This is a genomic window from Salinihabitans flavidus (assembly GCF_900110425.1).
Lineage (GTDB): Bacteria > Pseudomonadota > Alphaproteobacteria > Rhodobacterales > Rhodobacteraceae > Salinihabitans > Salinihabitans flavidus.
In genome coordinates this window covers 1-56,337 of sequence record NZ_FODS01000018.1, presented here as the reverse complement: position 1 = coordinate 56,337, position 56,337 = coordinate 1, and the positions used below count along the sequence as shown (strand labels likewise).

Genomic DNA, 56,337 nt, shown 5'->3' with positions numbered 1-56,337 from the left:
GGTTCTCACCCTCGGGATAGACGAGGTTGGAATAGGCGCGCATGATCGCCTCGACCTGGGCTTCCTTGCCTTCATGCTGCGGCACGAAAGAGGCGTAATCCTTCGCCGCCTGCGCAGGGTCCTCGTTGATGTCGCGGATACCGCGCAGCACCGCGTTCACGAAGCCTTCGACCAGTTCGGGCTTCTCCGCGATGGTCTCGTCCGAGGCGATGATCGCCTGCGCCATGGCCGGGAACACGCTGTCCACCGGCATCTGGTTCATCTCGATCCCGGCGCCCTCGACCGCGGCGATCCATTCCGGCACCCCCGAAAAGGCATGCAGATCGCCGGAAATCGAAAGCTGGATGATCCCGCCCGGACCGACCGCCTGAATATCGACATCGTTTTTCGTCAGCCCGACCGAGGACAGCACCCCCAGCAGGTTGTAGTAAGTGGTGTCCTGGAACGACAGCACACCCACCGCCTTGCCCTTCAGGTCGGACGGGCTCTCGATACCGCTGTCAGCGCGCCATGCCAGTTGTGTCAACCCGCGCCCGCCCAGAAGGGCCACGCCCTTGATCTTGAGGCCGTTGGCCCGCACGATGATCGGCGTATCCCCGATCCCGCCGCCCAGATCGGCATTGCCAAGCGCCACCTGCGTGGCCACATCGGCGCCGCCCTTGCCGACCTGAAAGGTCACGTCGAGCCCGGCATCGGCGAAATACCCCTTGCCCTTGGCAAGCTGGAACGGCGCGAACGCCGGCAGGAAATCGGGCGCCGGAAAGAGATAGGTCACCTGCTCGGCGGCGAAGGCCGCGCTGGCCGAGACCGCGACGGCGGCGGCGGCGATCGTGTTGCGGAACAAAGTTTTCATGGGTGTCTCCCTGTGCGTTACGCTGCTTTTTCTTCGAGTTTGAGGTGCTTGAAGAGCTGGGCGGCATACTCGCCCACCTCGGGCATGACACGGCGCTTGAGCGGCTGGTCACGATGCGGCAGATCGACCTTGATCTCGGCCACGATGCTGCCCGGACGCTCCGACAGCACGAGGATGCGGTCCGACATGAGCACCGCTTCGCCCAGATCATGGGTGATCAGCAGCGTGGTCTTGCCGGTCTCCGCGATGGTCCCGGCAAAGGAATTCTGCAACAAAAGCTTGGTCTGCGCGTCGAGCGCCGAAAACGGCTCGTCCAGCAGAATGATTTCGGGGTCGATGGCCAACGTCCGCGCCAGCGCCGCGCGCTGCCGCATCCCGCCGGAAAGCTGATGGGGATAGTGGTTCTCGAAGCCGTCAAGCTGACAGTGCCGCAGCTCCGCCATCGCCCGTTCGCGCCGATCCGCCCGGCCCATGCCGCGCGCCTCAAGGCCGAATTCGATATTGGTCACGATATTGCGCCACGGCAGCAGAAGATCCTTTTGCAGCATGAATCCGACGTGCGAATTGGGCCCCTCGACCGGCTCTCCGCTGACCAGCACCTTGCCCTCGCTGGGCTGATAGAGTCCGGCGGTCATCGACAGGATGGTGGACTTGCCGCAGCCCGACGGCCCGACGACGGAGACGAACTCCCCCTCCTGCACGTCAAAGCTCACGTCCTGCACGGCGGTCAGGCTTGTCCCGCTGTTGTCGGTGAACCTCTTGGTGACGGAGTGGAACTCAAGCGCCATAACCGTATTCCTCATAGGCGGCGTCAAGCTCGGCGTTGGTCTCGGTCAGCTCCTGCGCCAGAAGCGCCTCGTCCCAGTCGGTGCGCCCCGACCGCGGCGCCTCGATCCCGCGCCTGGAAAGCTCTGCGGCCACGGCGGCGAAATCCGGCGCGCCCGCGCCGTAGATCTCCATCAGCGCATCGGCCAGCGCCACCTCGCGCGGCTCCAGATCGCGGCCCCGGCACTGATGCGCCAGAGACGGGCGACTGGTGTCGCGCGCCCGCTCGGAAAGCCTGTCCCTGAATGCGTCCATCTGTCATCTCCCTTTCGCGGTATTAGTATTCATATTTGAACACTCTGTTCATTCAGTAACAGGCTGCCGGAACAGCCATTGCGAGTCAAGATAATTATCCGTGCCAGACGCCGCCACGCGGACGCGGTTGACAGACTTCACGAAACCGGCATAAGATTATTATTGAACAATATGTTATTATTTGAACTATTCGGAGGGAACGATGCCGGCACTCAAAATTGCCATTGCGGGAGGCGGGGTTGGCGGCATGGTCGCGGCCATCGCGCTTCAGTCTCGCGGTCACGACGTGACCATTTTCGAACAGGCCGGAAGCTACGGGCGAATCGGTGCCGACGTGAATCTGACGCCGAACGCCGTCCATGCGATCGACGGTCTGGGCACGTCTGTCGGCGCGCGCCTGCGCGAAACCGCCGCCCGCCCCGAATACCGCATCAGCCGCATGTGGGACACGGCCGAGGAAACCTCCCGCCTGCCGATGAACCGGAGCGCGGAAGAGAAATACGGCGCGCCGCAGCTCACCATCCACCGCGCCGATCTTCTCTCGGCGCTGCAGGAGGCGCTCGCCCCCGGCACGATCCGCTTCGGCGCGAAGGTCGAGACTGCCCGGCAGGACGGCGACAGAGCCACCCTCGTGCTTGAGGACGGCACCACCTTCGACGCCGATGTGGTGATCGGCGGCGACGGCATCCACTCGCGCGTGCGCCATGCGCTGTTCGGCCCGGACGATCCGCAATTCACCGGCCTCGTGTCGTGGCGCGCCGTTGTGCCACACGACCGGCTCGGCGATCTGCCCGATCTGGGCAGTTTCACCAAATGGTGGGGGCCCACGCCCGACCGCCAGATCGTCACCTTCCCGCTGAGCCTCGGGCAGGAGATCTTCGTTTTCGCCACCACGCCGCAAACCGGCTGGACCGAGGAAGGCTGGACCCTGCCGGGCGACATCGCCGAACTCCGCGCCGCCTACGCTGATTTCCACCCGCAGGCGCGCGCGCTGCTGGAGGCCTGCACCGAGGTGACCCGCTCCGCCCTGCATGTGCGAGAGCCGATGAACCGCTGGTCCGAGGGGCGGATCGCGGTGCTGGGCGATGCGGCGCACCCGATGGTGCCCTTCATGGCGCAAGGCGCCTGCATGGCGATCGAGGATGCGGTGATGCTCGCTCGCGCGCTGGGGGACGGCCCCGCCGACATCCCCGCCGCGCTGCGCGCCTATGAGGACGCCCGCCGCGACCGCACCGCCGCCGTGCAACGCGGCTCTCTGGCCAACGACTGGCTCAAACAGGGCAGCAATGCCGACTGGGTCTATGGCTATCACGCATGGACCGCACCGCTGGCCGCCCCGGCCCCGGCGGCCTGACGGCGGCATTCGGCCACCCCCTGTGGTGCGCACGTCATGCCCGACATGCAAAGGGGGCGCCCGTCCCGACGCCCCCCTTCCTTCGCCATCAGCCACGGATCACGCCGCGACGTAGCGCACCCCGTCGTCGTCCGCCTGACCGATCACCGTCCAGACAGTCGCCGGTGCGGCGGAATCGTTGCGGAACCAGTGCTTGCGCCCGGCCGGGGTCTTCACCAGATCGCGCGGGCCAAGCTCCACCTCCACCGTCTCGCCGTTCTCTTCCCAGCCGACGATGAGCGATCCCTCCAGCACGAGGAACGCATCCTCCACCGGGCGGGTGAACGCCGTCACACCGACGCGCGAGGGCACGCCCCACATCTCCTTGCGGCAGGTGTCATGCTGGATGCCGCCCTCGCCGACATAAACCTTGCGGGTGAACCCGGCGTCTTCCCAGATCACCGGCTGCTCATGATGGCGCACCACGTATTGCGCCATGAGCTGTTGCAGCGGATGCTCGCCCCTGGGATCGAAGGGCAGCGTCTTGCCCGGCGCCGCGCCAAAGCTGCGCGCCAGTTCCGGGGCGTGCTCCTTGGGGTGGTAGTGATAGACCGGCGGCAGCGGCTTGCCCACATCGACCGAGATCGACATCATCACCGGCTCCACCCCGTCCACGCGGAACCCGTGTCCGATCTCGCGCGCGTTCAGGATCATGTCCTTCGGGCCAAGGTTGACCTCGACCACTTCACCATCCTTTTCCCAGCCGACCACAAGCGTGCCGTCGATGATGAGAAAGCTTTCCTCGATCTCGTGGCTGTGGCAGGCGGCGTATTTGCCCGGCTCCTTGTAAATGAGCGAGACGGTGAAGTTGTCCGGCTGCATCGTGGTGGTGTCGCCCACCTTGGGCGATCCGCCCGCCCCGATATAGCGCATCTGCGCCCGCTCCAGCTCGGGAAAGCCCGCGTTGGAGGGAAAGGCGTTCCAGTCGAACGCCTTGTCGGTGAAACGCCCGGTATGCGCCTTAAGCTCTTCGGCCAGGGCAGAGGGGGGTTGGGTCTGAATCGTCATCGCTGTTTCCTTTCGGTCCTTGGTGTCTTGCTCTGATCTGACCCTAGCCAAAAACCGTTTCACCTGCTATACGCCGTTTTATGGACAAAACATGCGCGCCTGACCCCGACTCCGACCGCTACCTCGTGCCCGGCCTGATGCGCGGGCTGGCAATCCTCGACGCCTTCACGCCCGAGCGGCGGGAAATGTCTCTGTCGGACATCGCCCGCACCCTCGGGCTGAGCCGCTCGGCCGCCTTTCGCGCCGTCTATACGCTGGCGCAGATGGGCTACCTGCTGCATGACGAGCGCGCCCGGACCTACGCGCTCGGCCCGGCGGTGATGCGGCTCGGCTACGGCTACTTGGCCACGCGGGAACTGGTGGAGGTGGCCCTGCCGGAGCTTGAGGCGCTGCGCAACGACACGGACTGGTCCGCCCATCTCGGCGTGCGCGACGGCACGCGCGTGCTCTACATGCTGCGGGTGCCAAGCCGGATGGGTCTGGGCAGCATCGTGCATGTCGGCAGCCGCCTGCCGGCGGCGGGCACGACGATGGGCCGCGTGCTTCTGGCCGATCTCGACGAGGACACGATGCGCGCGCTCTACCGCGACGAGATCGGCGCGCCCGGCGCCGGGCGCGGCCCGCGCGACATGGCAGAGCTTTTGCGTCAGTGGCAGCGGGACCGCGAGGCCGGAACGGTGGTGCAGATCGGCAGCTTCGAGACCGGCATGGCCTCCGTCGCGGCGCCGGTGCGCGACATGTCCGGCGGGGTGATCGCCGCTGTCAGCGCCACCCGCGCCTATACCGACGCCGAAGAGGTCACGCCCGACCTGCGCGCCCGCGTGCGGGACTGCGCGTCCCGCATCTCCGGCATGCTGGGCGCGCGCACCTGATCGCCCCGCCCTGCCGCGCGCGCGGATTTCAGCGACGGCGCGCCCGCGCCAGCAGCGGCCCGTAAAGCAACGCGAACCCGCCGAAGGCGGCCGCCCATGCCAGCGCCGACAGGTGCAGCGGCCAGACCGCCCCGCTCATCCCCGCCCAAAGCCGAAGCAATACCGAGGCGACGAGACACAGGTAGATCGCCACCGTCCCCGGCCCGGCGGTCAGCGCCTGCCCGCCATGTCCCAGCGTCGCGCGCGTCATCACCGCCAGCGTCATGAGGCCAAGCGCACCGGCCATCCACACATGCAGCCCCGCCGCCGGCGGCAGAAGCGCGGGCCAGAGGATGGACACGCCAAGCGCCAGCGCTCCCAGCGGCACGAAGCCATAGCCAAGGTGCAGCACCCACAACAGCGGCTCGCCCCGCCCGTGCCAGCCGGACCAGCGGGCCAGCCGCGCCGCGTGCAGCGCCGCCAGCGCCAGCAGCGCCCAGCCCGCCTCCGCCCGCGCGGGCGCCGCCACCCAAAGCAGCAGCACGGCGCCACTTGCCAGCAGCACCAGCTTGTCGAACCGCTGCATGGGCGGGACAGGACGCGCCGGCGATCCCTGCACGACAAGCCAGTTGCGCGTGAACGACGGCACGATCCGTCCGCCAATGAGCGCGATCATCCCGATCCCGGCGGCCAGCCCGAGGCGCAGGCCATAGCCTTCGGCAGCGAAATCGCCCCGCGCCGCCTCCCAGTGAAACAGCCCGTTGGCCGCGATCATCACGCCCAGAAGCGCGAGCACGATCAAGTTGCGCCAGTTCTTCCCGGCCACGATCTCGCGCAGGATCGCCAGCGCCAGAAGCACCGGGAAACCCAGGTCGATCACCGCCACCGCCAGCGGCGACAACGGCCCCGGTACCGCCACCACGACCCTTCCCACCAGCCAGAGCGCCGCGAGAAGTCCGAGCCGCGCCCCCACGATCGGAAGCCGCCCGGTCCAGTTCGGCACCGCCGTCATCAGAAACCCCGCCACCACCGCGCCGAGATAGCCAAAGAGAAACTCATGCGCGTGCCAGCTTATCGGATCGAAGGCCAGCGGCAGGTCTGCCGCCCCCGTCAGCACAGCCACCCAAAGCGCCATCGCCACCGCCGCCCAGAGCGCCGCCCCGAGAAAGAACGGCCTGAACCCGTAGCTCAGGATCGCCGGCCCGCGCCAGGCCCGCATCTGCTCCGCCGTGCTTGCCATCACGCGCGGCCCCGCCGCCCTGCACTCGCGCGCGGACGCCCCTGTCTGCATTGTGATGCAATCGCCATCGGTCTGCCGCCTTTCGCTGCTCTGGTCCGGTCAGCTCCGTCTACGCCGCATCAATGGGCATTTCAAATACCTATTCAAGAACGCGGCAATCCGCCTCACCACCGGCGCAGGGGTCCGGGGCACCGACGCGATACCGACGTTTTACCGACGTTATACAGACAGCGGGGCTGCCCGCCTCAGCGCGGCGCGATAACAGCCGTCGCCTCGATCTCCAGAAGCGCCTCATCCTCGACCAGCGCGCTCACCACCACCATGGTCATCGCCGGGAAATGGCGTCCCAGCACCTTGCGGTAAGTCTCGCCCACCTCGCGTTGACGGGCGAGGTATTCCTTTTTATCAATGACATACCACGTCAGCCGTGTCAGATCCTCGACCTGACCGCCCGCCGTCTCCAGCACCGCCCTGATATTGCGCAGCGCTTGTTCCATCTGGCCGATGAAATCGTGGCTCTCGAACACCTGCTCGGCGGTCCAGCCGATCTGCCCGCCAATATAAAGCGTCCCGTCGCTCGCCAGAACGCCATTGGCATAGCCCTTCGCCGGGGTCCATCCGTCGGGTTGAATGATCTGGTGCGGCATCAGTTTTTTCCTTCAACATGGGGGGTTAGCGCGGCGCGCAGCGTATCGGACCAGCTTTGCGGCCGGCCCTGCTGCGTCACGTAGACAAGCGTCGAAGAGGCGCGAAACCGCACCTCCTCTCCGCACAGGGCGGCAAACGTCAGCCCGAGACTGGAGCGTCCCAAAGACGTGGCCCGCAGGGTGATCTCAAGCCGGTCGCCGTGACGCGACGGTGCGGTGAACTGCGCCTCGATCCGCGCCGTGGGCACGCCCGCGGTGCGGATGATCTCCTCGAACGGATGCCCGATGTGATCGAAGAACAGCTCGACGCAATCGTTCATCATCTCGAAATAGCGCGGATAAAACGCGATTCCCGCCGGGTCGCAATGCTTGAAAAGCAGCTTCTGGGGCATCGTGAAGGCCATGGTCATACTCCGAGATAACGGTCGGTGAGATCGGGGGTCAGCGCGGCAATCTCGCCGGTCCAGACGCTCACGCCCTTGTTGAGGATCACCGCCCGATCGGCCACGGCGGCCAGTTCCCGAAGCGATTTGTCCACCACCAGCAGCGACAGCCCCGTCGCCGCCTTGAGCTGTCCGATCGCGGTCCAGATTTCCTGCCGGACCACGGGGGCCAACCCTTCTGTCGCCTCATCGAGGATCAGAAGCCGGGGGTTCGTCATCAGCGCGCGGCCAATGGACAGCATCTGCTGTTCGCCGCCCGACAGCGACATCGCGCCCTGATCCCGCCGTTCCTTCAGCCGCGGGAAAAGCTGTGCGACCTTCTCGAAGTCCCATTCTCCGGGGCGCGCGGCGGCGAGCATGTTCTCCTCCACCGTCAGCGTGGCGAAACAGCGCCGCCCCTCGGGCACGAGCCCCACCCCAAGCCGCGCGATCCGGTAGGACGGCAGCGCGCGCAGATCACGGCCCGCGAGCTCCAGAGTCCCGGCAGAGGGCGCGAGCATCCCGCAGATCGTCTTGATCGTCGTGGATTTGCCCATGCCGTTGCGCCCCATGAGCGCGACAACCTCGCCCTTACCGACGCTCAGATCGACCCCGAACAGCGCCTGCGACGGGCCGTAATGCGCCTCCACGCCCTTGAGCGTCAGAAAACTCATGCCGCGTCCTCCTCGCCGAGATAGGCGCGCCGCACCTCGGCGTTGGCGCGGATGTCCTCGGCCGTGCCGGTGGCGATGACCTTGCCATAGACCAGCACGCTGATCCGGTCGGCCAGCGCGAAAACCGCATCCATGTCATGCTCCACCAGAAGGATCGGCGCCTCGTGCCGCAACTCGTCGAGAAACGCGGTCAACGCCTTCGATCCGCCGCCGCCAAGGCCCGCCATCGGCTCATCCAGCAAAAAGAGCCGTGGCTCCAGCGTCAGCGCGACCGCGACCTCAAGCTGCCGCCTCTGGCCATGCGACAGATCGGCAGTCCGGCGGCTGGCATCCTCCTCCAGGCCGACCCGTTCCAGCGCGCGGCGCGCCGGCGCCAGAAGCGTCTCGTCCTTCATCACGTTGCCGAAGAACCGAAAGGCTTTGCCCCGCGCCCCCAGCGCGCCCAGAACCGCGTTCTGAAGCACCGTGAACTCCATCGCTAGCGACGAGATCTGGAACGTCCGCCCCAGCCCCATGCGCGCCCGCGCCACGGTATCGAGTGTGGTGACATCGCGGCCCAGCACCTCGATCCGGCCGCTGTCGGGCATCAGCCCGCCGCAGATCTGCTTGATCAGCGTGGATTTGCCCGCGCCGTTCGGCCCGATCAGCGCGTGAATCTCCCCCGGATAGAGGTCGAGGGACACATCGTCGCTCGCCTTCAGCGCGCCAAAGCTCTTGCAGATGTTCTGCACCCTGAGAACCGGCTCAGTCATGGGCCACCTCCCGTCCGGTGATCGCTCCGATCAGACCGCCGCGCGCGAACAGCACGATCAGCAGCAGCAGCACGCCAAGGAAGACCTGCCAGTAGTCACTCACCCCACCAAGCAGATGTTCCAGAAGGATATACAGCGCCGCGCCCACCACCGGCCCATAAAGCCGTCCGACCCCGCCGAGGATCACGAAAACCATGATCTCGCCGCTGGTGTGCCAGCTGAGCATCGTGGGGCTGATGAAACGGTTGAGATCGGCGAAAAGCGCCCCGGCCAACCCGGTGATCGCCCCCGAAATCACGAACGCCGTGAGCCGCAGCCGGAACGGTGTGAGGCCCACCGTCTCCACCCGTTCCGACGTCTGCCGCGCCGCCGACAGCGCCAGCCCGAACGGAGAGCGCGCTAGACGCGCGGCGAAGACCAGTACCGCGCCAAGGATCACATAGCAGATCGCCAGAAACTGGATCGGGTCGAGCGTGTTGACCCCCGGGAACTCATTGCGCACCCAGATCGACAACCCGTCCTCGCCGCCATAGGCCGACCAGCTTATCGCGAAGTAGAAAAGCATCTGCCCGAAGGCGAGCGTGATCATGATGAAATAGACGCCCGAGGTCCGCAGCGACAGCGCCCCGATGATCAGCGCCGCCAGTGCGCTGGCCACCACGGCGACCAGCCATATCACCGGCATCTGGTTGGTGCCCTCGATCAGGAACGGCCATTCCATCAGCGGTGTGGCGGTCTGCGCGTGGCTGGCCAGAATCCCCATCGCATAGCCGCCGATCCCGAAGAACGCGGCATGGCCAAGGCTGATCAGCCCGCCAAGCCCCAGCGCGATATTCAGGCCAACCCCCGCCAGCGCGAGAATCGCCACCTTGGTCGCCAGCGTGATGATGAACGGCTCCGCCGTCATCCACGCCCAGAGCGGCACAAGCACCAGCGCCAGCACCATCGCGGCATTGAACATGCGTTCGCGACCCATCCTATGTCCTTCCGCCGTAAAGACCCAAGGGGCGCACCAGAAGTACCGCCGCCATCAGGATGTAAATCAGCATGGAGGCCAGAGACGCCCCCACGGAGGTCGCGCTTGCCGGCGCAAGGAACAGCTCGAAGAACCGTGGCAGGAACACCCCGCCCAGTGTATCGGTCAGTCCGACCAGAAGCGCGCCCACAAGCGCCCCCTTGATCGACCCGATCCCGCCGATCACGATCACCACGAAGGCCAGGATCAGAACCGGCTCGCCCATGCCCACCTGCACCGACTGGATCGCGCCCACAAGCGCGCCCGCCAGCCCCGCCAGCGCCGCGCCGAGCGCGAACACCAGCGTGTAGAGTTTCGATATATCCACGCCAAGCGCCGCGATCATCTCGCGGTCGCACTCGCCCGCGCGGATCTGGATGCCGATGCGCGTGCGCGCGATGAGCCAGAACAGCCCCGCCGCGATCAGCAGCCCGATCACGATCATCGCCAGCCGGTAAAGCGGATACTGGATGCCCCCCGGCAGGGTCACAGGCCCCGACAGGTAGCGCGGCACCTCCAGAAACAGCGGAAAGGAGCCGAAGAGCCAGCGCGTGCCCTCCGAGAAGATCAGGATAAGTGCGAAGGTCGCCAGCACCTGATCGAGGTGATCGCGCGCATAAAGCCGCCGGATCACCACAAGCTCCACGATCGCCCCGGCCGCCGCCGCCGCCGCAAGGCTCGCGATCAGCGCCAGGACAAACGATCCCGTCGCCCCGGCCACGGCCGCCGCCGCGAAGGCGCCGACCATGTAAAGCGAGCCGTGCGCGAGGTTGATGAGACCCATCACCCCGAACACCAGCGTCAACCCCGCCGCCATGAGAAACAGCATGACCCCGAACTGAAGCCCGTTCAGGATCTGCTCAATAATGAGAATAAGGGACATGGCCTCTTTCCGCCTTGACGGGGCCCCGCGCACCGGGGCCCCGTCGGTTGGACGATCTTACATCTTGCACTCGGACGCATAGGCGTCAGCGTGATCCTCAAGGCCGGTGGCGACGATCTTGTTGGTGTAGACATCGCCCTCCTTGATCACCTCGCGGACGTAGATGTCCTGGATCGGGTGGTGGTTGTTGCCGAACCGGAAATCACCGCGCACGGAGTCGAAGTCCGCCTCCCTCAGCGCCGCGCGGAAGGCGTCCTTGTCGGACACGTCCGCCTTCTCCAGCGCGCTCAGGATCAGGTTGGCGGTGTCATACCCCTGGCTGGCATAGAGCGAGGGCAGACGCCCGTATTCCTCCTGGAACGCCTCGACGAAGGCCACGTTCGCCGCGTTGTCGAGATCCTTGGACCACTGCGAGGTGTTCTTCACGCCAAGCGCGGCCTCGCCCACGGCCTGAAGGATACCCTGATCAAAGCTGAAGGCCGGCCCGACCACGGGAAGATCCACACCGCTGTCGGCATATTGCTTGAGAAAGGAAATCCCCATCCCGCCAGGCAGGAAGAAGAACACGCTGTCCGCGCCCGAGGCGCGGATCTGCGCGAGCTCGGCGGCATAGTCGGTTTGACCGAGCTTGGTATAGATCTCGTCGGCCAGCTCTCCCTCATACATGCGCTTGAAGCCGGTGAGCGCGTCCTGCCCCGCCGGATAGTTGGGCGCGAGGATAAAGGTGTTCTCGAAGCCCGCGTCATTGGCATAGGCGCCCGCCGCCTCGTGCAGGTTGTCGTTCTGCCATGCCACGTTGAAGTAATTCTCGTGGCAACGTTCACCGGCCAGCGCCGACGGCCCGGCGTTCGGCGACAGATAAAACACACCCTGCGCGACCGCCGACGGAATCACCGCCATCGCAAGGTTCGACCAGATGATGCCGGTCATGATGTCCACTTTCTCCGACTGGATCATCCGGTCGGAAGTCTGCACCGCAACATCGGGTTTGCGCTGATCGTCCTCGATCACCACCTCGATATCGTCGCGCTCTGCATTGTCGATGGCAAGCATGAAGCCGTCGCGCACATCCACGCCAAGGCCCGCGCCGCCGCCCGACAGCGTGGTGATCATGCCGATCTTGGTATCGGCAAGCGCCGCAGTGGCCAGCGCCATCACGGATGTGGCAAGGGCAAGTGTCCTGATAGGTTTCATATGGTTGATCTCCCTGATCTGATTTTCTCACAACGGACCGCGCCATTGTTTGTTTCGCGTGTCCCGTGGGGGTAGTATCGCGGCAACATGCCGGACGCGCCACCCCAAGCGCGCCCGCCCCCGCCTCAGGCCGCGTCGGGCCGCAGGCGGAAGCGTTGAATCTTTCCTGTTTCTGTTTTCGGTAGCGTCTCTTCGAAGACGATGGCGCGCGGGTATTTATAGGGCGCGATCACCGCTTTCACATGGTCCTGAAGCGTCTTGATCATCTCTTCGCCCGGCTCTGCCCCGTCGGCCAGTACGACATGCGCCTGCACGATCCGGCCGCGTGCCTCGTCGGGGGCGCCGATCACGGCGCATTCGGCCACCGCCTCGTGCGACAGAAGCGCCGCCTCCACCTCCGGGCCCGCGATGTTGTAGCCCGAGGACACGATCATGTCGTCGTTGCGCGCGGCAAAGTGGAAATAGCCGTCCTCGTCCTGCACGAATGTGTCGCCTGTGATGTTCCAGCCGTCCTGCACATATTCATCCTGCCGCTCGCCGCCCAGATACCGGCACCCCGTCGGCCCGCGCACCGCCAGCCGCCCCGGCTCTCCGTGCGGCATCTCCTTGCCGTCGGGGCCGATCACCTTCGCCTCGTATCCCGTCACCGGCTTGCCGGTGCAGGCCGGGCGGTGGTCGGAAAAGCGGTTGGTGATGAAGATATGCAGCAGCTCGGTCGCCCCGATCCCGTCGAGCATCGGCTTGCCGGTCTTGTCCATCCACTCCTGATACACCGGCCCCGGCAGCGTCTCTCCCGCCGATACGGCAGCGCGCAGCGAGGTCAGGTCCGCGCCCTGATCCATCGCCTTCATCATCGCGCGATAGGCCGTCGGCGCCGTAAACGACACGGTGGCGCGGTATTTCTCGATGATCTCGATCATGTTCGGCGGCGTTGCCTGCTCCAGAAGCGTGGCCGCCGCCCCGAACCGCAGCGGAAAGATCGCCAGACCGCCCAGCCCGAAGGTGAACGCCAGCGGCGGAGAGCCGACAAAGACATCCTCCGGCACGACGCTGAGCACCTCCCGGGCATAGCCGTCCGCGATGATCAGCAGATCGCGGTGAAAATGCATCGTCGCCTTCGGCTCCCCGGTAGAGCCGGAGGTGAACCCCAATAGCGCCACGTCGTCCTGCGCGGTGTCCACCGCCTCGAACTGCACGGGTTTCTCCAGTGCCAGCCGGTCCAGCTCCGCATCGTGGTTCGACGTGCCGTCAAAGCCGACCACCGATTTCAGAAACCGGCTACCCTTGGCGCAGGTCGCCATCTCGTCCATCAGCCGCGTGTCGCAGAGCGCATGGGTGATCTCGGCCTTGTCGACGTATTTCGCAAGCTCCGCGGCGCGCAGCATCGGCATGGAATTGACCACCACCGCGCCCGCCTTGGTCGCCGCCAGCCAGCAGGCCACCATCGCGGGGTTGTTGGCCGACCGGATCAGCACCCGGTTGCCCGGTCGCAGGCCCAGATCCTCCACCAGCGCGTGCGCAAGGCGGTTGGTCCAGTCGGCAAGCTCCTTGTAGGTCCGGCGCCGCCCGTTGCCGATCAGCGCGGTGTGATCCCCGAACCCCCGCGCCACCATCGCATCGGTCAGCTCCACCCCGGCGTTGAGCCGGTCGGGATAGTCGAACCCGCCCAGAAGCAGGTCCGGCCAGCTGCCAAGCGGCGGCAGGTTGTCGCGCGCGAATGTATCTTCGTGTGCCGACGGTCTCAGCATCTCTCAACTCCCTTGGAATGCGCTCATCGTTTGGCGGGCGATCACCACTTTCTGCACGTCCGACGCGCCCTCATAAATGCGCAGCGCCCGGATCTCGCGGTAAAGCCGTTCGACGACCTCCCCCGATCTCACCCCGTCGCCGCCGTGAAGCTGCACCGCGCTGTCGATCACCTTCTGCGCCTGATCGGTGGCGTAAAGCTTGGCCATCGCCGCCTCGCGGGTGACGCGCGGCGCCCCGCTGTCCTTGGCCCAGGCCGCGCGATAGACCAGAAGCGCGGCGGCATCCACATCAAGCGCCATCTGCGCGATATGCCCCTGCACCATCTGCAATTCGAACAGCGGTGCGCCCTGCACCTCGCGCGCGCTCACCCGCGCCAGCGCCTCGTCGAGCGCCCGGCGCGCAAACCCGAGCGCCGCCGCCGCCACGGTGGAGCGGAACACATCAAGCACCGACATGGCGATGCGAAAGCCCGCGCCGCGCTCTCCGATCAGGGCCGCCCCCGGCACCCGCACATCGTTGAATCGCAACAATGCAAGGGGATGCGGCGCGATTGTTTCCAATCTTTCAACAACCTCGAACCCCGGCAGATCCGCCGGCACGACAAAGGCCGAAAGTCCCTTCGCCCCCGGCGCCTCTCCGGTGCGGGCGAAGACGGTGTAAAGATCCGCGATCCCGCCGTTGGAGATCCACGTCTTTTCCCCGTTGAGGATGAAATCGTCCCCGTCCGGCGTCGCGGTCATGGTGGAATTGGCCACGTCCGATCCCGATTGCGGCTCTGTCAACGCAAAGGCCGAGATCGCCTCTCCGGTGCGCGTCTGCTTGAGCCAGCCCTGCTGTTCGGGGCTGCCGAACAGCGAAATCGCCCCGGTGCCCAGCCCCTGCATGGCAAAGGAAAAATCCGCCAGCCCGTCATGGCGCGCCAGCGTCTCGCGGATCAGGCAGAGCGTACGCACGTCAAGCACCTCATCGCCCACGGCGCCCGTCGGCTTGAGCCATCCGTCACGCCCCAGCGCCGCCACCAGCGCCCGGCAGGCCGCATCGGTGTCGCCGTGGTCGATCCCCGACAGGTTGCGCGCGGCCCAATCGTCCAGCTTCCGGGCCAGCGCCCGGTGACGGCCCTCGAAAAACGGCCAGTCGAGATAGGATCGGTCTGCCATCGCGCGTCCTTTCGTCCGTTCGCTCCAACTGCCCGCCGGCGCATCGCACCCGGCGGGCCTTGCTCAGTTGCCCTCGAAGATGGGTTTTTCCTTCTTCACGAAGGCATTGTAGGCGCGTTCGAAATCGCCGGTCTGCATGCAGATCGCCTGCGCCTGCGCCTCGGCCTCTATGGCCTGCTCGATCGACATGGACCATTCCTGCGCCAGCATGGTCTTGGTCATCATGTGGCCGAAGTTCGGCCCCGCCGCGATCCTCTCGGCCATCTCCTGCGCCGTCTCTTCCAGCGCGCCGGCCTCGACCACATGGTTGAAATAGCCCCAGTCGTGGCCTTCCTGCGCCGACATGGAGCGGCCGAAATACAGAAGTTCCGCCGCGCGCCCCTGCCCGATGATCCGCGGCAGGATCGCGCAGGCCCCCATGTCGCACCCCGCTAGCCCGACGCGGGTGAACAGGAACGCGGTCTTGGCCTCCGGCGTGGCGATGCGCAGATCCGACGCCATGGCGATGATCGCCCCCGCCCCGGCGCAGACCCCATCCACCGCCGCGATGATCGGCTTGCCGCAGTTGACCATCGCCTTGACCAGATCGCCGGTCATGCGGGTGAATTGCAGAAGGTGCTTCATGTCCATCCGCGTCAGCGGGCCGATGATCTCGTGCACATCGCCGCCAGAGCTGAAGTTACCGCCATTGGGCACGATCACCACCGCGTTGACGTCATCGGAATAATGCAGATCGCGGAACCAGTCGCGCATCTCCGCATAGCTTTCGAAGGTCAGCGGGTTCTTGCGGTCGGGCCGGTCCAGCGAAATCGTCGCGATCCCGTCCTCGATCCGGCAGCGGAAATGCTCCACATCGGTTTTCGTCATCTCTCATCCTCTCTGTTGGCGGGCCGCGTCAACCCGTCGATCAGCGCCGCAACCTCGCCCGCGCGCCCGGCAGGCACCTGCGCGAAGAGCTCATCGACCCACCCCTCATGCGCGGCGGCCTGCGTGGCAAATGTCGCGCGGCCCCGGTCGGTCAGGCACACACGCGAGGCGCGCCTGTCCCCGGTCACCGCCACCCGTGCGACAAGGCCATCCTCCGCAAGCCGGTCCACGATACCGGTCACATTGCCGTTCGAGACCTTGAGCACGCCCGAAAGCTCGCTCATCTTCAGCCCCTGTTCGTTGCGTTCCAGCGCCGCCATCACGTCGAAACGCGGCAGGGTGGAGTTGAATTCGCGCCGCATCCGGTCGCGCAGCTCCGCCTCGATCGCGCGGCTCGCCTTCAGCAGCCGCAGCCACAGCCGAAGCCGCGCCTTCGACGGCGCCTCGGCCGTGGACACATGCGCCTCGCCGTTCATATCTCGCCCCCGGTCAGCCCAAGGCCCTGCCCATTGACCGACCGCGCCGCCTCCGACGTCAGCCAGAGCGCGGCACCGGCCACCTCGTCCACCTGGATAAAGCGTTTCTGCGGATTGCCCGACTTGAGGCTCTTGGCCGCATCGGCCTCGCTCATGCCGGTCTTGTCCACGATATTGGCGATGGACCGATCGAGCAAAGGCGTTTCGATGAATCCTGGGCAGATCGCGTTGACGGTCACGCCGGTCCGCCCCAACTCCACCGCGAGCGAGCGCGTCAGCCCCAGCACCGCGTGCTTGGCCGCGCAATAGCCCGCGACATAGGCATACCCCTTTAGGGCCGCGGTGGAGGCCACGGCCATCAGCCGGCCCCAGCCCGCCTCTTTCATGTCCGGCAGGCATTCATGCCAGAGATTGAACACCCCCAGCACGTTGACATCCAGCATCGCCTGAAGATCGGCGGGCTCCATTGCCTGAAACGGCGTCGAGTCGGCCGCCCCTGCGTTGGCCACCGCCACGGCCACCGGCCCCCGCGCCGCGCGCGCAGCGTCGATGGCACGCGATACCGCCGCGCGGTCGGTCACGTCGCATATCTCATAAGGAAGGCCCTGCTCGGCCAACGGCGCCTCGCGGCGGCCGAGGATCGTCACCTCGGCCCCGGCCCCGGCAAACTGCCGCGCGATCTCGGCACCGACTCCGGTGCCGCCGCCACTGATCACCACATGCTTGCCCTGAAGATCGGTCATTGGTCCTCCCCCCGGGGTCGTTCGACCCTCGTTGACAGCAGGCTAGATCAACTTCCGATATGCTTCAAGTATAAAATATATATAGGTAAAGCACGCTGCCCCAATCGCTCCGATCCCCCTCGGGCCAATGAAAACGGCCCGAACGCCGGGGGAACGTCGGGCCGTTGTCTCTGCAAAGGGGGGCGCCGAGTTACGCCAGCCGCGTGTGCCGTCCCGGCGCGGCTTTCTTCTGCAATTCGATCATCTTTTCGCGGGCCTTTTCCTGCTCTCGGAACACCTGCCCCGCCCCGGCAAGATAGGGCTTCGGCCACATCGGATCGTTGCGCGCGCCATACCATGCCGCCGCCTGATGGGCGAAATAGGGGTTCCACAGATGCACCCGCCCAAGCGCCACGAGATCGGCGCGCCGCGTGTGCAGGATGGTGTTGACCTGCGCGGCCTCCGTCACCGCGCCCACCGCCATCGTGGCAATGCCCGTCAGGTTGCGCACCGCCTCGGCGAGGTGAAGCTGGAACATCCGGCCGTAAACCGGCTTCTGATCCGGCACCGTCTGCCCCGCCGACACGTCGATGAGATCGCAGCCCGCCGCGTTGAACGCCTCGGCGATCGCGACGAGATCTTCCTCGCTCAGACCGTCCTCTTTCCAGTCCGTGCCCGACACGCGCACCGACATCGGCTTGCCCTCGGGCCAGACCTTGCGCATCGCCTCGAACACCTCCATCGGAAAGCGCAGGCGGTTCTCGACGGGTCCGCCGTATTCATCCCCGCGCCGGTTGGTCAGCGGCGACAGGAAGGACGCCAGCAGATAGCCATGCGCGCAGTGCAGCTCCAGCATGTCGAACCCGGCCCGATCCGCGCGTTCGGCGGCCTGCACGAAATCGGCGGTGATCCGGTCCATCCCCGCGCGGTCAAGTTCCGCCGGGGTCTGGCTGATCCCGTCGAACCACGGAATCGGAGAGGCCGAGTAAAGCGGCCAGTTGCGCGCCTCGTCGGCGATCGGGTGATCCATCTTCTCCCAACCAAGCTGAGTGGAACCCTTGCGCCCGGCATGGCCAAGCTGCATCGCCACCTTGGCACCCGAATGCGCATGGATCAGGTCCACGATCTCGGTCCAGCGCCGCTCCTGCTCGTCGGTCCACAGGCCGGGGCACCCTTCGGTGATCCGCGCATCCGCCGACGGGCAGGTCATCTCCATGTAGATCAGGCCCATCCCCCCCATCGCGTGGCTGCAATAATGCAGCTTGTGCCACTCGGTCGGGTTGCCCTCTGTATCGGCGGAGTACTGCGCCATGGGCGACATCACCACCCGGTTGGCAAGCTCCATCTCCCGCAGCCTGAACGTCGAGAACATCGGCGTCGGCCGGTTCTCGCGCAGGTCCTCGCCCGTCTCGCGCAGATGGCGCGCATACCATTCGTCATCGGCCTTGCGCACGAACTCGGCGTCGCGCACGATCAGGTTGTCATAGGTGATCGACTTGGCGCGGCACATCACGACCATGGCGAACTCATAGGGCTCCATATCCCAGTTGCGCGCCATATGCTCGAACCACGCCAGCGACACATCGGCGTTGTGCTGAATGATCTGGCAGGGCGTGCGCCGCTCATCGTCATAGGCCCGGAACGCGGTCTGCACGTCGCGCTCCGCGTGCTCGACAAGCGCATCCGACAGCCCGATGGCGCATTCCATCGCCAGCTTCGTGCCCGACCCGATGGAAAAATGCGCACTCGCTTTGGCATCGCCAAGGATCACGATGTTGTCGGTATACCAGTTCTCGCAGAAGATCCGCGGGAACTTCCGCCAGTGCGAGCGGTTGAGCAGAAGCGGATGGCCCTCAAGCTCGTCGGCAAAGATCGCCTCTAGCTTGGCCTTGCTGTCCTCCTCGTCGAACTCGGAGAACCCGTGGCCCTGCCACGTGGCCTCGTCCATCTCGAACACCCAGGTCGATTTGCCCGGCTCATACTGATAGCAATGCGCGACCATGTGGCCATGCTCGGTTTCGCGGAAGAAATAGTTGAATTCGTCCATCGGCCGGGTGGAGCCCATCCAGCAGAAACGGTTGTTGCGGATGGTGGTGCTCGGCTGGAACGCCTCCTTGTGATACTCGCGGATCGGAGAGTTGATTCCGTCCCCCGCCACGATCACATCGCTGTCGGCAAAGCGGGTCGCAAGCTCCTCGGGCTTGACCATCACGCCGAAGGTCATCTCCACGCCTTCCTCGGCGCAGCGTTGCTGCAACAGCCGCAAAAGCGTGTGGCGCGACAGACCGCAGAACCCGTTGCCGCCCGCGCGCATCTCATGGCCCTTGAAGTGGACCGCGACATCCTGCCAATAGGCGAACTCGTCGCGCATCAGCTCGAAAAGACCCCGGTCGCGGCTGAGGAACTCGTCCAGCGTGTCGTCCGAGAACACCACGCCAAAGCCGAACGTGTCGTCGGCCTGATTCTGCTCGTACACTTCCACCGTCCAGTCCGGCTTCGCCTTCTTGGTCAGCAAGGCCGTGTAGAGCCCGCCGGGCCCGCCCCCGATCACCGTGATCTTCATCGCGCGTCTCCTTCGAATCATGCTTGGCGTGTCAAATACGTGCATTAGCACATATTAAGCAAATTTCTAGCATCCAATTGCCCCCCATGCTATGCCACGCGGCGGAACGGACAGAACGGAAAGGCGGATCATGTCATCGCAGGCCACGCAGGACACCGACTGGATTCTCGGGATCGACCCGCCCGAATACCTGCTCGCCGCCACCACGCGGCAGATCCGTGAGATGATGAACACCGTGCTGCGCCGGCACGGGCTGAAGCTGGTGGAATGGCGCATCCTGCAAAGCCTTGAGGCCGAGGGCGCGCTCTCCATCCTCGATCTGGCCGACCGCGCGGTGATCGACCGCACGGTGACAAGCCGGCTCATCGACCGGATGGTGGCGCGCGGGCTTGTCGCCAAGACCGCGCTCGAAACCGACCGCCGCTTTTCGCGCGTCACCCTGTCGGACGCGGGCCGCGACACCCTCGCAGCCTGTCAGGGCGATGTGGACCGCGCCCGCGCCGGGCTCTTCGACGGGCTGTCGCGCGATGAGGTCGCCGCGCTCACCGATGCGCTGCAAACCCTCGCCAGCAACGCCATGCGGCAGCATCATCGGCGATAGCAACCGCCCGGCGATACCCCCGATCAGGTGACCGCCGCCATCTGCGCGAAGCGCGAATCCTCCCACGGGCGCGCCGCGATGCACTCCGCCATGATCTCCACCGCGTCGAACATGTCCTCATAACGCAGGTAATAGGGCGCAAGACCAAAGCGCATCACGTTCGGCGCGCGGAAATCCCCGATCACGCCGCGCTCGATCATTGCCCGCACTACGGCATAGCCTTCGTCGAAGGCGAACGACACCTGGCTGCCGCGCTCCTCGGCCGCCTCGGGCGTGATCAGGCGCAGATCGGCGCAGCCCGGATGCCGCGCCACCAGCCTGATGAACAGATCGCACAGCGCCACGCTCTTGGCCCGCACCGTCTGCATGTCGATCCCCTCGAACACATCAAGCGCAGCCTCGACCCCTTTCATCGACAGGATCGGCTGCGTGCCGCACAGGAACCGGCGGATGCCCTCCACCGGGCGGAACTCCGCCTCGAAGGCAAAGGGCGCCGCATGGCCCCACCAGCCCGACAAGGGCTGCCGCGCCTCGGCCTGATGCCGCTCGGCCACATAGATGAACGCCGGAGAGCCGGGACCGCCATTGAGATACTTGTAGGTGCAGCCCACCGCGAAATCGGCGCCCATCGCGTCCATCTCCATCGGCAGCACCCCCGCCGAATGGCACAGGTCCCAGATCACCAGCGCCCCGGCCTCATGCGCCAGCCGCGTGATCCGCTCCATGTCCAGTAGTCGCCCGGTCCTGTAATCCACGTTCGACAGCAGCACCGCCGCCACGTCCGCGTCGATCAGATCGGCGATATCGCCCTCCGGCTCGACAAGGCGGGTCTCGTAATCGCTGCCCATCGTCGCGCCCTCGATCATGTAAAGATCGGTGGGAAAGCTGGCCTTCTCCGACACGATCACCCGGCGCTCCGGCCGAAGGCCCATCGCCGCGCGCAGTGCCTTGTAGATGTTGAGCGACGTGGTATCGCAGACCACCACCTGCCCCGGCGCCGCCCCAAAAAGCCGCCCCAGCCGGTCGCCCAGCCGCTCGGGCAGGGTGAACCACTCCGCCTTGCCCCATGAGGTGATCAGATCCTCGCGCCACTCCACGTCGATCGTGCGATCGAAAGCAGCCCGCGCGCCCTTTGGCTGCGCGCCAAGCGAATTGCCGTCCAGATAGATCACCCCCTCGGGCAGGTGAAACGCATCGCGCATCGCGGCAAGCGGATCCTGCGCATCAAGGTCCTTGCAATGCTGGCGGGTGATCTCTGTCATGGCGCGACCTCGTATGAAATGAGTTGATTCGATATACTCTTTACAAGATCACGTCACTATGTGCTACACTTTATAAAGTTTACCCGACTCAACCATACTCGATACAGATCCGCATGACCACCAGACGCTCCACTTCGGAATCGGTGTATGATCGCCTGCGCGCGATGATCCTCGCCGCCGACCTGCCCGCCGGCACCACGCTGCGCCCCTCGGCGCTGCGGGACGACTATGGCTTCGGCCTCACCCCCCTGCGCGAGGCGCTCAAGCGTCTGCAATCGGAATACCTCGTCACGGCGCAGTTCAACCACGGCTTCCGCGTCGCCGACACCACCCTGCCAGAGCTGGAGGAGATCGGGCAGGCGCGCGCCATGCTCGACACTGAAATGCTGCTCACCGCGATGCGGCAGGGCGGCGAGGACTGGGAAGGCGCGGTGGTCGCCGCCCACTATCAGCTTGGCAAGCTGGCGCCCCCCGACATGGCCACCGATGCCGAGACCCTCGCCGCATGGGAGACACGCCACAGCGCCTTTCACACCGCGCTGACCTCCGCCTGCACCTCGGTCTGGCTCAACCGCATGGCCGATTTCCTCTCCGCCCAGATGCGCCGCTATCACAGCAATATCCTCGCCGACCTGCAACGCGCCGCCGCGCGCGATCCGGCGCTGGTCGCCCCCGCGGATCGCATTCTCGGCGACGTGATGGGGCTCGATCACCACAGCCGGCTGATGGAGGCCGCGCTCGCCCGCGATCCGGCCCCCGCCGCCCGCCTGATGCGCGAACATGTCGATCTCGCGGCGCGGGCTTACATCGGCCTGCAACGTCTTCTCACACAATCCAGCGCGGCCTGACCGCCGAAGGGAGCTTTCCATGACCGACGACAAAAGCGACAAGCACGGCCGCTACCTCGAACGCGGGGTCGAAGAGACCCTCGTGACCGAGTTCGAGACCGACCGCCGCAGCAGCTATGGCGATTTTCTCGAACTCAAGACCCTGCTCAACCTGCAAAAGACCTTTCAGGACCCCGCCCAGCCCGACGAGATGCTCTTCATCATCATTCACCAGGTCAGCGAGCTGTGGCTGAAACTCATGCACCACCAGCTCGAAGAGGTGATGAAGCAACTGCGCCGCGACGCCTTCGGCCCCGCGATGAAGAACATCGACCGCGTGAAGGCGATCCAGAGGCAGCTCATCACCTCATGGGAAACCCTGCTGACGATGACGCCCGCCGACTACATGCTGTTCCGCGACGCGCTCGGCAGCTCCTCGGGCTTTCAGAGCTACGGCTACCGCCGGATCGAATTCATGCTCGGCAACAAGGACGCCTCCACGCTGGCGGTGCACAGGCACGACCCCGAGGTGATGGAAATGCTGACCGAGACGCTCCACGCCCCTTCGCTCTATGACGAGGTGATCCGCATGCTGTCCCGGCAGGGATTCGACGTGCCCGAAGAGCTGCTGGAGCGGGACTTCAGCCAGCCCTATTCCGGCGACAAGCGCATCGTGGAGATCTGGGCGGAGGTGTTCCGCAACACCGAAGAGCACTGGGATCTCTACGCGCTGGCCGAAAAGCTGATGGATGTGGAAACGCTGTTCCAGCGCTGGCGCTTCGATCACATGACAGCCGTGGAACGGGTGATCGGGATGCAGCCCGGCACCGGCGGCTCATCCGGCGTCGCCTTCCTGAAAAAGGCGCTCGACCTGAAGTTCTTCCATGACCTCTACGACGTGCGCGGCGCGCTCTTCTACAAGTAGCATGAGGCGGCGCAGGACCCGCCCGGTACACTGCGCCGCTCCCTCCTATTGAAACACCACCGGAACCTGCCGTTCGCGGTTGACGGTCAGAGAGAAGACATCGGGCCGTGCATAATGCCCGCTCGCGTCAAACTTGCGCCGCGACGCCCGCGCCGCCGAGACATCCACCTCCGCGATCAGCAGGCCCTTCTCCTCGTGCATCGGCCCCGCGACCGCGCCGCCAAAGGGCTGATAGACCACGGCATCGCCGGGATTGACCCAGTCGCTCTCATTCGCAAACAGCTCGTCGCGATAGGGCAGATCGCTTGGAATATCCGACGCTTCCAGCGCCGTCGCACAACCCACGACCCAGCGCCCTCCCTCGCGCGCGATATGCTGCATCGTGGCAAGCCAGGTCGCGCCGCTGTCCCACGTCGGGGCCACATAGATGTCGATATTCTGAGCATACAGCGCATAACGCGCCAGCGGCATGTAATTCTCCCAGCAGAGCAACGCCCCCACCCGCCCCACGGCGGTCTCCACGACATTGAGACCAAAGCCGTCTCCGAAGCCCCAGATCATCCGCTCGGGATTGGTCGGCATCAGCTTGCGGTGCGTGTTGGCCAGCCGGCCGTCCGCGTCGATGATCGCGCAACTGTTGAACAGCGTGCTGCCGCTGACGGCCCCGTCGATCTCCTGAAACCCCATCACCACGACAACACCGTTGTCGCGGGCCGCCTCCTGCAAGGGCGCAAGACCGTCCCGGCTCAGATCGACCGAGTTGGCCTGCGACAGCGCATAGAGCGTGTCGGTCTTGCCCATCCCCGCACCGGGCGGCAGGCGCCACACGAAGGTCGGATACCCCGGAAGCCATGTTTCCGGAAACACCACCAGACCGCATCCCTTCGCCGCCGATTCCTCCACGATTTCGACGGCGCGGGCCATGGATTTTTCAAGATTCAGATAGACCGGCGCATATTGTACGACTGAAATCTTCATGGAACTCTCTCCACCCCCGACATGAGGGTGGCGCACCCTAGCATGAAACCGGCCGTTTCCGGCCGCCCATCGCGCCTCGCGTCTCGCGTATCGAACCCGTCCCCGCCTCCGCGCGCTCCTCTTCTCGGGTCAAATATCCCGGGGTCCGGGGCAGAGCCCCGGGGGCCTGCGCGGCCTGAGCGCAAATCATGGTGCGCGCGCGGAACGCGCGCTCCATCTCGAAGCGGCCGCAGGAGAGAGCGCCTCCCCGAACGCCCCGTTAACCAAGGGCGGGATGCGCACTCGGTCACCGACGCGATACCGACGTGATACAGCCAGCGGTTTTTGCCGCGTTAACAAGGGCCTGAGGCGAGTCGCGCCAGAAGTTAACGCACCACGTAAACCGAGCACTCCGAATGGCGCACCACGCGCGCCGCGTTGGGGCCGAGAAGGTAGTCGCGGAAATCGGGCTTGTGCGCCCCGATCACGATCAGCCCGGCCCCGTCCGCCCGGGCCACATGCAGGATTTCCTCATAGGCGTTGCCGGTGGCGACGATATGGCGAACGGATTTGTTCGCCTCCTCGCCCAGCACCTGCACCGCCAGCGCATTGAGCCGCCGCCGCGCCTCGTCTTCGGCTTTCTTGTGATGGCCCGGCTCGAAGAAACTGCCGACCACGCTCATGCCGTAATCGGGCACCACCGTGATCACGTCAAGCTGCGCGCCTTCCATTTGCGCAAGCTGCGCGGCCTTTTTCAGAACCTTCGCATCGCGATCCTCATTGCTGACATCGATGGCACACAGAACGGGTTTGTGGCTCATACCGGCACTCCTTCCTTGCGCATGCGGCCCCTTTGCAACAGGACGATCAGCCCCAGCAACACAAGCGCCGGGATAAAGACGATCTCCTTGGCCATCTGGTCCGCCGGGGCCTTCACCGACTCGATGGTGACCGGGGTATCGGCATAGAAATCAAAGCCTTGCATGACATCGGAATAGGGCGTTCCGAACATCGGTTCGTCCATCGCGACGCCCTGATCGCTCTCCATCAGCATCAGCCCGGCGTCCGCCAGCCGCGCGGCCCCGTCGCCCTCGCCCTCGGCGGTGACGACAAGCGTCGTCTCCTTGATCTCCCCGGTCAGAAAGTCCGGCCCCGACACCACGACACGCAACTCCTCGCCCGGATCGGCCGCGCCCAGGGCTGCCTCGAAACGCGCCGGCTCCACCATCTCGAAAGGCGGCTGGATCCGGTCCATGAAGTAATCCGGCCGGAACAGCGCAAAGGCCACAAGGATCAGCGCCGCGCTTTCATACATCCGGTTGCGGATCAGGAAATGACCCATCGTCCCGGCGGTAAAGACAAGGATCGCGATGGTCGCGATCACCGCCACGAGGATGCCCTGCATCCAGCTCACGTCGATCAGCAGCAGATCGGTGTTGAAGATGAAGAAGAATGGCAGCACCACGGTGCGCAGCGAATAGAAGAAGGCGGTGAACCCGGTGCGGATCGCATCGCCCCCCGACACCGCCGCGGCGGCGAAACTGGCCAGCCCCACGGGCGGCGTCACATCGGCCATGATCCCGAAATAAAAGACGAAAAGATGCACCGCGATCAGCGGCACGATCAGCCCCGACTGCGCCCCGAGTTCCACCACGACCCCCGCCATGAGTGAGCTGACAACGATGTAATTGGCCGTCGTCGGCAACCCCATCCCGAGGATCAGGCTCAGCAGCCCCACCATCACCAGCATCAGGATCAGGTTGCCGCCCGACAGGAATTCCACCAGCCCGGCCATCACCTGCCCCACCCCGGTGAGCGTGACAGTGCCCACGATCACCCCGGCGGTCGCGGTTGCCAGACCGATCCCGATCATGTTGCGCGCCCCGGCGATCAGCCCCTCCACGAAGTCGCCCACACCGAGGACGAAGGTGTTGGCCAGATCGCTCTGGCCCCGGAAGATCGCCTTGATCGGGCGCTGCGTCAGCAGGATCACGAACAGAAGGATCGCCGCCCAGAACGCCGAAAGCCCGGGCGACTTCTGCTCGATCATCAGGAAATAGACCAGCACGAGGATCGGCAGCAGGTAATAGAGGCCCGACTTGTAGATCTCGCCGACGACGGGAAGTTTCACCTCCTCCGCGTTGGGATCATCCGGCTCCAGATCCGGCCCCTTGGAGGCCAGCCACAAGAGCGCCAGATAGGCCAGAAACACCAGCCCCGACAGGATCAGACCAGAGGACGGCAAGGCCGATGTGATCCAGCCCACCGGATATTGCAGGCCGTAGCACAGGCCCGCGAACCCCACAAAGAAGGCCGCCATCCCGCCGATCGTGCGCCCCATCGACACCACCCGGTCGCCGAGCGTCGGCATGTTCTGCTTCACCGCCTCCAGATGGACGATATAGACCAGCGCGATGTAGGAGATCGCCGCCGGCAGGAAGGCGTGGGTGATCACCTCGACATAGGAAATACCGACATATTCCACCATCAGGAACGCCGCCGCGCCCATCACCGGCGGCATGATCTGCCCGTTGACCGAAGAGGCCACCTCCACCGCACCGGCCTTCTCGGAGGTGAAGCCCACCCGCTTCATCAACGGGATGGTGAAGGTGCCGGTGGTCACCACATTGGCGATGGAAGATCCGGAAATCAGGCCGGTCGCGGCGCTGCCCACCACGGCGGCCTTGGCCGGCCCGCCCTTGAGGTGACCGAGCGCGCCGAAGGCCATCTTGATGAAATAATTGCCCGCCCCCGCCTTGTCGAGCATCGCGCCGAACAGCACGAACAGGAACACGAATTTCGTGGACACGCCCAGCGCGATGCCGAACACGCCCTCGGATGTGGTCCACATGTGGCTCATCGCCTTCTGGAGCGACGCGCCCTTCCAACGGATCACGTCGGGCACCCAGTCGGAGGCGCCGAAAAACACATAGGCCAAGAAAATCGTGGCGATGATCGCCATCGCCGGGCCAAGCGCACGCCGCGCCCCCTCGAACAGTAGCAACAGACCGGCAAGCGCGAACCACTTGTCGGTATCGTCGGCAAGGCCACCAGACTGCACGATCTTTTCATAGAAGAAATAACCGTAAAGCGCGATGAAGGCCCCCGCGACGGCCATGATCCAGTCTTGGATCGGGATATATCCACGCGGGCTCGACCGCAGCGCGGGATAGGCCATGAAAGCCAGGAAGATCGCAAAGGCAAGATGAATCTGGCGACTGTTGTTGATGATGTCTCCCGGCAGCACGTAATTGGCCAGCGGCGAGGCCAGAAGCACCTGAAAGAGCGACCAGACAACCGCCACGACCGCCAGAAAATAGCCGACGGCCCCCTTCGGGCTGCGCGCCCCGGCGTCGGTGGAGCTTACCAGTTCCTGAAGGTCTGCCTCGCTCAGACCGCCGCGGCCCGTCCGGTCGTCTGCCATCGCATCGCTCTCCCTGCCCGCCGGCCAAAGCCGGTGCCTGCCGTTGCACATTGCCCCATCAAGGGGAAAAGGGCGGCATCCGCCCCTTTCCAAAGTCCGATCCTAGTCGATCAGACCGGCTTCGCGATAGTATTTTGCCGCGCCCTCATGCAGCGGGGCCGAAAGGCCGTCCTTGACCATCTCCTCGCGCTTGAGCACGCCAAAGGCCGGGTGCAGCCCCTTGAACTCCTCGAAGTTCTCGAAGACGGCTTTCACCACGGTGTAGACCGCCTTCTCGGACACGTCGGACGAGGTCACGAAGGTCGCGCCGACACCAAAGGTCGTCGTGTCATCCGGGTTGCCGCGATACATCCCACCGGGGATCGTGGCCATGCGATAGAACGGGTTGTCGTCAACCAGACCGCGCACCGCATCGTTGTCCACCTCGACCAGCACGGACTCGCAAGCGGTCGTCGCCTCCTGAATCGATCCGGACGGGTGTCCGACGGTATAGACCATCGCGTCGATCTGGTTGTCACAAAGCGCCGCGGACTGCTCCGCTGCCTTCAGTTCGGTCGCCAGTTCGAAATCGTCGGTGGTCCAGCCCATCGCATCCATCAGCACTTCCATCGTGCCGCGCTGGCCCGATCCGGGGTTGCCGATGTTCACGCGCTTGCCCTTGAGATCCTCGAAGGTCTCGATGTCGGCATCGGCGCGCGCCACCACGGTGAACGGCTCGGGGTGGACAGAGAATACCGCGCGCAGGCTCTCGAACGGTCCCTGCTCCTCAAAGCGCGAGGTGCCGTTATAGGCGTGATACTGCCAGTCGGACTGCGCCACGCCGAACTCGAGCTCCCCAGCGCGGATGGTGTTGATGTTGTAGACCGACCCGCCCGTGGATTCCACCGAGCAGCGGATCCCATGCTCCTTGCGGCCCTTGTTGACCAGACGGCAGATCGCGCCTCCCGTTGGGTAATACACCCCCGTGACACCGCCGGTGCCGATGGTGATGAACTCCTCGGCGAAAGCCGCTGGCGCCATGAGCGCCCCCGCTGCCATCCCGACAATTCCATATTTCATTCTTGAAAACATCATATACTCCCTTTTGATTGATGTTGCGTCGTTGTCATTCACGTCTCGCTCACCTCTTGAAGGCGGCGATTGCACTCTTCGACCTCTGCGATCCGCGCGGTGGCCTCCGGCCCGGCCTTGCTGGCCAGCATACCGATCATTGTCTCCACGAGAAACAGCGGCGTCACATAGGACGAAAAGAAATGCGGGCTTTCGGTCTGCACCAGAAACCCCGAATCCGCATGGCGCAGTGCCGGGCAGGCGTGGGTGTCGGTGATCACCACAACGTAAACCCCCTGCGCGCGCGCCAGCTCCGCCAGCAGAAGCGCCTTGGGCGAGAACGGCGGCATGGTCACGATCACCAGCGCATCGCGCGCCCCCATCCCCGTCAGCGCAGAGCCGAGCGAGGTGCCCATGCGGCCCGCGATCTCCCACTGGGGCGCCATCATACGCGCCATGTAGGCCATGTATTCGGCAATCCCGGTCGAGCCCAGCGCCCCGAACAATAGCACCCGGCGCGCGGCGTGCAGCCGCTCCACCGCCGCATTGAGCCGCGCGGGATCAATGCTTTCCGACAGCGCCTGAAGGTTGCGCAGGCAGGCATCGCGATGAGCGTTGAAGAACCCGGTGTCACCGCCGCCGTGATCGCTCTGAAGCCGACCGGCGCGGTCCGCGAAACTGTTGACGCGCCGCCCGATGCGGCGCCGCATCCCCTCGCGCAACTCCTCGAAACTGTCATATTCCAGCATCCGCGCCAGCCGCGAGAAGGTCGCCGGCGCAAGGCCGCTCTCACCCGCCACCGCGCGCAGGCTGCGCGAGGCGATGTCCACCGGATGGCGCGCCACGTAATCGCCCGCTTCGCGCACCCGTGCGCTCAGCGTGTCGTATTTGTCGGCCAGCCTGTGTTCGAACGATGTGGTCAAACCGCGTCTTCCCCCCGGGCTACGCGATTTCAACTGTTTCGAGTGTTTCACTTCTTGTCAACAGTTGATTGATCTGTTTCAATCTCTCGGCATACCGGAGAGCGCCATGTCACATGTCTTCCCACGCCACACCAAAGTCCGCCCGCCCGTCGCCCGGCGCGGAGACGGTGCCTACATCATCGACGCCGAGGGACGGCGCTATCTCGACGGCTCGGGCGGCGCCGCGGTCTCCTGTCTGGGACATTCCGACCCCGAGGTGATCGCCGCCATTCAGGCGCAGGCCGAACAGCTCGCCTTCGCCCACACCGGCTTTTTCACCTCCGAGCCCGCGGAAACACTGGCCGACCGGCTCATCGCCCACGCCCCCGAAGGGATCGAGAAGGTCTATTTCGTCTCCGGCGGCTCGGAGGCGGTGGAGGCCGCGCTGAAACTCGCGCGGCAGTATTTCCTCGAAATCGGAGAGCCGGCGCGCCATCGCGTCATCGCCCGCCGACAAAGCTATCATGGCAACACGCTCGGCGCGCTGGCCACGGGGGGCAACGCATGGCGGCGTGAACCCTTCGCGCCACTGATGATCGAAACCTCGCATATCTCCCCCTGCTACGACTACCGGGGCCGCGCCGAGGGCGAAAGCGCAGAGGACTACGGCCAGCGCGTCGCCAATGAGCTTGAGGCCGAACTGCTGCGCCTTGGCCCCGAGACTGTCCTCGCCTTCGTGGCCGAGCCGGTGGTCGGCGCCACGCTGGGGGCGGTGCCGCCGGTGCCGGGCTATTTCCGGCGCATCCGCGAAATCTGCGACGCCCACGGCATCCTTCTGATCCTCGACGAGGTGATGTGCGGCATGGGGCGCACCGGCACGCTCTTCGCCTGCGAACAGGACGGTGTGCGCCCCGACATCATCACCATCGCCAAGGGGCTGGGCGCGGGCTATCAGCCGATCGGCGCGATGCTCTGCTCCGGCGCGATCTACGGCGCGATCGAGGGCGGATCGGGCTTTTTCCAGCACGGCCACACCTATAGCGGCCATCCCACCGCCTGCGCCGCCGCCACTGTGGTGGTGGACAAGCTGACGGGGGGCGGGCTGACGGACCGCGCCCGCACCATGGGCGAGACGCTGGACGCCGCGCTGCGCGCCGCCTTCGGCCAGCACCCGCATGTCGGCGACATCCGCGGGCGCGGCATGTTCCGGGGGCTGGAGCTGGTCGCCGACCGCGACACGAAAGAGCCTTTCGCGCCTGACCGCGCCATCCACAAGGCCGTCAAACGTGCCGCCTTCGAGGCCGGGCTGATCTGCTACCCGATGGGCGGCACCATCGACGGGCTGCGCGGCGATCACATCCTGCTCGCCCCGCCCTTCATCCTGACCGAAGCGCAGGTGGAAGAACTGGTCGGCAAGCTGTCCACCGCGCTCGACGCGGCGCTGGCCTGATGCGGGCCCTGCCCCGGCTCATGGTCGCGCCCAATGGCGCGCGGCGCGGCAAGGCCGATCATCCGGCCCTGCCCATCACCCTGCCCGAGACCACCGCCACCGCGCGCGCCTGTTTCGACGCCGGCGCGGACGGGCTGCACCTGCACCTGCGCGACGACGAGGGCCGTCACCTGCTCGATACCGGCCGCTATGCCGAGGCGCTGGCCGAACTGGCCCGCACAGTCCCCGGCATGGCCGTCCAGATCACGACAGAGACGGCCGGCCGCTACGCCCCGCCGCATCAGCGCCGCGTGGCATTGGACAGCGGCGCGGACATGGTCTCCGTCTCCATCCGAGAGATCACCGAAGGCCAGGACCGCGCCACCACCGCCGCCTTCTTCGAGGACTGCGCCGCCGCCGGAATCGCGGTGCAGCATATACTCTATGATCGCGGCGACATCGCCCTGCTCTGCGATATGCTGCCGGAGGCGCTTCTGCGCGCCCCAAACCTTCAGGTCATTCATGTTCTGGGCCGCCATGCCAACCGACAGGAAAGCGACCCCGCCGACCTCGACCCCTTCCTGACGGAAATGGCCCGCCGTGGGCTCGCGCCGGACTGGGCCGCCTGCGCCTTCGGGCGCGCGGAAACCGCCTGCCTTGTTTCTGCCCATGAACGCGGCGGAAAATGCCGCGTTGGGTTCGAGAACTCTCTCTGGCATGCCGACGGCAGCCTCGCGCGCGACAACGCCGACCGAGTCACCGCGCTGCGCCGCGCGCTGGCCGCGCTCCCCGCCTGACACGCCGCGGCGCCCGCCGGGCTTCGTCTTTTCTCAATGCTTCGGGTAGTCGCCGCAACGTGGCGACGGGGCAGTGCCCCTGCCCGGCCCGCCCCGCATCAACCCGATCTTTACCGCGGTGAACAAACTCTCACCGCGCACCCTTTTAACGGCGCGCCTTCGGGCGCCGCGCGGGCCAGCGCCACCGACGTGATACCGACAAAATACCGACGTTATACCGAAACGGGTTTTCCCGCCAAATCAGCACGTTAACCCTGATTCGAGCAAAAAGGGGCCCGAAGGCCCCCTTCCCACCACTCAGGCGACCGCCGAAAGCCCCGCGTCAACGGCCGTCAAGATGGTCTGAACATCGTCTGACGTCAGCACAAGTGGCGGCGACAGAATGACATTCGGCCCGGAAACGCGGATCATCGCCCCGCTTTGATAGGCGGCTTCCTGCACCTTGCCGATGGTGCTCTTGTCGATCGGGGTCTTGGCGGCGCGGTCGCTCACAAGCTCCAGCGCGCACATAAGCCCTTGCCCTCCGCGCACATCGCCCACAAGCGCGTGCTTGTCGGCCATTGCCCGCACCCCGGCATAAAGCTCGGCGCCCCGCGCGGCGGCATTTTCGTTGACTTTCAACCGCTTGGTCTCCGCCAGACAGGCCAGCGCGGCGGCCGCCCCGACCGGGTGGCCGGAATAGGTATAGCCGTGCCCGATCGACGCCCGCCCGGTGGTATCCTTCTCGAACGTCTCGGCCACATGCCCCGCGATCATCACCGCGCCAAAGGGGAAATAGCCGTTCGTGATCGCCTTGGCGGTGCACATCAGGTCCGGTTGCACACCCCAATGGCGGCTGCCGGTCCAGCTTCCGGTGCGGCCGAAGGCGGTGATCACCTCATCGGCGATCAGCAGGATACCGTGTTTCGAACAGATCTCCCGCACGCCGGGCATGAAATTTTCATGCGGCACGATCACACCGCCCGCACCCAGAACGGGCTCCATGATCAGCGCGGCAATCGTCTCCGCCCCCTGAAAGGCGATCTCGTCGGCCAGCGCCTGAAGGCACAGTTGCGACAGCTTTTCGGGGTCCGTTTCGCCGAAGGGATTGCGATAGGCGTAGGGCGCCGGAATATGATAGCATCCGGGCATAAGCGGTTCATATTGCGTCCGGAAATTGGCATTGCCATTGACGGAGGCGCCACCGAAATGGGTGCCGTGATACCCCTTTTTCAGGCTGAGAAACTTGGTGCGCCCGGCGTCTCCACGGATCTTGTGATACTGCCGCGCCAGCCGCAGCGCGGTCTCCACCGAATCCGATCCGCCCGAGGTGTAGAACGCGCGCTCCAGCCCGTCAGGGGCAAAGAACTCCCGCAGTTCCTCGCTCAGCTCGATCACCGCGTCGTTCGTCGTGCCCCGGAAGGTGGAGTAATACGGCAGCGCCTCAAGCTGCTGCGCGATGGCCGCCTTCACCGGCGCGCAGGAAAAGCCCAGGTTGACGTTCCACAGACCGCCCACGGCGTCGACGACCTCATGCCCGTCCACATCCGAGATCCGAACCCCCCGCGCCCCGGTCACGATGGTGGGCGGGTTGGCAAGGCTGTCGGCGGGATGCGCCATCGGATGCCAGAACGATCTGGCGTTCTTTTCCTTGAGAAAATTGCTGTCTTTCATCGGGTTATCCTTTCGAAGCGGCCAGGCCGTGGCCCGGCTGGGGAGGGGTATCTTGCACGGCGGGCCCGGAGGTTTTCGCGGCCAGCCGCAGAAAGGCATCCGGCGCGAACCCGCCAAGAAGCCGCGTCAGTTCGATGGCGCTGCGGGGCAGAACGGCGCGGACATGCGCGCGCAACGCCTCGTCCATGCGGCTGATCGGGGCCGCCACGGCCACCCCGCCGATACAGCACTGCGCGGCGTCGAAGATCGGGCAGGCATGGGAATGAACGTCGATCTCGAACCCGCTCACGCTCTCTGAAATGCCGGTCTCGCGCACCGTTGCAATGGTCCGGCGCAGGGCGTCGGGGTCGGTCTCGGTCAGTGGCGTGCGCTGTTCCAACGGGCCGGTAAGGATTGCCTCGGTAAACTCCTGCGCGCTGTAGGCCAGCACCGCGAGACCGGAACTTGTGCTGTGAAATCCGATCTCGTCGGCGTCCTCCATGGTCACGCGCGTGCCGTGCTGCGGGCTGTAGGCATAGGCCACGACGCTGAGCCGGCCGCCCTGGACCAGTGAAAGATGCGCGGTCTCGCCGGTCTCGTGGCTGATCCGCTCCAGCACCCGCTGCGCCACCTCGCGTGTTGGCACCGCAGCCTCCCGCAGCGCGGCCAGACGCGGGTAGATCGGGCCGAGGCGGTACGCCCGTCCCGTCCCGGCCTGCTCGACGAATCCCTGCTCTGCCATTTCGCTGAGCAGCCGGTGAACCGTCGCCTTGTTCAGGCCCGACAGCCGGGACATTTCGCTCAACCCGATCAGGGGCCGCGCGCGAGAGAAAAAGCCGATAAGAGACAAGGCTTTGGATACCGTTCCCATTGTTTGCGCCCCTCCCTGACCGTGGAAAAATTCTTTGCCGGACGAGTCCGATTGCGTCACCCTGAGAATAGTGTTGACAGAAATATCGTTAACCTGTCAATCTATTTTCGAACCTATGGTTCACTATATGAACCGACGTGCAACAGGGAGAGAACGCATGACAACCAGAACAATGCTTGGCGGGGCGCTGGCCATCGCCATGGCCGCAATGGGTGGCGCCGCAGTGGCCGAATACCCCGAAAAGCCGGTCGAATTCGTGGTGCCCTGGCCTCCGGGGGATCTTGAGGATGTGCTGACGCGGATGATCGCGGACAACTTTCAGGCCGAATACGGCGTGCCGGCCGCCGTGGTGAACAAACCCGGTGGCGGCGGCGGCCCCTTCCCCGGCGCCATCGACGTGGCCAATGCACCCGCCGACGGCTACACTGTTGGATCGTTCATTATCGCGGTGCCGGTGGTCGGCCCGCAGATCGGGATTCCCGAGTTGAACCCCAACCCGTTCGAGCCGCTGGGCAATTTCCTCACCTATCCCTTCGTGATCGCCACCTCCGGGGACGCGCCCTATGACGATATAGACGGGCTCGCGGCCCACGCGCAGGACAACGATGTGGCGCTTGGCCACTTCGGCGCGCCGCTGGTGCCCACGCAGGTGACCTTCGCACTGGCCGAGACCAAGGGGTTCGAGTTCTCCTCTGACGCGGCCTTCGACGCGCTGGACTGCAACACGCTGGCCTCAGGCGATGTGGACGTGATCAACACCACGCTGCAACTGATCATGCCGTGCCTTGACGACGTGAAGGTGCTCGCCTCCATCGGCGGCGAACGCATCAGCCTGACCCCCGACACCCCCACCGTAGCCGAACTGGCGCCCGAGCTTGACATCGCGCTGTGGAACGGGCTGTTCGTGCACAAGGACGTGCCGCAAGAGGCGCGCGACAAGATCATCGCGGTGGCCAAGGAAACCGTGATGTCCGACAAGGCACAGAAACTGGCCGCTGAAACCGGCGCGCTGGTCTACTGGCAGGACCCCGAAGAGGTGAACGCGCTGATCGAGAAGGACATCGAAACGCTGGGCCGCATCGAACAGATGCTGGAGTGATTCAGCTCCCGGACCGGCGGGAACGCCCCGCCGGTCCATCTTCCCTTCCTTCTGCCTGAAAGAGCCCACGGATGTCTCGCATCAAGACCCTTCAGGACCTCTTCAAGCGTTACCGGCGTCCCGGAGACCTTGTTTTCGCTGTCTTTTTCATGCTCTTCGCCCTTTTCCTGCTGGCCAACCTCGGCACGCAGACCGAATGGGTAAAGCGCACGCAGCTTGTCGCGCAGCCTGCATTCTGGCCCGCGGTGGCGGTCTGGGGCATGGCGATATTCGGCGCGCTGCATCTGGCCAGCTCATTCATCTCGCCCCGCATTCCCGGACGGCTGGCAGAGGTGACCTTCTGGCTGCGATCGCTGGAGTATGTGGCGTGGTTCCTCGTCTACGTGCTGCTCGTGCCGCAACTGGGCTATCTGCTCTCCACCGTGGCCTTTGCCGTGATCCTGACGTTCCGCCTTGGCTATCGCGGCGGCCGGATGCTCGGCTTCGCCGCGCTGACCGCCCTTGCCATCGTGCTTCTGTTCAAGTCCTTCCTTCAGGTGAAGGTGCCCGGCGGCGCGATCTACGAATACCTGCCGGGCGCGATGCGCTCCTTCATGCTGACCTATTTCTGAAAAGGGCCTGAGACATGGACACCCTGTTTTCCGGGCTGGAGCTTCTCGCGCGCTGGGATGTGGTCGTCGCGCTTCTGATCGGCTCCATCGGCGGCGTGATCATCGGCGCCATTCCCGGCGTCGGCGCGGCGGTGGCCATCGCCATCCTGCTGCCGGCGACATTCTCCTTCGACCCCATCGTGGGGCTGACCATGCTGCTGGGGATCTACGGCTCCTCGATGTATGGCGGCGCACTGCCGGCGATCCTGATCAACACGCCCGGCACGGCGGTCAACGCGCTCACCACCTATGACGGCCACCCGATGACACTGCGCGGCGAGGCGCAGCGCGCACTTGCGCTGGCCTATACCGCGTCGTTCTTCGGCGGCGTCTTCGCCATCCTCTGCCTGATCCTTCTGGCCCCTCTACTGGCCCTCATCGCCCCGCATTTCGGCAGCCGGGAGATCTTTCTCGCCGCGCTTCTGGGGATCATCCTGGTGGTGCTGGCGCACCGAGGGCAGGTGTTCGCCGCCGGTATGCTGGCCTTCTTCGGAATCTTTCTCAACACCGTGGGGCTTGAGCCGGTGAAATACACCCGCCGCTTCACCTTCGATCAAAGCTGGCTGACAAGCGGGTTCGATCTGATCGTCGTGGTGCTGGGCCTGTTCGCCATCAGCCAGGCGTTCATGCTTCTGGTGGACCGCGACACCACCCCCCACCCCCAGCCGGTCAAGGGCAACGTCTTCTCGAAGATGGGAGAGCTGTTCCGCCACAAGCGCGTCGCCACCTCGTCGTCGGGGTTCGGCGTGGTGATGGGGATGATCCCTGGCGTGGGCGAGTTCACCGCGCAGTTCATGTCCTACACCTACGCGCAGAAATCCTCGAAAACGCCAGAAGAGTTCGGCAAGGGGTCCCCCGAAGGTCTGATCGCGTCGGAGGCCGCCAACAACGCCGTGCCCGGCGCGGCGATGATCCCGCTTCTGGCGCTTGGTATCCCCGGCGAGGCGCTGACCGCGATGATGCTCTCGGTCTTTTACGTGCATAACGTCATTCCGGGCCCGCAGCTTTTCCAGAACGATCTCGATTTCGTCTACGCGCTCTATATCGCGATGCTGCTGCTCAACGTGATCGTGCTGGTGTTCCTGATCTTCTCCACCAACCTGCTCACCCGCGTGATCCAGATTCCCACCCGGTTCCTCGGCGTGATCATCCTGTCGCTGAGCTTCGTGGGCGTCTATTCGCTGCGCAACTCCGTCACCGACTGCGCCATCGCGGCGGGCTTCGGTGTGCTGGGGCTGGTGCTCAAGCGGCTGAACCTGCCGGTGGTGCCGATCATTCTCGGCATGGTGCTTGGCGGCATCATGGAGGTCAAGCTGCGCTCCGGCATGGCACGCATCAAGACCCCGCTCGACATGGTGGACCGCCCCATCGCGGCCATCATCGCCGGCCTCATCGTTCTCGTTCTGGTGCTGCATGTGCGCACCCTCATCCGTGAACACCGCAACCGCATCGCGGAGTCGGATCACGACCACGACATTCACGACAGTCATCTCAGGTAGTCCAATGCTCGACCAATCCAAAATCGACGCGCTCCGCTCCACTAGGGTGCCACCCCGCAAGCTCTTCATCGACGGGGGCTGGCAGGACGGCAACGGCGAGACGCTCGACGTGATCTCCCCCATCGACGGCAAGGCGTTCACGACACTCACCCGCGCCGCGCCCGCCGACGTGGACCGCGCCGTGGCCTGCGCCCGCGCGGCGTTCGAGGATGGCCGCTGGTCGCGCATGGCCCCCGCCGCGCGCAAGAAGATCCTGCTCCGTCTGGCCGAGTTGATCGAGGAAAATGCCTTGGACCTCGCGGTTCTGGGGGTTCGCGACAACGGCACAGAACTGAACATGGCGATCAAGGCAGAGCCGGGCTCGGCGGCGGGCACCTTCCGCTATTACGCCGAGGCGCTCGACAAGATCTACGGAGAGATCGCCCCCACCGACCCTTCGGTTCTGGGCCTTGTTCACAAGACGCCGGTGGGCGTGGTCGGCGCCATCGTGCCGTGGAACTTCCCGCTGATGATCGGCGCGTGGAAACTGGCGCCGGCGCTGGCGATGGGCAACTCGGTGGTGCTGAAACCGGCCGAAACCGCCTCGCTGTCGCTGCTGCGTCTGGCGGAGCTTGCGTCCGAGGCCGGGCTGCCCGATGGCGTGCTCAACGTGGTCACGGGTCAGGGCTCTGTCGCGGGCGAGGCGCTGGCGCTGTCGATGGACGTGGACGTGATGGTCTTCACCGGCTCGGGCGCGACGGGCCGCCGCCTGCTGGAATATTCCGCGCGCTCGAACCTCAAGCGTTGCTATCTGGAACTGGGCGGCAAATCGCCCAACATCGTCTTTGCCGACGCTCACGATCTCGACGAGGCCGCGAAAGTCTCGGCAATGGGCATCTTCCGCAACTCCGGGCAGGTCTGCGTCGCCGGCTCCCGCCTGCTGGTGGAAGAGTCGATCCACGACGAGTTCGTCGCCGCCGTCGCCCGCCATACGGAAACGCTGAAGGTGGGCGATCCGCTCGATCTGTCCACCCAGATCGGCGCGGTGAACTCGCTGGACCAGCTGGAGGGCAACCTCGGCTTCATCGAAAGCGCCGTGGCCGAAGGCAACACCATCGCCTTGGGCGGCAATCGCATCCTGCAAGAGACCGGCGGCTATTACATGGAGCCGACCATCGTCACCGACGTCAAGACGAGAGATCGCCTCGCCCAGCAAGAGGTGTTCGGCCCCGTCCTCGCCGTGCAGACCTTCAAGACCGAAGAGGAGGCCGTGACGCTGGCCAATGACAGCATCTATGGCCTGTCCTCGGCGGTCTGGACGTCGAACCTGTCGCGCGCGCACCGCATGATCGCGGGAGTCCGTGCCGGGCTGGTGCATGTCAACACCTATGGCGGCGCCGATGTCACCGTGCCACTGGGCGGGGTGAAACAATCGGGCAACGGGCATGACAAATCCCTGCACGCGCTGGATAAATACGTCGATCTCAAGACCGCATGGATCAAGCTGTGATGACTGACACGCAAACCCTGATGGAGCGCCGTGCGCGCCTGCTCGGCCCGAACATGTCCACTTTCTACGAAGAGCCTGTGCATCTTGTCCGGGGAGCGGGCGCGTGGGTCTGGGACGCGGACGGGCGCAAGTATCTCGATTGCTACAACAATGTCCCTCACGTCGGGCACTGCCACCCCAAGGTGGTGGAGGCGATCTGCAAACAGGCCGGCACGCTCAACACCCACACTCGCTATCTGCACGAGGGGATACTGGACTACGTGGAGGCGCTGACCGCGACATTCGACGATCCGCTGTCCACCGCGATCATGACCTGCACCGGGTCGGAGGCGAACGACATCGCCCTGCGCATGGCGCGCGCCGTGACCGGCAAGACCGGGGTAATCGCCACCGATCACACCTACCACGGTAATACCCTCGCGGTGAGCCAGCTTTCGCGCACCAACCCGCCGCCGGGGGCATGGGACAACGTGGCCTTCGTGACCGCCCCCGACAGCTACCGCCCGCAGGGCGGAGAGACCGGAATGGCCCACGCCCGCGCCTTCGCCGCCGACGTCGAGGCCCGCATCGCGGAGCTTGAGGAAAAGGGGCACGGCCTGTCGGCCCTCATCATCTGCCCGTTCTTCGCCAACGAGGGATTTCCCACGCTAGAAAGCGGCTGGCTGCAACCGGCCATCGACGCGGTGCGCCGCGCGGGCGGGATCGTCATCGCCGACGAGGTGCAGCCCGGCTTCGGCCGCCTCGGCACCCACTTCTGGGGGCATCAGAAGGCCGGCTTCACCCCCGATGTGGTCACCATCGGCAAGCCGATGGCCAACGGCCACCCGGTCGGCGGCGTCGTCACCTCACCGCACATCATGACCGCCTTCCGCGAGGGGTTCCGATATTTCAACACCTTCGGCGGCAACCCCGTCTCCGCCGCCGCCGCCCATGCCACGCTCGATGTGGTGCAGGAGGAAGGGTTGATGGACCACGCCCGCGCCGTGGGCGATCATGCCCGCGACGGGCTGCGCGCGCTGGCCGGCAAGCACGCCTGCATCGGCGACGTGCGCGGCTCGGGGCTGTTTTTCGGCGCCGAACTTGTGCTCGATCGCGACACCAAGACCCCCGCCACAGCCTTCACCAAACGCATCGCCAACGTCATGCGCCGCAAGGGTGTGCTGCTCAATTTCCTCGGGGTTCACTACAACGTTCTGAAAATGCGCCCGCCTCTGCCCTTCTCTGAGCAGGACGCCGATCTCATGCTGCGAACGCTGGACGAGGCGCTTGCCGAAACCCCGCTGGAGGCATGATGGACCCGCGCGTGACACAGGCGCTCGCCGCGTGGGACATGGCCGGGGCCGATGTCACCCTTGCCGCGCGGCGCGAAAACACTGTCTACCGCGTGATGGCCGATGGCTCCGAACTTGCCCTGCGCCTGCACCGCCCCGGCTATCGCAGCGACGCGCAGCTGCGCTCCGAGTTGCAATGGATGGCCTATCTGGTGGAAAACGGCTTTGCCGTTCCCCGGCCCCGCCCGGCCCGGGACGGCGCGCTTGTGCATACGCTGGATGGCGTGCAGGTGGACATGCTGTCGTGGCTGCCCGGCCGTCCGCTGGGCCACGGAGATCAGATCGACCACCCCGATCCGATCACCCTGTGTGAAAACCTCGGCGCGCAGATGGCCCGCCTGCATGATCTGACCGACGCATGGCAACCGCCCGAAGGCTTCGACCGCCCCGACTGGGGCGCGGAGGCGCTTCTGGGCGACGCCCCGCTCTGGGGGCGCTTCTGGGACCACCCGCATCTGACCGGCGATCAGCGCGCCTTGCTCAAGGCCGCGCGTGATGCCGCCCGCGCCGATCTGGACGCGCTGGATCCCGCGCCCGATGTTGGCCTGATCCACGCCGATCTTCTGGCCGAGAACATGCTCATCGACGGGCCGGAGATCACCTTCATCGACTTCGACGATGCCGCCTTCGGCTACCGCGATTTCGAGCTGGCGACCTTCCTGCTACGCTATGTCGACCGGCCCGATTTTCTCGCCCTGTGCGCCGCGCTCTGCGCGGGCTATGCCCGGCGGCGGCGGGTGGACGATGGCCATCTCGACCTGCTGCTGACCATCCGCGCGCTGACCTATGTCGGCTGGATCGCCGACCGGCTGGGAGAGCCGGGCACCGCAGAGCGATCCGCCCGCGCCATCGACCGCGCCACCCGCCTTTCGCGCCGCTATCTTGACCGGAGATCCGCATGACCGACCCCAGAACCATCCTTGTCATCGGCACCTATGACACCAAGGACGATGAACTCAACTACCTGTGCGACTGCATCCGGCAACAAGGCGGCGAGGTGCTCAGCATGGATGTCAGCGTGCTGGGCGACCCTGTCCAGCCCACCGATCTGTCCAAGCATGACGTGGCAGAGGCCGGCGGCGGCACCATCGCGCAGGCCATCGAAAGCGGCGACGAGAACATTGCCATGCAGATCATGGCGCGCGGCGCGGCGCGGCTTGCCCGCCGCCTCTACGATGCGGGGCGGATCGACGGGGTGATCGCGCTCGGTGGCTCCATGGGGACCGATCTGGCGCTCGACGTGTGTCAGGCGCTGCCGCTCGGCGTGCCGAAATACGTGGTCTCCACCGTCTCCTTCTCGGCCATGCTGCCGCCCGAACGGCTTGCCGCCGATATTCAGATGATCCTTTGGGCGGGCGGTCTCTATGGCCTCAACTCGGTGTGCAAATCGTCGCTGTCGCAGGCAGCGGGCGCGGTGCTGGGCGCGGCGCGCGCGGTGGAAAAGCCCCGCCGCGACCGGCCCCTGATCGGCATGACCTCCTTCGGCAAGACGATCCTGCACTACATGGTGACGCTCAAGCCCGAGCTTGAAAAACGCGGGTTCGAGGTGGCCGTCTTCCACGCCACCGGCATGGGCGGGCGTGCGTTTGAGTCGCTGGCCGCCGAGGGGGCGTTTGCCGCCGTGTTCGATTTCGCCACGCAGGAGGTGGGCAATCACATGATGGGCGGGCTTTCGGCGGGGGCCGACCGGCTTACAAATGCCGGGGCGCGCGGCATCCCGCAGATCGTGGCGCCGGGCTGCTATGACCTTGTGGATCTGATCGCATGGCAGCCCGTGCCGGAGCGTTTCGCCGATTTCCCCGCCCATGATCACAACCGGCTGATCAAATCCGTCGTTCTCGACGAGGCGGGCCGCCGCGAGGTCGCCCGCGCCCACGCCGAAAAACTCTCGGGCGCCAAGGGGCCGACCGCCTTCCTGCTGCCAACGAGGGGCTGCAACGAATGGGACCGCCCCGGCGCCGATCTGCACGACGCGGACGGGCTGGCCGCCTTCTGCGACGAGATCGAAAAGACCCTGCCCGGTAACGTGACGCTGCACAGCCTCGACGCCCATATCAACGACGCGGCCTTCAGCGCGGCGGCGCTTGATATCCTCGATGACTGGATCGCACAAGGCGTCGTGAAAATCTGAGCCTGGGCGGGCTTCAGAATGACCCCGCCGCCCCCATCGGGACCGGGGCGTCCCGAACATGGCGGTCGCGCAGCACGATCAACAGGGCAACCGGCAATACCGCCGCCCCGAAAAACATCGCCTGCGCTCCGAAGGCGTCGATCGCGGCACCGGCCGCCGCCGGCCCCAGAACGCTCCCCGCCGCGCTGGCAAGAAGCGCCGCCGTGAAGCTGAGCGCCGGAAGATGCGGGAACAAACGTTCCGACCAGAACGCCAGAATCGCGCTTGTCACCATGACATGCATGCCTTGTAGGCCCGCTGACCCGATCAGCCCGGCCCAACTGTCTGGCAGAGCCGCGACAAGGATGACAGACCCCGCCCCGCTCAGCATCACCAGCCGCACCAGCCACGCAAGCCCAAAACGACCCTTCAATCGACCGGTCAGAAGTCCCACCAGACCGAAAAGCCCAAAGCAGATGAAGACAAGCGCGGGCGTTGCGGCGGCGGACACCCCCGGAACGCCGCCACTTTCACGGATGTGATTGGCCGCGAAGGAGATATAGATGGCCGATGTTGCCCCATAGACGAAGCCGATGGCAAAGAGCGGGGCCGCCGCGCCTTGAAACAAGTCGCGCCAGCGGACTTCCGGCACCGCGTCCGATGCCTTTTCAACAGACCGCAGCGACATCCGGTTGGCGACGAACGCCGCCGCAGCCGCGAGTGAAAAGAAGGCCCAGCACCACCGCCACGACAGGCCCGTGAGAGCCACCACAAGCGCGGAAAGTCCGGCCAACGCGATTCCCACGCTGGTGCCCGTGCTGATCTCCGAAAACGCCGCAGGGCGATCCACGTCCCGTATCTTGCGATGCACCGCGTCGTTGAACGGCGTCCACGCGAATCCGGCGCTCGACGCCGCAAGAAAGACTCCGACCGCCAGAACCGGAACGTTCGGCGCAAGCGCCACGATGCCCATCCCCGCCGTGGCGGCCCCGAGACCGGACAGCACCGGCACCCCCGGCCCTTGCCGGCTGAGCAATGCCTGAGCGATCATCAGGGCGATGAAAAACCCCAGGAATCCGAGACTGGAGACAAGGCCGACCATCGTGGACGACATCGAGAAGGTTGCGCTGATCTCGGGCACGAAAAGGCCGAACCCCATGCGACCGGGCCCGTAGCTGATCGCGGTTGCGGCAAACCCCGCGGCGGACAAGCTCTGGAAATAGGTGATGGCGCAGCCCTCCGATACTCCGGCCATGCCGCCTCGACACGATTCGCCTCAGTGTATCGGTATTTACCCCGATCGCCATCCCGGGGTTCCCAAACGAATGGCACAGCGTCCCAACCATGAAAGAGGCCAATGAGGTCCGCGCGGGATCAAGGCGCGGCACGCGCCGCCGCGCAGCGTCCGTCCGCCCCACCGGGCGGGCGCTTTTGTGACGGATCAAGATTCTGAAAACGTGGGTGTATTGGACCGGCATTAACTGCCATCCAAACACGTCTCGACGCCCACCCGCAGCCGGACACCGCACGGCGTCTCACGGGCACGGCAGGTCCTCGAAAGGCGCAAGACGGCCCGGCCACCTCCGCACCACCCCAGAACCGACCACAGGAAAAGGCCCCATCGCCGGGGCCTTCGGGTTGCCTCTCGCCTCTTGAAGCATCCGCCTCACGGCATCCGCAGCGCCCCGTCAAGGCGGATCGTCTCACCGTTCATGTAGGGATGCGACAGCAGGAAGCTCGCCAGACGGGCATATTCCGACGGCCGCCCGAGACGGGCCGGGAACACCACGTCCTTGGCCAGCTCCTTGCAGACCTCCTCGCCAAGACTCTCGAACATTGGCGTGAGGAACAGCCCCGGCGCGATGGTGTTGATACGGATGCCAGAGCGGCCCAGATCACGCGCCACCGGCAGGGTTGTGGCCACCACGCCACCCTTGGATGCGGCATAGGCCGCCTGCCCCTTCTGCCCGTCGAAGGCCGCGACAGAGGCGGTGTTGACGATCGCGCCGCGCTCGCCGTCCTCGTTCGGCGCGTTTTTCTCCATGCGCGCGGCGGTCAGCCGCAGCACGTTGAACGTGCCTACAAGGTTCACGTCGATCACCTTGCGATAGGCATCGAGCGCATGTGGCCCGTCACGCCCCACCGTCTTGGCGGCAATCGCGATCCCGGCGCAGTTGACCACAGCGTTGATCGCACCGAAACGCTCCGACACCGTGTCGAGCGCCGTGTTCACGCTCGCCTCGTCGGTCACATCCACGGAACAGAAGATGACGTTCTCGCCCAGTTCGGTTGCCACGGCCTCGCCCCGCTCCGCGTCGCGGTCGAAGATTCCCACCTTCGCCCCGCCGGCGGCCAGCTCGCGCACCGTTGCCTCTCCAAGGCCCGAGGCCCCGCCCGTCACCACTGCGATGGTCGATTGAATATCCATGATCGTCTCCCTTCGGTCGTCCTCCGCGCCCGGCCGTTATGTCGGGCGCTTCCCTTGCGGCAACACATGCTGCGCCGCCGGGTTCAGGTCAACTCGAACCCCACGTCACGGGGGCGTTGTGCGGATCGCCGCGTGCGCTCGCCGCGTTTACCCCGGCCCGCACGGACCCCGATACCGACGTATTACCGACGTGATGCAGACAAGGGTTTTTCAACGATTTCAACTCGTTAACCAACAACTCTCAAATCCGCGACAGGTTGATCGCAAAAGCCGCGGACTCTTTGTCGGATCGAGATGCCGCCCCGTTGTGGGATGAGATGCGTTGGCGCATCATGAACGGTTCCTTTTCGGCACGGTTCAGGATGACCCGACGCCAAGCGCCTCCTTGACGGCTTGTTCGAGTTGGGGCCGTCGATACGGCTTGTATAGAATGGGAGCGCACAGCGTTTCGTCGTCCTTGTCACGCGGCGATACCTGTGATCGATCATCATAGCCCGTAGTGAACAAGATCGCGGCACCGGGCCGACGTTCCTGAATTTTTCGCGCGACGTCCTGACCATTCATGCCACCCGGCATCACCATGTCAGTCAACAGAAGGTCAAGCACGGGAATGCTCTCAAGACGCGCAAGCGCCTCCGTTCCGCTGTCCGCTTCATGAACCCTGTGTCCGAGATGTTGCAGCTGCGCAACGAGATTGGCACGCACGAGCGGATCATCCTCCACAACCAGTATGGTCGCACCCGCGCCATCCCGCAGGCCGGATTGATCCGTTTCCGAGGATATGGCACCCGCCTCCCGATGTGCACTCGGAAGAATGAGCCGAAATGTGGTTCCACGGTTCTGTTCACTCGACACGGATATGGTCCCACCCGTTTGTCGGGCGAACCCGTACACCATTGAAAGACCAAGACCATTGCCTCTGAGGTCTCCCTTGGTTGTAAAGAAGGGTTCAAAAATCCGGCCAAGAATTTCTGCGGGAATACCCGTTCCTGTATCGGTCACATCAATGGCAACGTAGTCGCCTGCGGGCAGATCACCGATCGAACCGGATCCGGTGCCCGTGACCCGTTCATTGCGCAGGGTGATGGACAGCTTCCCCCCGTCCGGCATCGCGTCCCGCGCGTTGAGGGCAAGATTGAGAAGACAGGTTTCAAGTTCGGTTTTATCGGTCAGAACCGTCCAAATCTCCTCAGGAGCCTGCGCCTCGACGGAAATTCGATCGCCCAATGTACGCCGCAGTAGCGGCTCGATCGCGGTGACGAGTTCCCATGCATCGACAGGCTCGGGCCTTAGGGCCTGTTTGCGCGAGAATGACAGCAGGCGGTGCGTCAGATCGGCACCACGTTCACCGGTTTGCAGTATGCTCTCGGCAAGTCTCTGGCCCTCTTCGTCGTTGGGGATGCGTTCAGCCAACGCCTCGGCACTTCCCATCATGACCATCAGAAGGTTATTGAAATCGTGAGCGAGGCCGCCTGTGAGTTGCCCTAGGGCATCCATTCTCTGGGCACGCCTCAAGCGTTCTTCAGTCTGCAGTTCTTCGGTCAGGTCGCGCGCGATCATCGAGAGGAAATCGACATCTCCGGTTGCGCCTGTGTGAAGCAGAAGAACGATCGAGACCATCTTGCTTTCGCCGTTGCGATGGCGAAGCGCCGTACGCCCAGCCCAACTGCCATGCTCAAGAGCGGCGGGGAGTATGGTCTTGCGAAAGTCCGTATCGGCGCCCTCTGGACGCAGATCGGCCATGGAAAGGTGGGTCAGATCCTCGTTCAATCCGAAACCCAAGAGTTTCCGGCCACCACAATTGATGAAAAGCAACTTGCCCGAAAGCTCGGCCGTAGCGACAAAATCGGGGGTCGATTCAATGATCTCGGCCAATCTGTCGCGCGCCATGCGCAACTCCACCTCGCGCGTGACGTCGCTTCCGGCACCCCGATACCCCAGAAATGTGCCATCATGCCCGAAAACAGGCTTTCCGCTCAGCCTGAAATAGAAATTCCGGCCAGCACGATTCCGATAGCTGTAAATGAGATCCCGAAACGGTTGCTGCGCCGTGCTGGACACGTCCTTGCGCGGCGCAAACTTCGAAACAGCCATTTCGATCAGCTCATCACGGGACAATCCAAGTATGGCATCAGGTCTGTCTCCGGTGATTGCCGTAAAGCGCCCGGAAATGGAGTTGATGCGCATATCGGGACCCATTTCCCACAGCCAGTCAGTCGCCGCATCACTGAAATCTCGGAGTGATCGTTCCGCATCCACTACAGCCTGCGCCTCTCGGGTCAGGCGCCGCGCATAGTGTGCCATGATCAGGTAGAGCGACAGGGCCGTGATCGCGACAAAAACAAGGCCCTTGATTGTCTGCGCGTACTGAACGTCCCACTGGCTCCATTCAATCAACATACCCAGTGCGTAGTCGGATCCGAGAATCCACGCTGCACCCAGCAAGGCATAAATGATCGGCAGCCAAGTCGGACTCAGTTTCTTCAGTATCGAACCGTGTACCTTTGTCTGATTGTCCACGGTCGACTGTTCCGAGGTTGGAGGTTCGGGCACTTCATCACTCATTACTTCAATCACCTGGATAGTGTCGCCGTCCAAATAGGACATGCGACGTGAACCTAACGATCATGGTATCGTAGAAAACCGCTCCGAATCACACATAATTCTCCTGACCCCCGCAAACGTTGCTGATACCACAACGCGGCGCAGCATCACTCATCGCCAAACGTGGTGGCGTCGACTATGTTCAATGCCGGGGCGCCACGACAGGCAACAGCGGCGTGTTCTATGGCGTCAGTGACGAAGCTGTCGATGCGGTCGAAACCGGCAACGCGGTGACTGGCCCGCTTTTTCCACTTGGCACCATCGGCCACGAGGATCGCGCGCCGGGACTGCGCAAGAATGGCGCGACCAATCTCGGCATCAATAGATTTGAAATCGGTGATTCCGTGCTCAGGATCAAGCGCGCCCGCACCGATCACACCGACATCGGCGACGAAGCGGGATATATCGTGCAGGGTGCGACCGCCGACAACATCCCTGTCGTCGGAGCGCAGTATGCCGCCAAGCAGGTGAACCTCGGCACTGTCGGCGATGCAAAGCAGTGTAGCCACTTCGAGGTTGTTGGTGATGATCGTCAGATCAGCGTGCTCCATCAGCGCTTCCGCAGTATACTGAACGGTGGTGCCAATCCCCAGAAGAACGGTGCTTCCGTTTGGAATTTCACAGGCAGCGGCGCGGGCGATGGCGCGCTTGGCGTCTTCGTTGAGAATGCGCCGTGCGCTGAAGTTGAGGTTGACCGGATTCGACGGTGCAACGACCCCGCCATGCACGCGCCGGGCCAATCCATGATCGCACAATCCGTTGATGTCGCGGCGGATCGTCTGGGTGGCGACACCGAAGCGATCAGCCAGCCGATTGATGCTTTGCAGGCCTGATCTGCGGATCAGGGCGACGATTTCACGCTGCCTGTCGTTGAGGTCGATCATTCCGGCTCCGTGGTGGCCTTGTCTTCCTTACGTCAAATACCGGGCACGATCCAGTCCGGGGCGATACCCGAGCAGGCGATGAACCGGGCGGGGTCGGCTCCGGCGTAGAGGCCGTGCCCCGTGACAAGCACGGATCACCAGCCGCGGGCCTGCGCGCCAAGGATGTCTGTATGCAGCGTGTCGCCCATCATGGCGATCCGGCCGGGCGGTATATCCGGGGGCAAAAGAGCCTCTATTGCCTCGAAAACCGCCCCGAACGGCTTGCCGAAATAGGTGACGGGAATGCCAGCTTTATCTTGCAGATCATGGGCATAGAAGCCCGGCTCCAGGCTTGGCCCGGTTTGGCGCGGCGCGACCAAGTCGGGATTGGCGACGACCACAGGGCGCGGGTCGGCGCGCAGGGCCGCGATCAGGCGGGCCTGCCGGTCCGGGGTCCAGTCTCCCGAGGCGAGCAGGAGAAAGGCGGCGGCGGTTTCATAGTTCTCCAGCGTATCGCCGAGGGCCAGAACGGGCACGAGAAGAGCCCCGGGATGGGCGCAGGGTTGGGTCATCACGCCCCAGGGGTCGGGGGAAATTCGCGCAAGTTGCGTCTCGCAGACGGCGCGGCTGGACAGGATCTCGGCGGGGCTGAAATCAAAGCCGAGAGCGCGGAATTTGCGTTGTGTTCCAATGGCATCGTGGCCCGCCGCATTGGTCAGAACAAAGACAGTCTTATCCGCGGCGCGCAGCGCCGCGATGCGTTCGCGGGCGCCGGGGATGGGGCGGGTGCCGGTGTTCAGAACGCCGTAGGCGTCGAACACGAACACATCGTATGCGTCTGTTATCGCGTCGAGATTTCGCGCCAACCGGGCCTCGCCACCGGGGCCGGCGACTGGCAGGCGGGGGCGGATCGCCTCATATCGGGCGAAGATTTCAGCGGCGTTCATGCCGCGCCCACGGCATCGCGCACCGCCACGGCGCGGGCCGGATCGTCGGAGATGATGCCGTCCACGCCCATGTCGATCGCGCGGCGGATCGCCCCCGGCTCGGTCACTGTCCAAACCAGAACCTCAAGCCCGAGAGCCTGCGCACGTGCGAGGTTTTCCACAGTTAAATCAGACACATACGGAGACCATGCCGCGCCGCCCGCCGCCGCGACCATATCCGGCGCGGGGCCAAATTGCCGCATTGAACCGAGCCATGGGGAGCCGCGAAAGAACGTGCCCTCCCGACCCGGTGGGGGCGTGTAGGTCAGATGAGAGCGGCGAATATGGGGGGCCTGGCGGGCAGCCTCTTCCAGCACGGCCCAGTCGAAGGCGTGGAGGTAGGCGCGATCCTCCATTCCGCCGTCGCGGATTGCGTCGAGCACCCGTGAAACCTGCGTCGACAGGGGCAGATGCGAGGCCTGTCGGGGGTCGGTTTTGATCTCGAAAAGCACGTCGGTATTACGTCGGTATAACGTCGGTATTACGTCGGTGAGCCTGGGCACCGGAGTTCCGGGGCGCTGGCCCTGCGCGGGAAAGCGGCTGGCATAGGCGCTTCCGGGGCGTGCGCCGCCCACGTCGAAGGCGGCAAGCTCATCATAGCTGAGCGTGGCGATGTCCGGCCCCTCCACGCCAAGCCATGCGCCCGCCGCGTCGCGGGTGGTGTCGGCCATCAGGCGCGGGTTGTGGGTGACGACCGGGGTGCCATCGCGGGTGATGAGCAGGTCGAGCTCTATACCGTCGGCGCCACTGTCGAGCGCGTGCTCAAACCCTGCGATGGTGTTCTCGGGCAGCACGCAGGGCGCGCCGCGATGACCGAAAATTCGGGGCGTAGGTCGGGGAGGCATAGGTTGCGATCCTAGTTCAAACGGCGGCCGGTATCGGCATCGAAAAGATGGATGTGCTCGGGCGAACAGATCAGCGGCAGGGATGCCCCGGCCTCGCGCATCTGGACCCCGTCCAAGCGCACCGCCAGCGGCTCGCGGCCGTTCCCCAGCGTGCCGTGCACCACGGTGTCGGCGCCAAGCTGTTCGATGAAGGTCACGGTCAGTTCCATTCGCCCCGGCCCCTCGTCTCCGGGGTGCAGGTGTTCGGGGCGGATCCCCAGAGCCACGCGCGCGCCGGGCGCGGCCGGTAGCGGATCGGCAAAGCGGATGCTGCCGCCGCCACTCAGGGTCAGGGCACGGGCCTCCCCATCGAGCACCCCCTCGAACACATTCATGTTGGGGCTGCCGATGAAGTCCGCAACAAAGCGGGAGGCGGGCCGCAGGTAAAGATCAAGAGGTGTGCCAATCTGTTCCACCTGCCCGGCATTCATCAGCACAATCCGGTCGGCAAGGCTCATCGCTTCGACCTGATCGTGGGTGACATAGACGAACGTGGCCCCGAGGCGGCGGTGCAGCGCCTTGAGTTCGGCGCGCAACTGCGTGCGCAGCTTGGCGTCGAGGTTGGAGAGCGGCTCATCGAACAGGAAGATCCGCGGTTCGCGCACAATGGCGCGGCCCATCGCCACGCGCTGCCGCTGTCCACCCGAAAGCTGGCGCGGCTTGCGGTCGAGGTAGTCTTCGAGCCGCAGGGTGCGCGCTGCCTCCGCAATGCGGCGCTCGATCTCGGCTTTCGGCTGGCCTTCGTTGCGCAGGCCATAGGCCATGTTGCCGCGCACTGTCATATGCGGGTAGAGCGCGTAGTTCTGAAACACCATGGCGATATCGCGTTCGCCCGGTTCATGATCATTGACCCGCTTTCCCGCGATGAAGAGATCGCCGGTCGTGATGGTCTCCAGCCCCGCGATCATGCGCAGGATCGTGGATTTGCCGCAGCCCGACGGCCCGACGAGCACCACAAGCTCACCGTCCTCTATGGCGATGTCGATGCCTTCGGCGGCGACGACATTGCCGGGGTAGGTCTTGCCCAGAGATTTGATTTCCAAGGTTGCCATGTTGCTATTTCTCGCTTTCCACGAGCCCTTTGACGAAGAGGTTCTGCATTGCGACGACCACGATCACCGGCGGGATCAGCGCCAGCATGGCGGTGCCCATGATGTAGTGCCAGACGGGTAGCTGCTCGCCGGAGTTGACCATCCGCTGAATCCCCATCACGACGGTATAGAGGCTCTCGTCCGTGGTCACGAGCAGCGGCCAGAGATACTGATTCCAGCCGTATATGAAGAGAATGATGAAGAGCGCCGCGATATTGGTGCGCGACAGCGGCAGCAGGATGTCCCAGAAGAAACGCATGGGTCCGGCGCGGTCGATGCGGGCGGCCTCCACCAGCTCGTCCGGGACGGTGAGAAAGAACTGCCTGAAGAGGAAAGTGGCCGTGGCCGAGGCGATGAGCGGCACGATGAGCCCGCCATAGCTGTTGAGAAGGCCCAGTTTCGTGACCACGTCGAACGTGGGCAGGATGCGCACCTCCACCGGCAGCATCAGGGTGACGAAGATCATCCAGAAAAAGCCCATGCGGAAGGGAAACCGGAAATAGACGATGGCATAGGCCGCAAGGATCGAGACCGCGATCTTGCCGATGGTGATGCCCAGAGCCATGATCAGAGAGTTGAGCATCATCATGCCCACCGGCACGCCGCCCGCCTCGGACATGCCGCCGAAGATAAGCTGCGAATAGTTTTCCCAAGCCTGGTCGCCGAACCACAGCGGAATCGGGGATTTCGACAAGGCGCCGGGCCCGTGGGTGGAAGCGACAAGCGACATCCAGACCGGAAAGCACAGGAACAGCACGCCGAGGATCAGAACGGCATGGGTGAACAGCTTGAGCAGGGGGCGGTTTTCAACCATCAGTAGTTTACCTTGCGTTCGACATAGCGGAACTGAACGACCGTCATGACGATGACGAGCGCCATGAGGATCACCGACTGCGCGGCGCTGCCGCCATAGTCCTGTCCGATGAAGCCGGTGTTGTAGACGCGGAAGACGAGGATGGAGGTTGAATCGGACGGGCCGCCCTCGGTCGTGGCGTGGATCAGCGAGAAGGTATCGAAAAAGGCATAGACGAGGTTGACCACCAGCAAAAAGAAGGTGGTGGGCGAGAGCAGCGGGAAGGTGATCGACCAGAAGCGGCGCACCGGCCCCGCGCGGTCGATCGCCGCGGCCTCGATCAGCGATTTGGGAATGCTTTGCAGCCCGGCGAGAAAGAACAGGAAGTTGTAGGAAATCTGCTTCCATGCGGCGGCGACGATCACCAGAAGCAGCGCCTGATCGCCGTTCACATAGTGATTCCACTCCACCCCGATCCCCTTGAGCCAGTAGGCGACAATGCCCAGCGAGGGGTTCATCAGGAAATACCAGATCACGCCGGCCAGCGCCGGGGCGACCGCATAGGGCCAGATCAGCAGGGTGCGATAGCCCTGCGTGGCGCGCAGGACGCGGTTGGCGGCCACGGCAAGGCCGAGGGCGAGGCTCATCGCAAGGGCGGCCACCGACAACCCGAAGATCAGCGTGCTGCGAAAGGACCGCAGATAGCCCGGATCGTTGAACAGCTCACGGTAGTTCTGCCAACCGACCCATTCGCGCGAGAAGCCGAAGGCGTCCTCGATGAAGAAGGAGCTTTCAAGCGCCTGCCATGAGGGCCAGAAGAAGAAGATCACGGTAATCGCGATCTGTGGCAGCACCAGCAGGTAGGGCAGGCCCCGGGCCTTGAAGATCACTCTTTTCTGCATGGGGGGTGGTCCTTCGTGAAAGGAGGGGCCCGTCACCGGGCCCCCCGGACGCCATCAGGAGATCAGGAGTTGGCGTTTTCGAACTTGCGCAGCAGGGCGTTGCCCCGCTCCACCGCGGCGTCGAGCGCCTCGCGCGCGGTCTTGTCGCCGGACCAGACCGCTTCCAGCTCTTCGTTGATCACGTCGCGGACCTGCACGAAGTTGCCGAAGCGCACCCCCTTGGACGCCGGGGTCGGCGTGTTCAGGCTAAGTTGCTTGATGGCGGTGTCGGTGCCGGGGTTCTCTTCGTAGAATCCCTGCTCGCGCGACAGCTCATAGGCGGCCGTGGTGATCGGTACATAGCCGGTGTTCTGATGCCAGTAGGCCTGTTGCTCGGGTTCGGAGACATACTGGAAGAACTCGGCCGCGCAGGTGTATTCGGGCTGCTCGTGACCCTGAAGAACCCAGAGCGTCGCCCCGCCGATGATGGAGTTCTGCGGCGCGTCGGCCAGATCGGTATCGACCGGCAGCATGGCCTGACCGAATTCGAAATCGGTGATGTCCTGCTTGAACCCGCCGTAGTAGGCCGAGGAGTTGATCCAGAGCGCGGTTTCCCCGTTCACGAACTGTGCCCGGCTGTCGCCGCGGCGCCCGCCGTAACCGAAGAGCCCGTCCTGCCCCATTTCCGCGATGCGCTGGATGTGATTGACGACGGCTTCATTGTTGAAGGTGAACTCGGTGCCGAGCCCGGCGAAGCCGTTTTCCTCGGTTGCCATGGGCATATCGTGCCAAGCCGAGAAATTCTCGATCTGGGTCCAGGACTGCCAGCCGAAGGAGAAGGGCTTTTCCACGCCGTTGGCCTTCAATGCCTCTGCGGCAGCGTGCACCTCGTCCCAGGTTTCCGGCACGTCCACACCGGCGGCGTCGAGCGCGGTCTTGTTGTACCACAGCACCGGGCTGGAGGAGTTGAAGGGCAGCGACAGCAGGTTGTTGTCGGTGTCGGTGTAATAGGAGATCACGGCCGGAAGATAGGCCGAAGGATCGAAGTCGATCCCGGCATCTTCCATCAGCTTGTAGACCGGGTAGATCGCGCCCTGATCGCCGGCGGCCATCATCGTGGCTGTGCCGACTTCGAACACCTGCACGATATGGGGGTGCTGACCGGCGCGGAAGGCGGCGATGGCGGCGGTCATGTTCTCGGTGTAGTTGCCCTTGTAGATCGAGTTGATCTCGCAGGTGTCGGAGGTCGCGTTGAAATCGGCGGCGAACTTGTCGGTGATCTCACCCAGCGTACCGCCCATGGCGTGCCAGAACTGCACCTGGGCCTTTTCGGCGTGCGCCGCGCCGGCGGCGAGCGAAGCGATGGTCGTCGCTGTCAGAATGGACTTGACGTTCATATCGGTCTCCATTGTTCCCTTGGGCTCGTAGCTGGACGCCCGGAATCAGGTTTCAGGATGGTGTGACGCGGGAATCGCCCGCTGAGGCCGAAATATGGGTGCCATGTAACATTCGCATGAACCCTGTTTGATGTTCATATGAACGGAGGAGACGTTGACGTGAGGTCGCAATGCGAAACCCCTCATCCAAACGAAGAGGGCCACCGTTCGGCAAGCCTCTTGCCGGGTGTGTCGCCCGTCGCCACCAACATCCCGGTGACCTTATCGCGAGGCAGGGAACATCACGCGGGCATTGCACGGGTGCGGACCGTTCGGTCCCCATCGCGAAACATTCGAATTGTCGATGAGGCCGCCAGTGTCAGGCGGCGTTGCTTGCCAGATGATCGAGCACGCGGCGATACCCTTCGATCCCTTGTGCGCCGGTTACCAGATGCTGACGGCCAAAGATCATGGCGGGCACACCCCGGATCCCCCGGGCGATCCAGAACTCTTCCTTTTCGCGCACGGCTTCCGGAAGGCGCGGATCGCTGAGAGCGGCTTCGGCATCGGCGCGGTCGAGGCCCGCCGCTTCGGCGGCATCGAGAAGCACGGCACGATCCGACACGTCGCGGCCCTGACGAAAATAGGCGTCGAAGAGCGCAAGTTTCAGGTCGGTCTGGCGGCCCCCCTGTGCGGACCAATGCAAGAGCTGGTGCGCCTCGAAGGTATTGACGATACGGCTATCCTCGGTGAAAACGAAGGGAATACCCAGATCTGTCCCGAGATCCACAAGATCGGCGCGGGCGCGGCGTGATTGTTCCGCCGTGCTGCCGTATTTGCACATGATGTGATCGCGCAGGTTCTCCCCCTCGGGCGGCATGTCGGGGTTGAGTTCGAAGGGGTGCCAGTGAATATCGGCCTGAACGCCCACCTCGTGCAACGCGGTGCGCAACTGGGTAAAGCCGACGATGCACCAAGGACAGACCACGTCCGAGACGATGTCGATACGCAGGGGCTGGTCCGTCATGTTTCAATGCCTTTCACCAATGGCGTTTGAGCAAGCCACGCACCGAGGATGGGACTACAGAGTGGGGAATTCAAGGCGGCACCCCCCTGACTCCAATCGCGGCGTGGTTTTCCCGGCGTGACAGGGGCGACGACCGGCCGGCGCTGATACTTGAAACGATGGCAGGCATGTGGTGTTCTGCGAGGCAACTGGTTTTCAAATGGCGGAATTATCTCATGAAACGACTTGCGGCATGTCTGGCGTCTTGCATCTTTGCGGGCAGTGTCTCGGCACAATCCCTGGCAGAATCCGAAGATGTCATGGTGGTCTTTGACGGCTCCAACTCCATGTGGGGGCAGATTGACGGAACCGCCAAGATCGAGATCGCACGCCAGACCATGGGGCGGCTTCTGGGATCATGGGCGGATGAACGCCGGGTCGGGCTGATGGCATACGGGCACCGCCGGAGGGGTGATTGCGGCGACATCGAGCTTCTTCTGCCCCCTGCGGCGGGCAATGGCGCCGCGATCCGCGAAGCGATCTCGGGCATCACCCCCACAGGCAAGACACCACTGACCGACGCGGTCGAACAGGCGGCGCGCAACCTGTCGTACACCGACCGGCCTGCGACGGTGGTGCTGATTTCGGACGGGGTCGAAAGCTGCGAGCGCAATCCCTGCGAACTCGCCTCGGAACTGGAGCGAACGGGAGTCGGATTTACCGCGCATGTCGTCGGCTTTGGCGTCAGCGAGGGTGAGGCGGGCACCCTGTCCTGCATTGCCGAGGAAACCGGGGGGCAGTATTTCACCGCCGGAACGGCCGATCAGCTTGGCGATGCGCTGGACCGGATAGCCACTGCGGTGACCACCGCGCCAGAGCCGGAACCTGAGCCCGAGCCGGAGCCGGAATTGCCTGAAGTGACCCTGAAGGCGCCGGAAACCGCGTTGACCGGCGAGGCCTTCGCCGTCTCGTGGACCGGCACGGTCTCGGGCAATGATTTCGTCACCATCGTGCCCGCCGGGGC

The 56,337-nt window shown here is 64.8% G+C and carries 52 protein-coding genes (1 of these 52 only partly in view); 15 read left to right on the top strand and 37 right to left on the bottom strand.

The annotated features are described in order from the left end of the window. The 3 genes in view from BMW66_RS14065 to BMW66_RS14055 are tightly spaced (at most 17 nt apart) and all read right to left on the bottom strand, a layout consistent with a single transcriptional unit that may run on beyond the window. Positions 1–853, bottom strand: the 5' portion of a protein-coding gene (locus BMW66_RS14065) for an ABC transporter substrate-binding protein (RefSeq protein WP_093119443.1). 122 nt of this gene lie to the left of the window's left edge; 853 of the gene's 975 nt are visible here — the first part of the coding sequence; the start codon lies at positions 851–853; its stop codon lies beyond the left edge, outside the window. Positions 854–870: 17 nt separating this feature from the next. Next, entirely contained in the window at positions 871–1,656 is a 786-nt protein-coding gene (locus BMW66_RS14060; protein WP_217639311.1) for an ABC transporter ATP-binding protein, read from the bottom strand. Then, the gene (locus BMW66_RS14055) at positions 1,631–1,933 is read right to left on the bottom strand and encodes a recombinase-like helix-turn-helix domain-containing protein (protein WP_093119440.1); all 303 of its coding nucleotides are present in this window, start codon (positions 1,931–1,933) and stop codon (positions 1,631–1,633) included. The genes BMW66_RS14060 and BMW66_RS14055 overlap by 26 nt, the downstream gene beginning before the upstream one ends. Before the next feature lie 202 nt (positions 1,934–2,135). Between BMW66_RS14055 and BMW66_RS14050 the strand changes: the two genes are divergently transcribed. After that, complete coding sequence (locus BMW66_RS14050; RefSeq protein ID WP_093119439.1) at positions 2,136–3,287, top strand: FAD-dependent monooxygenase; 1,152 nt, start codon at positions 2,136–2,138, stop codon at positions 3,285–3,287. A 99-nt stretch (positions 3,288–3,386) separates the two neighbouring features. Here the strand turns inward: BMW66_RS14050 and BMW66_RS14045 are convergent, their stop codons facing one another. Continuing rightward, positions 3,387–4,334 (bottom strand): cupin domain-containing protein, encoded by a 948-nt coding sequence (locus BMW66_RS14045; protein ID WP_093119438.1) that lies wholly within the window; start codon positions 4,332–4,334, stop codon positions 3,387–3,389. An 80-nt stretch (positions 4,335–4,414) separates the two neighbouring features. Here BMW66_RS14045 and BMW66_RS14040 point away from each other — a divergent pair, with 80 nt between their 5' ends. After that, entirely contained in the window at positions 4,415–5,206 is a 792-nt protein-coding gene (locus tag BMW66_RS14040) for an IclR family transcriptional regulator (protein WP_093119436.1), read from the top strand. Between the two features lie 28 nt (positions 5,207–5,234). On the opposite strand, the gene BMW66_RS14035 is transcribed toward BMW66_RS14040, so the two are convergent. From BMW66_RS14035 to BMW66_RS13970, 14 genes are all read right to left on the bottom strand, one after another. Then, positions 5,235–6,425 (bottom strand): NnrS family protein, encoded by a 1,191-nt coding sequence (locus BMW66_RS14035; RefSeq protein WP_093119489.1) that lies wholly within the window; start codon positions 6,423–6,425, stop codon positions 5,235–5,237. 245 nt (positions 6,426–6,670) lie between these two features. Continuing rightward, a complete protein-coding gene (locus BMW66_RS14030; RefSeq protein WP_093119435.1) occupies positions 6,671–7,072 on the bottom strand; it encodes a RidA family protein in 402 nt (133 codons plus the stop codon). Continuing rightward, complete coding sequence (locus tag BMW66_RS14025) at positions 7,072–7,476, bottom strand: acyl-CoA thioesterase (protein ID WP_093119488.1); 405 nt, start codon at positions 7,474–7,476, stop codon at positions 7,072–7,074. Before BMW66_RS14025 ends, BMW66_RS14030 begins: the two co-directional genes overlap by 1 nt. Before the next feature lie 2 nt (positions 7,477–7,478). After that, positions 7,479–8,168, bottom strand: a complete 690-nt coding sequence (locus tag BMW66_RS14020; protein ID WP_093119433.1) for an ABC transporter ATP-binding protein — start codon at positions 8,166–8,168, stop codon at positions 7,479–7,481. Beyond that, on the bottom strand, positions 8,165–8,920 hold the full coding sequence (locus BMW66_RS14015; protein WP_093119432.1) for an ABC transporter ATP-binding protein: 756 nt from the start codon (positions 8,918–8,920) through the stop codon (positions 8,165–8,167). Before BMW66_RS14015 ends, BMW66_RS14020 begins: the two co-directional genes overlap by 4 nt. Then, positions 8,913–9,896, bottom strand: a complete 984-nt coding sequence (locus BMW66_RS14010) for a branched-chain amino acid ABC transporter permease (protein WP_093119430.1) — start codon at positions 9,894–9,896, stop codon at positions 8,913–8,915. Before BMW66_RS14010 ends, BMW66_RS14015 begins: the two co-directional genes overlap by 8 nt. A 1-nt stretch (position 9,897) precedes the next feature. After that, a complete protein-coding gene (locus tag BMW66_RS14005; protein ID WP_093119429.1) occupies positions 9,898–10,818 on the bottom strand; it encodes a branched-chain amino acid ABC transporter permease in 921 nt (306 codons plus the stop codon). Between the two features lie 57 nt (positions 10,819–10,875). Then, on the bottom strand, positions 10,876–12,012 hold the full coding sequence (locus BMW66_RS14000; protein ID WP_093119427.1) for an ABC transporter substrate-binding protein: 1,137 nt from the start codon (positions 12,010–12,012) through the stop codon (positions 10,876–10,878). A gap of 125 nt (positions 12,013–12,137) precedes the next feature. After that, a complete protein-coding gene (locus tag BMW66_RS13995) occupies positions 12,138–13,760 on the bottom strand; it encodes an AMP-binding protein (RefSeq protein ID WP_093119426.1) in 1,623 nt (540 codons plus the stop codon). A 3-nt stretch (positions 13,761–13,763) separates the two neighbouring features. Further along, positions 13,764–14,918: an acyl-CoA dehydrogenase family protein gene (locus tag BMW66_RS13990; protein ID WP_093119424.1), complete on the bottom strand. Its 1,155-nt coding sequence runs from the start codon at positions 14,916–14,918 to the stop codon at positions 13,764–13,766. A gap of 63 nt (positions 14,919–14,981) precedes the next feature. After that, a complete protein-coding gene (locus tag BMW66_RS13985) occupies positions 14,982–15,785 on the bottom strand; it encodes an enoyl-CoA hydratase family protein (RefSeq protein ID WP_093119422.1) in 804 nt (267 codons plus the stop codon). Further along, positions 15,782–16,261, bottom strand: a complete 480-nt coding sequence (locus BMW66_RS13980; protein ID WP_093119421.1) for a MarR family winged helix-turn-helix transcriptional regulator — start codon at positions 16,259–16,261, stop codon at positions 15,782–15,784. The genes BMW66_RS13985 and BMW66_RS13980 overlap by 4 nt, the downstream gene beginning before the upstream one ends. Next, positions 16,258–17,004 (bottom strand): SDR family NAD(P)-dependent oxidoreductase, encoded by a 747-nt coding sequence (locus tag BMW66_RS13975; protein ID WP_093119419.1) that lies wholly within the window; start codon positions 17,002–17,004, stop codon positions 16,258–16,260. Before BMW66_RS13975 ends, BMW66_RS13980 begins: the two co-directional genes overlap by 4 nt. 190 nt (positions 17,005–17,194) lie before the next feature. After that, a complete protein-coding gene (locus BMW66_RS13970) occupies positions 17,195–19,546 on the bottom strand; it encodes an oxidoreductase (protein WP_093119417.1) in 2,352 nt (783 codons plus the stop codon). 130 nt (positions 19,547–19,676) lie between these two features. Between BMW66_RS13970 and BMW66_RS13965 the strand changes: the two genes are divergently transcribed. Continuing rightward, positions 19,677–20,147 carry a MarR family winged helix-turn-helix transcriptional regulator gene (locus BMW66_RS13965; RefSeq protein WP_175483253.1) on the top strand — a complete coding sequence of 157 codons (471 nt, stop codon included), beginning with the start codon at positions 19,677–19,679 and terminating at the stop codon, positions 20,145–20,147. Positions 20,148–20,170: 23 nt separating this feature from the next. Here BMW66_RS13965 and kynU read toward each other — a convergent pair whose 3' ends face one another. Then, positions 20,171–21,409, bottom strand: coding sequence for a kynureninase (kynU, locus tag BMW66_RS13960; protein WP_093119413.1), 1,239 nt, complete (start codon positions 21,407–21,409; stop codon positions 20,171–20,173). Between the two features lie 113 nt (positions 21,410–21,522). Between kynU and BMW66_RS13955 the strand changes: the two genes are divergently transcribed. Together BMW66_RS13955 and BMW66_RS13950 are read left to right on the top strand one after the other, a co-directional pair. Next, positions 21,523–22,257, top strand: a complete 735-nt coding sequence (locus BMW66_RS13955) for a GntR family transcriptional regulator (protein WP_093119412.1) — start codon at positions 21,523–21,525, stop codon at positions 22,255–22,257. 19 nt (positions 22,258–22,276) lie between these two features. Further along, positions 22,277–23,161: a tryptophan 2,3-dioxygenase gene (locus tag BMW66_RS13950; protein WP_093119411.1), complete on the top strand. Its 885-nt coding sequence runs from the start codon at positions 22,277–22,279 to the stop codon at positions 23,159–23,161. 45 nt (positions 23,162–23,206) lie between these two features. Here the strand turns inward: BMW66_RS13950 and BMW66_RS13945 are convergent, their stop codons facing one another. The 5 genes from BMW66_RS13945 to BMW66_RS13925 form a co-directional block, all read right to left on the bottom strand. Then, the gene (locus BMW66_RS13945) at positions 23,207–24,139 is read right to left on the bottom strand and encodes a carbon-nitrogen hydrolase family protein (RefSeq protein WP_093119410.1); all 933 of its coding nucleotides are present in this window, start codon (positions 24,137–24,139) and stop codon (positions 23,207–23,209) included. Positions 24,140–24,504: 365 nt separating this feature from the next. Beyond that, positions 24,505–24,939, bottom strand: coding sequence for a universal stress protein (locus BMW66_RS13940; protein ID WP_093119409.1), 435 nt, complete (start codon positions 24,937–24,939; stop codon positions 24,505–24,507). Continuing rightward, positions 24,936–27,542, bottom strand: a complete 2,607-nt coding sequence (locus BMW66_RS13935; protein ID WP_093119486.1) for a TRAP transporter permease — start codon at positions 27,540–27,542, stop codon at positions 24,936–24,938. The genes BMW66_RS13940 and BMW66_RS13935 overlap by 4 nt, the downstream gene beginning before the upstream one ends. A 102-nt stretch (positions 27,543–27,644) precedes the next feature. Beyond that, on the bottom strand, positions 27,645–28,601 hold the full coding sequence (locus BMW66_RS13930; RefSeq protein WP_093119485.1) for a TAXI family TRAP transporter solute-binding subunit: 957 nt from the start codon (positions 28,599–28,601) through the stop codon (positions 27,645–27,647). Positions 28,602–28,651: 50 nt separating this feature from the next. Beyond that, positions 28,652–29,515 (bottom strand): MurR/RpiR family transcriptional regulator, encoded by an 864-nt coding sequence (locus BMW66_RS13925; protein ID WP_245729487.1) that lies wholly within the window; start codon positions 29,513–29,515, stop codon positions 28,652–28,654. A gap of 106 nt (positions 29,516–29,621) precedes the next feature. Here BMW66_RS13925 and BMW66_RS13920 point away from each other — a divergent pair, with 106 nt between their 5' ends. Together BMW66_RS13920 and BMW66_RS13915 are read left to right on the top strand one after the other, a co-directional pair. Next, positions 29,622–30,944, top strand: coding sequence for an aspartate aminotransferase family protein (locus tag BMW66_RS13920; protein ID WP_093119408.1), 1,323 nt, complete (start codon positions 29,622–29,624; stop codon positions 30,942–30,944). Next, a complete protein-coding gene (locus BMW66_RS13915; RefSeq protein WP_093119406.1) occupies positions 30,944–31,720 on the top strand; it encodes a beta-keto acid cleavage family enzyme in 777 nt (258 codons plus the stop codon). Before BMW66_RS13920 ends, BMW66_RS13915 begins: the two co-directional genes overlap by 1 nt. 297 nt (positions 31,721–32,017) lie before the next feature. Here BMW66_RS13915 and BMW66_RS13910 read toward each other — a convergent pair whose 3' ends face one another. Both BMW66_RS13910 and BMW66_RS13905 read right to left on the bottom strand, forming a co-directional pair. Further along, positions 32,018–33,373, bottom strand: a complete 1,356-nt coding sequence (locus BMW66_RS13910) for an aminotransferase class III-fold pyridoxal phosphate-dependent enzyme (protein ID WP_093119404.1) — start codon at positions 33,371–33,373, stop codon at positions 32,018–32,020. A 4-nt stretch (positions 33,374–33,377) separates the two neighbouring features. Next, positions 33,378–34,223, bottom strand: a complete 846-nt coding sequence (locus tag BMW66_RS13905; protein ID WP_093119403.1) for an IclR family transcriptional regulator — start codon at positions 34,221–34,223, stop codon at positions 33,378–33,380. 157 nt (positions 34,224–34,380) lie between these two features. Between BMW66_RS13905 and BMW66_RS13900 the strand changes: the two genes are divergently transcribed. From BMW66_RS13900 to BMW66_RS13870, 7 genes are all read left to right on the top strand, one after another. Beyond that, positions 34,381–35,322 carry a tripartite tricarboxylate transporter substrate binding protein gene (locus BMW66_RS13900; RefSeq protein WP_093119401.1) on the top strand — a complete coding sequence of 314 codons (942 nt, stop codon included), beginning with the start codon at positions 34,381–34,383 and terminating at the stop codon, positions 35,320–35,322. 71 nt (positions 35,323–35,393) lie between these two features. Beyond that, positions 35,394–35,933, top strand: coding sequence for a tripartite tricarboxylate transporter TctB family protein (locus BMW66_RS13895; protein WP_093119400.1), 540 nt, complete (start codon positions 35,394–35,396; stop codon positions 35,931–35,933). A gap of 14 nt (positions 35,934–35,947) precedes the next feature. Next, positions 35,948–37,471, top strand: a complete 1,524-nt coding sequence (locus tag BMW66_RS13890; protein WP_093119398.1) for a tripartite tricarboxylate transporter permease — start codon at positions 35,948–35,950, stop codon at positions 37,469–37,471. A gap of 4 nt (positions 37,472–37,475) precedes the next feature. After that, positions 37,476–38,960: an aldehyde dehydrogenase gene (locus BMW66_RS13885; protein ID WP_093119397.1), complete on the top strand. Its 1,485-nt coding sequence runs from the start codon at positions 37,476–37,478 to the stop codon at positions 38,958–38,960. Next, positions 38,960–40,252 carry an aspartate aminotransferase family protein gene (locus BMW66_RS13880; protein WP_093119395.1) on the top strand — a complete coding sequence of 431 codons (1,293 nt, stop codon included), beginning with the start codon at positions 38,960–38,962 and terminating at the stop codon, positions 40,250–40,252. The genes BMW66_RS13885 and BMW66_RS13880 overlap by 1 nt, the downstream gene beginning before the upstream one ends. Further along, entirely contained in the window at positions 40,249–41,193 is a 945-nt protein-coding gene (locus tag BMW66_RS13875) for a phosphotransferase enzyme family protein (protein ID WP_245729486.1), read from the top strand. Before BMW66_RS13880 ends, BMW66_RS13875 begins: the two co-directional genes overlap by 4 nt. Next, on the top strand, positions 41,190–42,422 hold the full coding sequence (locus BMW66_RS13870; RefSeq protein WP_093119392.1) for a Tm-1-like ATP-binding domain-containing protein: 1,233 nt from the start codon (positions 41,190–41,192) through the stop codon (positions 42,420–42,422). The genes BMW66_RS13875 and BMW66_RS13870 overlap by 4 nt, the downstream gene beginning before the upstream one ends. Positions 42,423–42,435: 13 nt before the next feature. Here the strand turns inward: BMW66_RS13870 and BMW66_RS13865 are convergent, their stop codons facing one another. From BMW66_RS13865 to BMW66_RS13815, 11 genes are all read right to left on the bottom strand, one after another. Then, entirely contained in the window at positions 42,436–43,656 is a 1,221-nt protein-coding gene (locus tag BMW66_RS13865; protein ID WP_093119390.1) for an MFS transporter, read from the bottom strand. Positions 43,657–44,067: 411 nt separating this feature from the next. Further along, positions 44,068–44,829 carry a 3-hydroxyacyl-CoA dehydrogenase gene (locus tag BMW66_RS13860; protein ID WP_093119389.1) on the bottom strand — a complete coding sequence of 254 codons (762 nt, stop codon included), beginning with the start codon at positions 44,827–44,829 and terminating at the stop codon, positions 44,068–44,070. A 357-nt stretch (positions 44,830–45,186) separates the two neighbouring features. Continuing rightward, positions 45,187–47,436 (bottom strand): hybrid sensor histidine kinase/response regulator, encoded by a 2,250-nt coding sequence (locus BMW66_RS13855; RefSeq protein WP_093119387.1) that lies wholly within the window; start codon positions 47,434–47,436, stop codon positions 45,187–45,189. A gap of 104 nt (positions 47,437–47,540) precedes the next feature. Next, a complete protein-coding gene (locus tag BMW66_RS13850) occupies positions 47,541–48,317 on the bottom strand; it encodes a DeoR/GlpR family DNA-binding transcription regulator (RefSeq protein WP_093119386.1) in 777 nt (258 codons plus the stop codon). A gap of 134 nt (positions 48,318–48,451) precedes the next feature. Beyond that, a complete protein-coding gene (locus BMW66_RS13845) occupies positions 48,452–49,243 on the bottom strand; it encodes an HAD-IIA family hydrolase (RefSeq protein ID WP_093119385.1) in 792 nt (263 codons plus the stop codon). Further along, complete coding sequence (locus BMW66_RS13840) at positions 49,240–50,127, bottom strand: glycerophosphodiester phosphodiesterase family protein (RefSeq protein WP_093119384.1); 888 nt, start codon at positions 50,125–50,127, stop codon at positions 49,240–49,242. Before BMW66_RS13840 ends, BMW66_RS13845 begins: the two co-directional genes overlap by 4 nt. An 11-nt stretch (positions 50,128–50,138) precedes the next feature. Then, positions 50,139–51,218 carry an ABC transporter ATP-binding protein gene (locus BMW66_RS13835; RefSeq protein WP_093119383.1) on the bottom strand — a complete coding sequence of 360 codons (1,080 nt, stop codon included), beginning with the start codon at positions 51,216–51,218 and terminating at the stop codon, positions 50,139–50,141. Between the two features lie 4 nt (positions 51,219–51,222). Continuing rightward, entirely contained in the window at positions 51,223–52,071 is an 849-nt protein-coding gene (ugpE, locus tag BMW66_RS13830; protein WP_093119382.1) for a sn-glycerol-3-phosphate ABC transporter permease UgpE, read from the bottom strand. Then, the gene (gene ugpA, locus BMW66_RS13825; protein WP_093119380.1) at positions 52,071–52,952 is read right to left on the bottom strand and encodes a sn-glycerol-3-phosphate ABC transporter permease UgpA; all 882 of its coding nucleotides are present in this window, start codon (positions 52,950–52,952) and stop codon (positions 52,071–52,073) included. The genes ugpE and ugpA overlap by 1 nt, the downstream gene beginning before the upstream one ends. Before the next feature lie 62 nt (positions 52,953–53,014). Beyond that, the gene (gene ugpB / locus BMW66_RS13820) at positions 53,015–54,328 is read right to left on the bottom strand and encodes a sn-glycerol-3-phosphate ABC transporter substrate-binding protein UgpB (protein ID WP_093119482.1); all 1,314 of its coding nucleotides are present in this window, start codon (positions 54,326–54,328) and stop codon (positions 53,015–53,017) included. Positions 54,329–54,686: 358 nt separating this feature from the next. Next, entirely contained in the window at positions 54,687–55,334 is a 648-nt protein-coding gene (locus BMW66_RS13815) for a DsbA family oxidoreductase (RefSeq protein ID WP_093119378.1), read from the bottom strand. A gap of 215 nt (positions 55,335–55,549) precedes the next feature. Here BMW66_RS13815 and BMW66_RS13810 point away from each other — a divergent pair. After that, positions 55,550–56,337, top strand: a 788-nt coding sequence (locus BMW66_RS13810; RefSeq protein ID WP_175483252.1) for a vWA domain-containing protein, incomplete at its 3' end; no start/stop codon positions are given.

What these genes read in the sequence shown, in the direction of transcription:
- BMW66_RS14060 (WP_217639311.1), bottom strand. Translation starts at nt 1,656, where the DNA reads ATGAGGAATACGGTTATGGCGCTTGAGTTCCACTCCGTCACCAAGAGG.
- BMW66_RS14040 (WP_093119436.1), top strand. Translation starts at nt 4,415, where the DNA reads ATGGACAAAACATGCGCGCCTGACCCCGACTCCGACCGCTACCTCGTG.
- BMW66_RS13845 (WP_093119385.1), bottom strand. Translation starts at nt 49,243, where the DNA reads ATGAACGCCGCTGAAATCTTCGCCCGATATGAGGCGATCCGCCCCCGC.
- ugpE (WP_093119382.1), bottom strand. Translation starts at nt 52,071, where the DNA reads ATGGTTGAAAACCGCCCCCTGCTCAAGCTGTTCACCCATGCCGTTCTG.
- BMW66_RS13935 (WP_093119486.1), bottom strand. Translation starts at nt 27,542, where the DNA reads ATGGCAGACGACCGGACGGGCCGCGGCGGTCTGAGCGAGGCAGACCTT.
- BMW66_RS13890 (WP_093119398.1), top strand. Translation starts at nt 35,948, where the DNA reads ATGGACACCCTGTTTTCCGGGCTGGAGCTTCTCGCGCGCTGGGATGTG.
- BMW66_RS13900 (WP_093119401.1), top strand. Translation starts at nt 34,381, where the DNA reads ATGACAACCAGAACAATGCTTGGCGGGGCGCTGGCCATCGCCATGGCC.
- BMW66_RS14005 (WP_093119429.1), bottom strand. Translation starts at nt 10,818, where the DNA reads ATGTCCCTTATTCTCATTATTGAGCAGATCCTGAACGGGCTTCAGTTC.
- BMW66_RS13850 (WP_093119386.1), bottom strand. Translation starts at nt 48,317, where the DNA reads ATGATCGACCTCAACGACAGGCAGCGTGAAATCGTCGCCCTGATCCGC.
- BMW66_RS13860 (WP_093119389.1), bottom strand. Translation starts at nt 44,829, where the DNA reads ATGGATATTCAATCGACCATCGCAGTGGTGACGGGCGGGGCCTCGGGC.
- kynU (WP_093119413.1), bottom strand. Translation starts at nt 21,409, where the DNA reads ATGACAGAGATCACCCGCCAGCATTGCAAGGACCTTGATGCGCAGGAT.
- BMW66_RS13895 (WP_093119400.1), top strand. Translation starts at nt 35,394, where the DNA reads ATGTCTCGCATCAAGACCCTTCAGGACCTCTTCAAGCGTTACCGGCGT.
- BMW66_RS13920 (WP_093119408.1), top strand. Translation starts at nt 29,622, where the DNA reads ATGTCACATGTCTTCCCACGCCACACCAAAGTCCGCCCGCCCGTCGCC.
- BMW66_RS13835 (WP_093119383.1), bottom strand. Translation starts at nt 51,218, where the DNA reads ATGGCAACCTTGGAAATCAAATCTCTGGGCAAGACCTACCCCGGCAAT.
- BMW66_RS14015 (WP_093119432.1), bottom strand. Translation starts at nt 8,920, where the DNA reads ATGACTGAGCCGGTTCTCAGGGTGCAGAACATCTGCAAGAGCTTTGGC.
- BMW66_RS13840 (WP_093119384.1), bottom strand. Translation starts at nt 50,127, where the DNA reads ATGCCTCCCCGACCTACGCCCCGAATTTTCGGTCATCGCGGCGCGCCC.
- BMW66_RS13945 (WP_093119410.1), bottom strand. Translation starts at nt 24,139, where the DNA reads ATGAAGATTTCAGTCGTACAATATGCGCCGGTCTATCTGAATCTTGAA.
- BMW66_RS13870 (WP_093119392.1), top strand. Translation starts at nt 41,190, where the DNA reads ATGACCGACCCCAGAACCATCCTTGTCATCGGCACCTATGACACCAAG.
- BMW66_RS13910 (WP_093119404.1), bottom strand. Translation starts at nt 33,373, where the DNA reads ATGAAAGACAGCAATTTTCTCAAGGAAAAGAACGCCAGATCGTTCTGG.
- BMW66_RS14000 (WP_093119427.1), bottom strand. Translation starts at nt 12,012, where the DNA reads ATGAAACCTATCAGGACACTTGCCCTTGCCACATCCGTGATGGCGCTG.
- BMW66_RS13995 (WP_093119426.1), bottom strand. Translation starts at nt 13,760, where the DNA reads ATGCTGAGACCGTCGGCACACGAAGATACATTCGCGCGCGACAACCTG.
- BMW66_RS13905 (WP_093119403.1), bottom strand. Translation starts at nt 34,223, where the DNA reads ATGGGAACGGTATCCAAAGCCTTGTCTCTTATCGGCTTTTTCTCTCGC.
- BMW66_RS13970 (WP_093119417.1), bottom strand. Translation starts at nt 19,546, where the DNA reads ATGAAGATCACGGTGATCGGGGGCGGGCCCGGCGGGCTCTACACGGCC.
- BMW66_RS14020 (WP_093119433.1), bottom strand. Translation starts at nt 8,168, where the DNA reads ATGAGTTTTCTGACGCTCAAGGGCGTGGAGGCGCATTACGGCCCGTCG.
- BMW66_RS13875 (WP_245729486.1), top strand. Translation starts at nt 40,249, where the DNA reads ATGATGGACCCGCGCGTGACACAGGCGCTCGCCGCGTGGGACATGGCC.
- BMW66_RS13940 (WP_093119409.1), bottom strand. Translation starts at nt 24,939, where the DNA reads ATGAGCCACAAACCCGTTCTGTGTGCCATCGATGTCAGCAATGAGGAT.
- BMW66_RS14045 (WP_093119438.1), bottom strand. Translation starts at nt 4,334, where the DNA reads ATGACGATTCAGACCCAACCCCCCTCTGCCCTGGCCGAAGAGCTTAAG.
- BMW66_RS14055 (WP_093119440.1), bottom strand. Translation starts at nt 1,933, where the DNA reads ATGGACGCATTCAGGGACAGGCTTTCCGAGCGGGCGCGCGACACCAGT.
- BMW66_RS14025 (WP_093119488.1), bottom strand. Translation starts at nt 7,476, where the DNA reads ATGGCCTTCACGATGCCCCAGAAGCTGCTTTTCAAGCATTGCGACCCG.
- BMW66_RS13915 (WP_093119406.1), top strand. Translation starts at nt 30,944, where the DNA reads ATGCGGGCCCTGCCCCGGCTCATGGTCGCGCCCAATGGCGCGCGGCGC.
- BMW66_RS13855 (WP_093119387.1), bottom strand. Translation starts at nt 47,436, where the DNA reads ATGTCCTATTTGGACGGCGACACTATCCAGGTGATTGAAGTAATGAGT.
- BMW66_RS13880 (WP_093119395.1), top strand. Translation starts at nt 38,960, where the DNA reads ATGACTGACACGCAAACCCTGATGGAGCGCCGTGCGCGCCTGCTCGGC.
- BMW66_RS13885 (WP_093119397.1), top strand. Translation starts at nt 37,476, where the DNA reads ATGCTCGACCAATCCAAAATCGACGCGCTCCGCTCCACTAGGGTGCCA.
- BMW66_RS13815 (WP_093119378.1), bottom strand. Translation starts at nt 55,334, where the DNA reads ATGACGGACCAGCCCCTGCGTATCGACATCGTCTCGGACGTGGTCTGT.
- BMW66_RS14050 (WP_093119439.1), top strand. Translation starts at nt 2,136, where the DNA reads ATGCCGGCACTCAAAATTGCCATTGCGGGAGGCGGGGTTGGCGGCATG.
- BMW66_RS13985 (WP_093119422.1), bottom strand. Translation starts at nt 15,785, where the DNA reads ATGACGAAAACCGATGTGGAGCATTTCCGCTGCCGGATCGAGGACGGG.
- BMW66_RS13990 (WP_093119424.1), bottom strand. Translation starts at nt 14,918, where the DNA reads ATGGCAGACCGATCCTATCTCGACTGGCCGTTTTTCGAGGGCCGTCAC.
- ugpB (WP_093119482.1), bottom strand. Translation starts at nt 54,328, where the DNA reads ATGAACGTCAAGTCCATTCTGACAGCGACGACCATCGCTTCGCTCGCC.
- BMW66_RS14035 (WP_093119489.1), bottom strand. Translation starts at nt 6,425, where the DNA reads ATGGCAAGCACGGCGGAGCAGATGCGGGCCTGGCGCGGGCCGGCGATC.
- BMW66_RS14010 (WP_093119430.1), bottom strand. Translation starts at nt 9,896, where the DNA reads ATGGGTCGCGAACGCATGTTCAATGCCGCGATGGTGCTGGCGCTGGTG.
- BMW66_RS13965 (WP_175483253.1), top strand. Translation starts at nt 19,677, where the DNA reads ATGTCATCGCAGGCCACGCAGGACACCGACTGGATTCTCGGGATCGAC.
- BMW66_RS13980 (WP_093119421.1), bottom strand. Translation starts at nt 16,261, where the DNA reads ATGAACGGCGAGGCGCATGTGTCCACGGCCGAGGCGCCGTCGAAGGCG.
- ugpA (WP_093119380.1), bottom strand. Translation starts at nt 52,952, where the DNA reads ATGCAGAAAAGAGTGATCTTCAAGGCCCGGGGCCTGCCCTACCTGCTG.
- BMW66_RS13865 (WP_093119390.1), bottom strand. Translation starts at nt 43,656, where the DNA reads ATGGCCGGAGTATCGGAGGGCTGCGCCATCACCTATTTCCAGAGCTTG.
- BMW66_RS13975 (WP_093119419.1), bottom strand. Translation starts at nt 17,004, where the DNA reads ATGACCGATCTTCAGGGCAAGCATGTGGTGATCAGTGGCGGCGGCACC.
- BMW66_RS14030 (WP_093119435.1), bottom strand. Translation starts at nt 7,072, where the DNA reads ATGCCGCACCAGATCATTCAACCCGACGGATGGACCCCGGCGAAGGGC.
- BMW66_RS13930 (WP_093119485.1), bottom strand. Translation starts at nt 28,601, where the DNA reads ATGAAATATGGAATTGTCGGGATGGCAGCGGGGGCGCTCATGGCGCCA.
- BMW66_RS13950 (WP_093119411.1), top strand. Translation starts at nt 22,277, where the DNA reads ATGACCGACGACAAAAGCGACAAGCACGGCCGCTACCTCGAACGCGGG.
- BMW66_RS13955 (WP_093119412.1), top strand. Translation starts at nt 21,523, where the DNA reads ATGACCACCAGACGCTCCACTTCGGAATCGGTGTATGATCGCCTGCGC.